The 57,671-nt window shown below is 32.2% G+C and carries 55 protein-coding genes; 52 read left to right on the top strand and 3 right to left on the bottom strand.

The features are described from left to right. Nucleotides 1-48: 48 nt before the first annotated feature. The 22 genes from pgeF to HMPREF2629_RS08450 all read left to right on the top strand — a co-directional run bounded on the left by pgeF (nucleotide 49) and on the right by HMPREF2629_RS08450 (nucleotide 22,797). Nucleotides 49-843, top strand: coding sequence for a peptidoglycan editing factor PgeF (gene pgeF, locus HMPREF2629_RS08555; RefSeq protein ID WP_017174545.1), 795 nt, complete (start codon nucleotides 49-51; stop codon nucleotides 841-843). Between the two features lie 62 nt (nucleotides 844-905). Next, nucleotides 906-1,580, top strand: a complete 675-nt coding sequence (locus tag HMPREF2629_RS08550) for a YggS family pyridoxal phosphate-dependent enzyme (protein WP_017174546.1) — start codon at nucleotides 906-908, stop codon at nucleotides 1,578-1,580. Nucleotides 1,581-1,585: 5 nt separating this feature from the next. Then, complete coding sequence (locus HMPREF2629_RS08545) at nucleotides 1,586-2,176, top strand: cell division protein SepF (protein ID WP_017174547.1); 591 nt, start codon at nucleotides 1,586-1,588, stop codon at nucleotides 2,174-2,176. Nucleotides 2,177-2,198: 22 nt separating this feature from the next. Then, on the top strand, nucleotides 2,199-2,495 hold the full coding sequence (locus tag HMPREF2629_RS08540) for a YggT family protein (RefSeq protein ID WP_002455457.1): 297 nt from the start codon (nucleotides 2,199-2,201) through the stop codon (nucleotides 2,493-2,495). Nucleotides 2,496-2,570: 75 nt separating this feature from the next. Next, nucleotides 2,571-3,344, top strand: a complete 774-nt coding sequence (locus HMPREF2629_RS08535; protein ID WP_029376746.1) for a YlmH family RNA-binding protein — start codon at nucleotides 2,571-2,573, stop codon at nucleotides 3,342-3,344. A gap of 63 nt (nucleotides 3,345-3,407) precedes the next feature. Beyond that, a complete protein-coding gene (locus tag HMPREF2629_RS08530) occupies nucleotides 3,408-4,088 on the top strand; it encodes a DivIVA domain-containing protein (protein ID WP_037540982.1) in 681 nt (226 codons plus the stop codon). 219 nt (nucleotides 4,089-4,307) lie between these two features. Beyond that, a complete protein-coding gene (ileS, locus tag HMPREF2629_RS08525) occupies nucleotides 4,308-7,058 on the top strand; it encodes an isoleucine--tRNA ligase (protein WP_070813291.1) in 2,751 nt (916 codons plus the stop codon). A 202-nt stretch (nucleotides 7,059-7,260) separates the two neighbouring features. Next, nucleotides 7,261-8,670, top strand: coding sequence for an NAD-dependent epimerase/dehydratase family protein (locus HMPREF2629_RS08520; protein ID WP_070813290.1), 1,410 nt, complete (start codon nucleotides 7,261-7,263; stop codon nucleotides 8,668-8,670). A gap of 192 nt (nucleotides 8,671-8,862) precedes the next feature. Continuing rightward, nucleotides 8,863-9,657 (top strand): VOC family protein, encoded by a 795-nt coding sequence (locus HMPREF2629_RS08515; protein WP_017174552.1) that lies wholly within the window; start codon nucleotides 8,863-8,865, stop codon nucleotides 9,655-9,657. A 4-nt stretch (nucleotides 9,658-9,661) separates the two neighbouring features. Then, a complete protein-coding gene (locus HMPREF2629_RS08510; RefSeq protein ID WP_070813289.1) occupies nucleotides 9,662-10,138 on the top strand; it encodes a CHAP domain-containing protein in 477 nt (158 codons plus the stop codon). A gap of 84 nt (nucleotides 10,139-10,222) precedes the next feature. Then, nucleotides 10,223-10,699 (top strand): signal peptidase II, encoded by a 477-nt coding sequence (lspA, locus tag HMPREF2629_RS08505; protein ID WP_002448847.1) that lies wholly within the window; start codon nucleotides 10,223-10,225, stop codon nucleotides 10,697-10,699. Between the two features lie 11 nt (nucleotides 10,700-10,710). Continuing rightward, the gene (locus HMPREF2629_RS08500) at nucleotides 10,711-11,628 is read left to right on the top strand and encodes an RluA family pseudouridine synthase (protein WP_017174554.1); all 918 of its coding nucleotides are present in this window, start codon (nucleotides 10,711-10,713) and stop codon (nucleotides 11,626-11,628) included. A 267-nt stretch (nucleotides 11,629-11,895) separates the two neighbouring features. After that, nucleotides 11,896-12,423: a bifunctional pyr operon transcriptional regulator/uracil phosphoribosyltransferase PyrR gene (pyrR, locus tag HMPREF2629_RS08495; protein WP_017174555.1), complete on the top strand. Its 528-nt coding sequence runs from the start codon at nucleotides 11,896-11,898 to the stop codon at nucleotides 12,421-12,423. A 224-nt stretch (nucleotides 12,424-12,647) separates the two neighbouring features. Next, entirely contained in the window at nucleotides 12,648-13,961 is a 1,314-nt protein-coding gene (locus tag HMPREF2629_RS08490) for a uracil-xanthine permease family protein (RefSeq protein ID WP_070813288.1), read from the top strand. Nucleotides 13,962-13,986: 25 nt separating this feature from the next. Beyond that, complete coding sequence (locus tag HMPREF2629_RS08485; protein WP_017174557.1) at nucleotides 13,987-14,880, top strand: aspartate carbamoyltransferase catalytic subunit; 894 nt, start codon at nucleotides 13,987-13,989, stop codon at nucleotides 14,878-14,880. 2 nt (nucleotides 14,881-14,882) lie between these two features. Continuing rightward, nucleotides 14,883-16,157 carry a dihydroorotase gene (locus HMPREF2629_RS08480; protein WP_017174558.1) on the top strand — a complete coding sequence of 425 codons (1,275 nt, stop codon included), beginning with the start codon at nucleotides 14,883-14,885 and terminating at the stop codon, nucleotides 16,155-16,157. Nucleotide 16,158: 1 nt separating this feature from the next. Then, nucleotides 16,159-17,265, top strand: a complete 1,107-nt coding sequence (locus tag HMPREF2629_RS08475) for a carbamoyl phosphate synthase small subunit (protein ID WP_070813287.1) — start codon at nucleotides 16,159-16,161, stop codon at nucleotides 17,263-17,265. Next, nucleotides 17,258-20,431, top strand: a complete 3,174-nt coding sequence (gene carB / locus HMPREF2629_RS08470; protein WP_017174560.1) for a carbamoyl-phosphate synthase large subunit — start codon at nucleotides 17,258-17,260, stop codon at nucleotides 20,429-20,431. The genes HMPREF2629_RS08475 and carB overlap by 8 nt, the downstream gene beginning before the upstream one ends. A gap of 100 nt (nucleotides 20,432-20,531) precedes the next feature. Then, nucleotides 20,532-21,224, top strand: a complete 693-nt coding sequence (gene pyrF / locus HMPREF2629_RS08465) for an orotidine-5'-phosphate decarboxylase (protein ID WP_017174561.1) — start codon at nucleotides 20,532-20,534, stop codon at nucleotides 21,222-21,224. A 1-nt stretch (nucleotide 21,225) separates the two neighbouring features. Further along, complete coding sequence (gene pyrE / locus HMPREF2629_RS08460; RefSeq protein ID WP_017174562.1) at nucleotides 21,226-21,834, top strand: orotate phosphoribosyltransferase; 609 nt, start codon at nucleotides 21,226-21,228, stop codon at nucleotides 21,832-21,834. A gap of 14 nt (nucleotides 21,835-21,848) precedes the next feature. Further along, on the top strand, nucleotides 21,849-22,073 hold the full coding sequence (locus HMPREF2629_RS08455) for a hypothetical protein (RefSeq protein WP_231103763.1): 225 nt from the start codon (nucleotides 21,849-21,851) through the stop codon (nucleotides 22,071-22,073). 319 nt (nucleotides 22,074-22,392) lie between these two features. After that, complete coding sequence (locus HMPREF2629_RS08450) at nucleotides 22,393-22,797, top strand: VOC family protein (protein ID WP_017174564.1); 405 nt, start codon at nucleotides 22,393-22,395, stop codon at nucleotides 22,795-22,797. A gap of 61 nt (nucleotides 22,798-22,858) precedes the next feature. Here the strand turns inward: HMPREF2629_RS08450 and HMPREF2629_RS08445 are convergent, their stop codons facing one another. Then, a complete protein-coding gene (locus HMPREF2629_RS08445; protein WP_049379527.1) occupies nucleotides 22,859-24,562 on the bottom strand; it encodes an Rqc2 family fibronectin-binding protein in 1,704 nt (567 codons plus the stop codon). Nucleotides 24,563-24,720: 158 nt separating this feature from the next. On the opposite strand from HMPREF2629_RS08445, the gene gmk reads away from it, so the two are divergent. The 4 genes from gmk (at nucleotide 24,721) to priA (ending at nucleotide 29,430) form a co-directional block, all read left to right on the top strand. Then, nucleotides 24,721-25,344 carry a guanylate kinase gene (gmk, locus tag HMPREF2629_RS08440; RefSeq protein ID WP_002448723.1) on the top strand — a complete coding sequence of 208 codons (624 nt, stop codon included), beginning with the start codon at nucleotides 24,721-24,723 and terminating at the stop codon, nucleotides 25,342-25,344. Beyond that, nucleotides 25,344-25,556 (top strand): DNA-directed RNA polymerase subunit omega, encoded by a 213-nt coding sequence (gene rpoZ / locus HMPREF2629_RS08435; protein WP_049379526.1) that lies wholly within the window; start codon nucleotides 25,344-25,346, stop codon nucleotides 25,554-25,556. The genes gmk and rpoZ overlap by 1 nt, the downstream gene beginning before the upstream one ends. 257 nt (nucleotides 25,557-25,813) lie before the next feature. Then, complete coding sequence (gene coaBC, locus HMPREF2629_RS08430) at nucleotides 25,814-27,022, top strand: bifunctional phosphopantothenoylcysteine decarboxylase/phosphopantothenate--cysteine ligase CoaBC (protein ID WP_048762373.1); 1,209 nt, start codon at nucleotides 25,814-25,816, stop codon at nucleotides 27,020-27,022. After that, entirely contained in the window at nucleotides 27,022-29,430 is a 2,409-nt protein-coding gene (gene priA / locus HMPREF2629_RS08425; protein ID WP_070813286.1) for a primosomal protein N', read from the top strand. Before coaBC ends, priA begins: the two co-directional genes overlap by 1 nt. A 59-nt stretch (nucleotides 29,431-29,489) precedes the next feature. Here priA and HMPREF2629_RS08420 read toward each other — a convergent pair whose 3' ends face one another. After that, nucleotides 29,490-29,693: a TM2 domain-containing protein gene (locus HMPREF2629_RS08420; protein WP_002448731.1), complete on the bottom strand. Its 204-nt coding sequence runs from the start codon at nucleotides 29,691-29,693 to the stop codon at nucleotides 29,490-29,492. Nucleotides 29,694-29,869: 176 nt separating this feature from the next. On the opposite strand from HMPREF2629_RS08420, the gene HMPREF2629_RS08415 reads away from it, so the two are divergent. The 9 genes from HMPREF2629_RS08415 to HMPREF2629_RS08375 all read left to right on the top strand — a co-directional run bounded on the left by HMPREF2629_RS08415 (nucleotide 29,870) and on the right by HMPREF2629_RS08375 (nucleotide 38,917). Further along, entirely contained in the window at nucleotides 29,870-30,358 is a 489-nt protein-coding gene (locus tag HMPREF2629_RS08415; RefSeq protein WP_017174568.1) for a peptide deformylase, read from the top strand. After that, nucleotides 30,351-31,283 (top strand): methionyl-tRNA formyltransferase, encoded by a 933-nt coding sequence (gene fmt, locus HMPREF2629_RS08410; protein WP_029376748.1) that lies wholly within the window; start codon nucleotides 30,351-30,353, stop codon nucleotides 31,281-31,283. The genes HMPREF2629_RS08415 and fmt overlap by 8 nt, the downstream gene beginning before the upstream one ends. Then, nucleotides 31,280-32,587, top strand: a complete 1,308-nt coding sequence (rsmB, locus tag HMPREF2629_RS08405) for a 16S rRNA (cytosine(967)-C(5))-methyltransferase RsmB (RefSeq protein ID WP_070813285.1) — start codon at nucleotides 31,280-31,282, stop codon at nucleotides 32,585-32,587. Before fmt ends, rsmB begins: the two co-directional genes overlap by 4 nt. 1 nt (nucleotide 32,588) lies before the next feature. Continuing rightward, nucleotides 32,589-33,683 (top strand): dual-specificity RNA methyltransferase RlmN, encoded by a 1,095-nt coding sequence (rlmN, locus tag HMPREF2629_RS08400; RefSeq protein ID WP_017174571.1) that lies wholly within the window; start codon nucleotides 32,589-32,591, stop codon nucleotides 33,681-33,683. A 5-nt stretch (nucleotides 33,684-33,688) separates the two neighbouring features. After that, nucleotides 33,689-34,432: a Stp1/IreP family PP2C-type Ser/Thr phosphatase gene (locus tag HMPREF2629_RS08395; RefSeq protein ID WP_017174572.1), complete on the top strand. Its 744-nt coding sequence runs from the start codon at nucleotides 33,689-33,691 to the stop codon at nucleotides 34,430-34,432. Further along, the gene (pknB, locus tag HMPREF2629_RS08390) at nucleotides 34,429-36,453 is read left to right on the top strand and encodes a Stk1 family PASTA domain-containing Ser/Thr kinase (RefSeq protein ID WP_070647569.1); all 2,025 of its coding nucleotides are present in this window, start codon (nucleotides 34,429-34,431) and stop codon (nucleotides 36,451-36,453) included. Before HMPREF2629_RS08395 ends, pknB begins: the two co-directional genes overlap by 4 nt. A gap of 298 nt (nucleotides 36,454-36,751) precedes the next feature. Then, nucleotides 36,752-37,627 carry a ribosome small subunit-dependent GTPase A gene (gene rsgA, locus HMPREF2629_RS08385; RefSeq protein WP_070647568.1) on the top strand — a complete coding sequence of 292 codons (876 nt, stop codon included), beginning with the start codon at nucleotides 36,752-36,754 and terminating at the stop codon, nucleotides 37,625-37,627. Further along, nucleotides 37,627-38,271, top strand: coding sequence for a ribulose-phosphate 3-epimerase (gene rpe / locus HMPREF2629_RS08380; RefSeq protein WP_019835648.1), 645 nt, complete (start codon nucleotides 37,627-37,629; stop codon nucleotides 38,269-38,271). Before rsgA ends, rpe begins: the two co-directional genes overlap by 1 nt. Nucleotides 38,272-38,275: 4 nt before the next feature. Beyond that, the gene (locus tag HMPREF2629_RS08375; protein ID WP_070647567.1) at nucleotides 38,276-38,917 is read left to right on the top strand and encodes a thiamine diphosphokinase; all 642 of its coding nucleotides are present in this window, start codon (nucleotides 38,276-38,278) and stop codon (nucleotides 38,915-38,917) included. A 51-nt stretch (nucleotides 38,918-38,968) separates the two neighbouring features. Here HMPREF2629_RS08375 and rpmB read toward each other — a convergent pair whose 3' ends face one another. Continuing rightward, nucleotides 38,969-39,157, bottom strand: a complete 189-nt coding sequence (gene rpmB, locus HMPREF2629_RS08370) for a 50S ribosomal protein L28 (protein WP_002448748.1) — start codon at nucleotides 39,155-39,157, stop codon at nucleotides 38,969-38,971. Nucleotides 39,158-39,426: 269 nt separating this feature from the next. On the opposite strand from rpmB, the gene HMPREF2629_RS08365 reads away from it, so the two are divergent. From HMPREF2629_RS08365 to rplS, 17 genes are all read left to right on the top strand, one after another. Next, the gene (locus tag HMPREF2629_RS08365) at nucleotides 39,427-39,801 is read left to right on the top strand and encodes an Asp23/Gls24 family envelope stress response protein (RefSeq protein WP_002448841.1); all 375 of its coding nucleotides are present in this window, start codon (nucleotides 39,427-39,429) and stop codon (nucleotides 39,799-39,801) included. A 14-nt stretch (nucleotides 39,802-39,815) separates the two neighbouring features. After that, nucleotides 39,816-41,474 carry a fatty acid kinase catalytic subunit FakA gene (fakA, locus tag HMPREF2629_RS08360; RefSeq protein ID WP_070813284.1) on the top strand — a complete coding sequence of 553 codons (1,659 nt, stop codon included), beginning with the start codon at nucleotides 39,816-39,818 and terminating at the stop codon, nucleotides 41,472-41,474. Nucleotides 41,475-42,057: 583 nt separating this feature from the next. Next, nucleotides 42,058-44,109 carry an ATP-dependent DNA helicase RecG gene (gene recG, locus HMPREF2629_RS08355; RefSeq protein WP_070813283.1) on the top strand — a complete coding sequence of 684 codons (2,052 nt, stop codon included), beginning with the start codon at nucleotides 42,058-42,060 and terminating at the stop codon, nucleotides 44,107-44,109. A 138-nt stretch (nucleotides 44,110-44,247) separates the two neighbouring features. After that, the gene (gene fapR / locus HMPREF2629_RS08350) at nucleotides 44,248-44,817 is read left to right on the top strand and encodes a transcription factor FapR (RefSeq protein ID WP_070813282.1); all 570 of its coding nucleotides are present in this window, start codon (nucleotides 44,248-44,250) and stop codon (nucleotides 44,815-44,817) included. Then, nucleotides 44,810-45,796, top strand: a complete 987-nt coding sequence (gene plsX / locus HMPREF2629_RS08345) for a phosphate acyltransferase PlsX (RefSeq protein WP_017174580.1) — start codon at nucleotides 44,810-44,812, stop codon at nucleotides 45,794-45,796. Before fapR ends, plsX begins: the two co-directional genes overlap by 8 nt. After that, nucleotides 45,789-46,715 (top strand): ACP S-malonyltransferase, encoded by a 927-nt coding sequence (gene fabD / locus HMPREF2629_RS08340; protein WP_017174581.1) that lies wholly within the window; start codon nucleotides 45,789-45,791, stop codon nucleotides 46,713-46,715. Before plsX ends, fabD begins: the two co-directional genes overlap by 8 nt. Further along, nucleotides 46,708-47,442: a 3-oxoacyl-[acyl-carrier-protein] reductase gene (gene fabG / locus HMPREF2629_RS08335; protein WP_017174582.1), complete on the top strand. Its 735-nt coding sequence runs from the start codon at nucleotides 46,708-46,710 to the stop codon at nucleotides 47,440-47,442. The genes fabD and fabG overlap by 8 nt, the downstream gene beginning before the upstream one ends. 126 nt (nucleotides 47,443-47,568) lie before the next feature. Beyond that, nucleotides 47,569-47,802 carry an acyl carrier protein gene (locus HMPREF2629_RS08330; RefSeq protein WP_001830184.1) on the top strand — a complete coding sequence of 78 codons (234 nt, stop codon included), beginning with the start codon at nucleotides 47,569-47,571 and terminating at the stop codon, nucleotides 47,800-47,802. A gap of 81 nt (nucleotides 47,803-47,883) precedes the next feature. Further along, the gene (gene rnc, locus HMPREF2629_RS08325; protein ID WP_002448736.1) at nucleotides 47,884-48,615 is read left to right on the top strand and encodes a ribonuclease III; all 732 of its coding nucleotides are present in this window, start codon (nucleotides 47,884-47,886) and stop codon (nucleotides 48,613-48,615) included. Nucleotides 48,616-48,684: 69 nt separating this feature from the next. Further along, nucleotides 48,685-52,254: a chromosome segregation protein SMC gene (gene smc, locus HMPREF2629_RS08320; RefSeq protein ID WP_070813281.1), complete on the top strand. Its 3,570-nt coding sequence runs from the start codon at nucleotides 48,685-48,687 to the stop codon at nucleotides 52,252-52,254. Next, nucleotides 52,251-53,480: a signal recognition particle-docking protein FtsY gene (gene ftsY, locus HMPREF2629_RS08315; RefSeq protein ID WP_017174584.1), complete on the top strand. Its 1,230-nt coding sequence runs from the start codon at nucleotides 52,251-52,253 to the stop codon at nucleotides 53,478-53,480. Before smc ends, ftsY begins: the two co-directional genes overlap by 4 nt. After that, the gene (locus HMPREF2629_RS08310) at nucleotides 53,467-53,799 is read left to right on the top strand and encodes a putative DNA-binding protein (protein ID WP_017174585.1); all 333 of its coding nucleotides are present in this window, start codon (nucleotides 53,467-53,469) and stop codon (nucleotides 53,797-53,799) included. Before ftsY ends, HMPREF2629_RS08310 begins: the two co-directional genes overlap by 14 nt. Nucleotides 53,800-53,819: 20 nt before the next feature. Further along, nucleotides 53,820-55,190, top strand: a complete 1,371-nt coding sequence (ffh, locus tag HMPREF2629_RS08305; protein WP_049379516.1) for a signal recognition particle protein — start codon at nucleotides 53,820-53,822, stop codon at nucleotides 55,188-55,190. Between the two features lie 261 nt (nucleotides 55,191-55,451). After that, complete coding sequence (rpsP, locus tag HMPREF2629_RS08300) at nucleotides 55,452-55,727, top strand: 30S ribosomal protein S16 (protein WP_002448807.1); 276 nt, start codon at nucleotides 55,452-55,454, stop codon at nucleotides 55,725-55,727. 131 nt (nucleotides 55,728-55,858) lie between these two features. Further along, a complete protein-coding gene (rimM, locus tag HMPREF2629_RS08295; RefSeq protein WP_017174586.1) occupies nucleotides 55,859-56,359 on the top strand; it encodes a ribosome maturation factor RimM in 501 nt (166 codons plus the stop codon). Next, nucleotides 56,359-57,096: a tRNA (guanosine(37)-N1)-methyltransferase TrmD gene (gene trmD / locus HMPREF2629_RS08290; protein WP_017174587.1), complete on the top strand. Its 738-nt coding sequence runs from the start codon at nucleotides 56,359-56,361 to the stop codon at nucleotides 57,094-57,096. Before rimM ends, trmD begins: the two co-directional genes overlap by 1 nt. 104 nt (nucleotides 57,097-57,200) lie before the next feature. Continuing rightward, nucleotides 57,201-57,551 carry a 50S ribosomal protein L19 gene (rplS, locus tag HMPREF2629_RS08285; RefSeq protein ID WP_002448843.1) on the top strand — a complete coding sequence of 117 codons (351 nt, stop codon included), beginning with the start codon at nucleotides 57,201-57,203 and terminating at the stop codon, nucleotides 57,549-57,551. Nucleotides 57,552-57,671 lie beyond the last annotated feature (120 nt).

Here is a 57,671-nt window from a genome sequence, read left to right as displayed (position 1 = left end):
AATAGTCTAGGTATGACTATTCTTAAAAGTGAAGGTGGTTTTCACAACGTGGAAAAATTTATAAAACAGCCACATTATTTGAGTTATACATCACAATATGATCAGTTAACACTTGGTTTTACTACACGCGAAGATGGAAAGAGTCCATATCCAAGAGATGCATTTAATATGGCACGTTATATTGATGATGAACCTAGTTATGTGACGCATCATCAAGAGATATTAGCTAATGCTATCAACTTTCCTACACAACAATGGGTTTTTCCTATTCAAACACACGAAAATAATATCGCTCACATTACTAAAGCACATTGTGGCGCTAATATTAAGACATTAGGTAATGAATTATATGGAATTGATGGTATGTATACTTATGATTCAGATATATTATTAACGATGTGTTATGCTGATTGTGTACCTGTATATTTTTATAGTGAAAAACATCATTTTATCGCTCTAGCTCATGCGGGGTGGAGAGGAACATATGGTCAAATAGTAGTAGAAATGCTTAAATATGTAGAATTTGACTATCAAGATTTAAATGTAGTCATAGGTCCAGCGACTTCTTCAACCTATGAAATAAATGATGATATTAAAAAGAAATTTGAAACATTGCCTATTAATTCTGACAAATATATTGAAACACGAGATACTGATCGACATGGTATTGATTTAAAATTAGCCAACGCTTTATTATTAATAAATAGTGGCGTACCAGCTGAAAATATTAACATTACAAAATATACTACGTCAGAAGACTTATCGCTTTTTTTCTCTTATCGTGTTGAAAAAGGTAAAACTGGCAGGATGCTAGCATTTATAGGTCAAAAAGGAGAAGTGTAGTGTAATGCAGTTATATCACTATAATCCTTTATGTCATTACAAAGTTAAGAGGTTGATATATAATGAAAGTGACAGAAAATTTAGAAAAAATACAAACGGAAATTAATCATCATCTTGAAAAAAGTGTGATTAAGACCGCTCCAAACGTGATTGCAGTAACAAAATATGTTACAATAGACCGAGCAAAAGAAGCGTATGATGCTGGTTTAAGACACTTTGGAGAAAATAGAGTAGAAGGTTTTCTAGAAAAAAAACAAGCCTTACCTAAAGATGTTACAATGCATTTTATCGGTTCACTACAGTCTAGAAAAGTAAAAGATGTGATTAATGACATCGATTATTTACATGCACTAGATCGTTTGAATTTAGCAAAAGAAATTAATAAAAGAGCAACTCACACTATTTCATGCTTTATCCAAGTGAATGTTTCTGGTGAAGAAACTAAACATGGTATTGCGCTTAGTGAAGTTAATGATTTTATTGAACAAATTAAAGCATTCGACAATATTAAAATTGTTGGATTAATGACAATGGCGCCTTATACCGATGATAAGGACTACATACATCAGTTATTTAAACAATTGAGATTAAAACGAGATGAAATTAAAAACCTTAAATTAAATTATGCACCATGTGAATATTTATCTATGGGAATGAGTAATGATTATACTATTGCTGTAGAAGAAGGTGCTACATTTATAAGAATAGGGACTAAACTTGTTGGAGAAGAGGAGTGAGCCCCGTGGCTATCAAGGATTTATTTAATAATTTTTTCCTAATGGAAGATGAAGAAGAAGTCGAAAGCCCTGCTGAAAGACAACAGCGTGTAACACAAAATGAAGAAAATCAAAATCGTAATATGCAACAGCAACCTATTGAAAGAACACAGAATAATCAAAATCACTTAAAAACTGTACCTCAAAAGAAAGTATCAAAAAATTACAATACTGAAGAAAGGAATTATCGTATGGGACATACATCAAATAAGTCTAATTCAAAAAATGTTGTTACTATGAATCAATCAGCTGGTACAGGTTATAGTAATTACGAAAATTCAAAAATGTGCTTATTTGAACCTCGTGTATTTTCAGATACTCAAGACATTGCAGATGAACTTAAAAATCGTCGTGCGACATTAGTTAACTTACAACGTATTGATAAAGTATCAGCGAAACGTATTATTGACTTCTTAAGTGGAACAGTTTATGCCATTGGCGGAGATATACAACGTGTAGGTGCTGATATCTTCCTTTGTACACCTGATAATGTTGAGGTGGCAGGTAGTATTACCGATCACCTTGAACAGATGAATACACAACAACATTACGAATAATTTAAGGAGTAGAATATAATATATGGATGTTGGTATATTAGCTAGTATATTTAACTTTATATTATTACTAGTTCAAATTTATTATTGGGGAATGATTATTTATTTCTTTACTTCATGGGTTCCAACAATTAGAGAATCTAAATTTGGATCATTTTTAAGTAAGATATATGAACCTTTCTTAGAGCCATTTAGAAAGATTATTCCACCCATTGGTATGATTGATATTTCATCAATTGTAGCATTATTTGTACTTGTATTATTTCAATATGGATTGAAAAGTATTTTTGATATGATATTAAATTATTTAATACTAAAATAATTTTATAATAAGTTAGTAGAGCCTGTGATATGCATAATGTCTCAGGCTCTTTAACACTTAAAAGAGGAGGCGTTAATCATCGATATTTATCAGCACTTTAGAAATGAAGAACAACCACTTATTGATCAATTATTAGATAAATGTGAACAAGTTAATCAACAATATGCACCTGTATTGACTTCATTTTTAGATCCTAGAGGACAATATATATTAGAAGTCATCGTCGGTAGTTTTGAAGATATGAAAGTGAGCTATTTCGGTGGTCAATCGGCAGAAAGAAAGAGAGCAATTATTGCGCCTAGTTATTTTGAACCTACTGAAGGTGATTTTGAAGAAGTATTAATCCAAATTAATTATCCTGAGAAATTTGTGTCTATTCAACATCAACATGTACTTGGAACTTTAATGTCTTTAGGTATAGAAAGAGAACAAGTAGGAGATATACTTGTTGGTGATACGATTCAGTTTGTTTTGACAAAGCAATTGGAATCATATATTATGATGGAATTAACAAAGATTAAAGGTGCTACAGTCAAACTTGATTCTATTCCATTTAAAGATATGATACAATCAAAAGAGAATTGGAATATTCATCATAGTACAGTCAGTGCTTTAAGATTAGATGTCGTTTTAAAAGAAATGATTCGAAAATCTAGATCAATTGCTAAACAATTAATTGAAAAAAAACGGGTAAAAGTGAATCATACTTTAATCGATTCTCCCGATTTTCAACTTCAAAACAATGATTTGCTCTCTATTCAAGGATTTGGACGTGCTCGAATTATTGATATAGGTGGCAAAACTAAAAAAGAAAAAGTTCATATAACGTATCAAACACTATTTAAGTAAATGATATTGATTGATAAATAATAAAAACACCTTTATGATGGTTTGTTTTAAGGAGGATAACAGATGGCTTTTACACCTAATGAAATAAGAAATAAGGAATTTACAAGAGTGAAAAATGGTTTGGAGCCTGCTGAAGTTAGCGACTTTTTAACTCAATTAAGTAATGAGATTGAAAGACTTAAAGAAGAAAAAAAACAACTTGAAAAAGTGCTTGAAGAGAGAGATACTAATATTAAATCTTATCAAGATGTTCATCAATCAGTAAGTGATGCGCTTATTCAAGCTCAACAAGCTGGAGAACAAACAAAAATTGCTGCCACAAAAGAATCAGAAGCAATTATCTCTAAAGCAAAAGCGCAAGCTGATGTGATTGTAAATGATGCTATTGAAAAAGCACGTCATTTATCTTTCCAAACTGAAGATATGAAACGTCAATCTAAAATATTTAGATCAAGATTTCGTATGCTTGTAGAAGCACAGCTGGATTTATTGAAAAATGATGATTGGGATTACTTATTAAATTATGATTTTGATGCAGAACAAGTGACACAAGAAAACATACAGCATTTAAATCCACAAGATGTAAATCCAAATGCGAATAGTGAAACTCCAACGAGTGAAACAACTGAGACATTATCAAATGAGGAAAATCAGTCAATCAATTCTAATGAAACAACTAATACAAATAAGTCTACTTCTGAAAATAAGGATGTTTCAAGTAGCGAATCATCATCAAATAAATAGTTAATAAAATGTCAGACACGTAAAAAATAATAAACTTTTCACAGCGAGTTAGGACACGGTGGAAGCCTAATATAAGTCTATTTTTTATATCACTGGCAAATTAAAATTTTATAATATTAAGAAGAGAACTCTAAGTTGAGTTAAGAAGGGTGGTACCGCGGATTTCCCGTCCCTATTAATTGAACTTAGAGTTCTTTTTATATTTAAGGAGTGGAAAATATGAATTACAAAGAAACGTTATTAATGCCAAAAACTGACTTTCCAATGCGAGGAGGTTTACCTAATAAAGAGCCAAAAATTCAAGAGCAATGGGAAGCAAATAATCATTATCAAAAAGCTTTAGAGAAAAATGAAGGAAATCAATCATTTATTTTGCATGATGGCCCACCTTATGCAAATGGTAATCTTCACATGGGACATGCATTAAATAAAATTATTAAAGATATTATTGTACGTTATAAAACGATGCAAGGATTTTACTCACCTTACGTTCCAGGATGGGACACACATGGTTTACCAATTGAACAAGCATTGACTAAAAAAGGCGTTGATCGCAAAAAAATGTCAATTGCTGAGTTTAGAGAAAAATGTAAAGAATTTGCTTTAGAACAAGTTGAACTTCAAAAACAAGATTTTAAACGTTTAGGTGTACGTGGGGACTTTAATAATCCATATATTACTCTTAAACCTGAATATGAAGCAGCTCAAATTCGTTTGTTTGGCGAAATGGCTGATAAAGGTTTAATTTATAAAGGTAAAAAACCAGTATATTGGTCACCATCAAGTGAATCTTCACTTGCTGAAGCTGAAATTGAATATCATGATAAACGTTCAGCATCTATTTATGTAGCCTTTGATGTTAAAGATTCAAAAGGTACTATCGATGAGGATGCTCAATTTATTATCTGGACAACTACACCTTGGACATTACCTTCTAACGTAGCAATTACAGTTCATCCAGACTTGAAATATGGTCAATATAATGTAAATGGTAAGAAATACGTGATTGCTGAAGCTTTAGCTGAAAGTGTTTCTGAAGCATTAGGTTGGGATAAAGATACTATTCAATTGGAAAAAGAATTTACAGGGAAAGAGTTAGAGTATGTTGAAACACAACATCCTTTCATAGATCGAGTGTCATTAGTCATTAATGGTGGTCATGTAACAACTGATGCTGGTACTGGTTGTGTACATACTGCCCCTGGACACGGGGAAGATGACTATGTTGTAGGTCAAAAATACGATTTACCTGTCATTAGTCCTTTGGATGATAAAGGTGTCTTCACAGAAGAAGGCGGACAATTTGAAGGTATGTTCTATGATAAAGCAAATAAAGCTGTAACAGACCTTTTAACTGATAAAGGTGCCTTATTAAAATTAGACTTTATTACGCATAGTTATCCGCATGATTGGCGTACTAAAAAACCAGTTATTTTCCGTGCAACACCTCAATGGTTTGCTTCAATTAATAAAGTGAGACAAGATATCTTAGATGCGATTGAAGAGACTGATTTTAAAGTAGATTGGGGTAAAACACGTATTTATAATATGATTCGTGACCGTGGTGAATGGGTGATTTCTCGTCAACGTGTATGGGGTGTACCATTGCCTGTATTTTACGCTGAAAATGGCGATATTATTATGACAAAAGAAACAGTCAATCATGTAGCTGATTTATTTGAAGAATATGGCTCAAATGTTTGGTTTGAAAGAGAAGCTAAAGATTTATTACCTGAAGGATTCACACATCCTGGAAGTCCTAATGGAGAATTTACTAAAGAAACAGATATTATGGATGTTTGGTTTGACTCTGGTTCATCTCATAGAGGCGTGTTAGAAACTCGTCCAGAATTGCATTTCCCAGCCGATTTATATTTTGAAGGTAGTGACCAATATCGTGGTTGGTTTAACTCTTCAATTACTACAGCAGTTGCGACTAGAGGACAAGCGCCTTATAAATTCTTATTGTCACATGGTTTCGTAATGGATGGCGAAGGTAAAAAAATGAGTAAATCTTTAGGTAACGTTATCGTGCCTAATCAAGTAGTAAAACAAAAAGGTGCAGATATTGCACGATTATGGGTAAGTAGTACAGACTATTTAGCAGATGTACGTATTTCAGATGAAATTTTAAAACAAACGTCTGATGTTTATAGAAAAATCAGAAATACTTTAAGATTTATGTTAGGTAATATTAACGACTTTAATCCTGAAACAGACAGTGTACCTGAACATGAATTATTAGAAGTAGATCGCTACTTATTGAATCGCTTACGTGAATTCACTGCTAGTACTATTAATCACTATGATAACTTTGATTACTTAAATATTTATCAAGAAGTTCAAAACTTTATCAATGTTGAATTAAGTAACTTCTATTTAGATTATGGTAAAGATATTCTGTATATTGAACAAAAAGACGCACATAAACGTCGTAGCATGCAAACAGTGTTGTATCAAATTTTAGTAGATATGACTAAATTACTTGCTCCTATTTTAGTACACACTGCCGAAGAAGTATGGTCTCATACACCACATGTTAAAGAAGAAAGTGTTCACTTAGCAGATATGCCAAAAGTTGTGGACGTTGATCAAGAGTTATTAGATAAATGGAATCAATTTATGTCATTACGTGATGATGTAAACCGTGCATTAGAAGCAGCACGTAATGAAAAAGTTATCGGTAAATCTCTTGAAGCTAAAGTAGTGATTGGAAACAATGATCACTTTAAAGCTGCAGAATTTTTACAACAATTTAATGACTTACAACAATTATTTATCGTCTCTCAAGTTGAAGTGACTGAAAAAGTAGACAATGGAAATGAATACCAACATGGTGACATTCGTATTGACCATGCTTCAGGTGAAAAATGTGAAAGATGTTGGAATTATAGTGAAGCATTAGGATCTGTTGGTGAACTTGATCATTTATGTCCACGTTGTCAAGACGTCGTAAAAACTTTAGTTTAATTCAATAAAGATAGAACGCTTGTAACCTAATTAAGGATTACGAGCGTTTTTTTAAAATATATAAATATTAAATAATAATAGTTTGAAAATATAGCTGAATAGAGTTTCAAGTTTAGATGAAGAGGAACTAGGTTGTAACACATAATAAGTGATGGAATATTTCTCGTATGTTTATGATAGATATAGGAAGAGGGATAAAATTATGGGCAAGATTTTACTAACTGGGGTTTCTGGATATATCGGTAGTCATTTAAAAGATAAATTAAAAGATAATCATGAGATTATCGCAATATCAAGAAATGCTCAAAATAAAAAAAATGAAAGAAATGTAACTTGGAAATCAGCGGATTTATTTGATTTAGATGCTATAACTGAGGTAATGGAAGGTATAGATACTGCGATATATCTTGTTCATTCAATGATGCCAAGTGCTAAACTTACACAAGCGAATTTCGAAGATATGGATGCACTACTAGCTGATAATTTTGGACGTGCAGCAAAAAAGCAAGGTGTTAAACATATTATATTTATGAGTGGTATTATCCCAAATGATACTCAGTTATCACCTCACTTAAAAAGTCGGTTAGAATGTGAAAAAATATTAGGATATTATGACATCCCTGTAAGCACATTACGTGCTGGTCTAATTATAGGTTCAAAAGGTAGCTCATATCCTATTTTAAAAAGAATGATAGAGCGTTTGCCAGCAATGATTCTACCGAACTGGGCTCACAATATGATTGCGCCAGTATCTATTGATGATGTTATTGATAAATTAGCTATGTTAGTTGAACGTTCTCCACAAGAAAATGAAGTATTTAATATTACAAGGCCTAAGGTAATGAATTATCAAGAATTATTTGAACGTATAGCGACTATTCTTGATAAACATTTGTTTATATTGCACTTACCAACCATCCTTATTCGGTTAAGTCGATATTGGATTAAAGAGAAAATGAATAGTAAAGAAAATGTGAAAAAAGCACTTAAAGAAAAACAAGATGAACAACAAATAATAACTACAAAACAATCTAAATCAAATCAAAATAAGAGAGATGAAGTTAAAGATGTTAGAGCAATGACGCGTTTTAGAATTCCGGAAAGTTATTCGATACAGGATGTAACAAGAGAATATGCAGAATTTATTAATAATATCACGCTCCATTTAGTAAATGGTACCATTAATGAGCATGAATTTAATATTCAATTACCATTAATAAGGAAATGTATTTTAAAAATGAAAAGAGATAATCATGATCCTATTAATGAAATGATTGTGTATAAAATTGTTGGTGGAGATTTAGCTATGGTTAAAGACAGTAGTAATGCACGATTTGAATTTAGACGTATATTAGATACCAACGAAGGTATTGCAGCGTTGCAAGAATATGAATCAACATTACCATGGGGAGTTTATAAGTTTACTCAAGCCATTGCACATAAGTTTGTGATGGGTGTATTCAAACAGCATATGAATCATTTAGCTAGTTATGAAAAAGATAAACAAGATTCCGTTAATAAAATTTTTACTAATCTTGCTATGACTACTGGTGTAATGATTGGTGCATGTGTTGGTACAAGAATCTACAATAAAGTTTTAGCTAAAAAATAATGTACTTTATATATATTTAAAAGTTTTCGATGGACACGCAATGAAGTTCTCTCTATCGAAAGCTTTTTTAGTCTAAATAGTTGAATATTACGCATTAAGACTGATAAAATTTTAAATATTTTATTATAGAATAATCATTAATCATAGCTTTTTTAAATTGAAAGAGAGATTTTAAAATTTAGGAGGTGTCCTATGTTTCATGATAATGATGCACATTTTATTAATGGTATCACTTTAAATGTAAGAGATTTACGTACTTTACAACCGTTCTATGAAGAATTATTAGGGTTTAAAAAAGTGGAAGAGACATTAACCGCTGTCAAATATCAAGTTGGAGACAGTCACCATTATATTACTTTAAGAGAGATAAAGTCTGGACGAAATCCTTTATCTCAAGAAGCTGGTTTATTTTATATAGGAATTCAATTATCCAATAAACAACATCTGGCAGATCTAATCGAAAAGTTAAATGATTATGAGTTACCAATTAATGGTGGAGAACAAAATGTATGTACATTTATTTTTGTCGAAGATCCAGAAGGTCATATGTTTAAATTTTATGTTGATAAAGCGATTTCTGATTGGAAACAAGAAAGTGAATGGATTAGACTCAATATTAAGCCGCTCGATGTTTCTTCATTATTACCATATGCATCCACCATCGGATGGCAAGGTTTACCTAATGATAGTAAAATTGGGAATATTAGTTTAAAAACCATTCGATTAAATGAAGTAAGAGAGTATTATTTAAACCATTTTGGACTAGTACCTTCTGCATATTTAGATGATGAATCGTTTTATTTAGCTTCTGAACAATATTATTGTCATCTTTCAATGAATCAATGGAATTCAAAAATAAAGCGAATAGATAATGAACATACTTATGGTTTATCTATCGTTGACTTTCATTATCCAGAAACACATCATATCAATATAAAAGGTCCAGATGGTATCCAGTTTAGATTTAATTTTATAGAGGTAGAGTGATGAAATGAAAAAATGGATTTTTTTAATGGTGTTTGTGTGCATGATATTTACGGCCGGTGCAGTTTTTGATGGTCTAGACAATCAAGATATGACTGAACCTACAATTCATTTTTGGAAAAAAAATCCTATGAAATATAACACATACGCTAAAGGTCAATGTACTTACTATGTATTTGATCGAGTAAAAGAAGACCATCATTTAATAAGTAACCAATGGGGTGACGCTAAACATTGGGCAAATAAGGCTAAGAAACAAGGGTATACAGTCAATGAAAATCCAACTAAGGGTTCTATTTTACATTATCCAAAAGGAAAACATGGACATGTTGCTTATGTAGAACAAGTCAATAATGATGGCTCTTTAATAGTCTCTGATATGAATTTCAGAAAACCTTACGAAATTACAACACGTTTTGTAGATGTTGATCAAGTCGATCAATTTAATTATATTCATCCTAAAAGTAACACAAATATGACATAGAAGATTGTAGCTTTTTTTATGCTAAGTAGTAGGCTATAATGTAGAGTGTTGTCAAAGAGTTGAGGGCTGAATGGAGGCACATGAATGAAAAAGAAATATTATATTGGTTTATCTTTAATAGTAGCCATCGTGATTTTAATTATAGACCAATTAACTAAAAAAATAATTACAGCAACCATGAACATTGGTGATTCTTATGAAGTGATTCCTCATTTTTTAAATATTACATCACATAGAAATAATGGTGCAGCATGGGGGATTTTAAGTGGTAAAATGGGATTTTTCTATATTATTACTCTTATTATTTTAGCTGTACTTATTATATTTTATATTAAAGAAACTAAATATAATGCGTTTATGCAAGTTGCAATTAGCTTATTATTTGCTGGTGCATTAGGTAACTTTATCGATCGTTTATTCAATGGTGAAGTTGTTGATTTCATTGATACAAATATTTTTGGATATGATTTTCCAATTTTTAATATCGCAGATTCAAGCTTAACAATTGGTGTTATTTTTGTCATTATTGCATTGGTTAAGGATGCAACTAAAAAAGAATAGGAGGGCACGTAGTGGAAACGTATGAATATAAAATAGAAGATGAAGCACTCGTAGGTCAGCGTATTGATAAATTATTATCTGATTTCAATAGTGAGTGGTCTAGAAGTCAACTTCAAGATTGGATTAAAAATGATTTAGTCACTGTTAATGGTAAAATAATCAAATCAAATTATAAAGTTAAATTAAATGATGAGATTCAAGTGACTGAAAAAGAAGTGGTTGAAGCCGATATTTTACCGGAGAATCTCAATTTAGATATTTATTATGAAGATGAAGATGTAGCCATTGTTTATAAACCTAAAGGCATGGTTGTACACCCTTCACCAGGTCATTATACAGGTACATTAGTTAATGGGTTAATGTATCAAATTAAAGATTTATCAGGTATCAATGGAGAGATACGTCCTGGTATTGTTCATCGTATTGATAAAGATACGTCTGGTTTACTTATGGTAGCTAAAAATGATATAGCACATCGTGGTCTAGTAGAACAACTTATGGATAAAACAGTAAAGCGTAAGTATACAGCTTTAGTACATGGTAATATCCCTCATGATTATGGAACAATTGATGCTCCAATAGGCAGAAACAAAAAAGACCGTCAATCTATGGATGTTGTTGATGATGGAAAAGAAGCAGTGACTCATTTTAATGTAATAGAACATTTCAATGACTATACATTAATTGAATGTCAATTAGAAACAGGTCGTACTCATCAAATTCGTGTTCATATGAAATATATTGGGTTCCCACTTGTTGGAGATCCTAAATATGGTCCTAGAAAAACATTAGATATTGGTGGACAAGCTTTACATGCTGGAGTTATTGGTTTTGAACATCCTGTCACTCATGAATATATTGAACGTCATGCTGAGTTACCTCAAGAGTTTCAATCGCTATTAGAAGATATTCGATTAAGAGAATCATAAAATTAGAGAACAAAGTCGTAAATTAAAAGAAAGCATATTGACTTATGAACTAAAAAGATTTAAGCTAATAACAGTTAAAATTAAACAAAACAGTGTCTTTTAAAAAGAGTCCAGAGAGGCTCAAAAGACAGGGTGACTAATGATATAAATATGATTAACTTTAATTGTTCGATTGTTATCAGACGAATCATATAAAATATTTTTATATACATTAAACCTCATGTCTTTGTAAAAGGCATGAGGTTTTTTCTTTTAAGAGGTGTAATCATGTCAGAACGTATTATTATGGACGAAGCAGCTATACAACGTACTGTTACACGTATAGCACATGAAATTCTAGAATATAATAAAGGAACTGAACAACTTGTTCTTTTAGGTATTAAAACAAGAGGCGAATTTTTAGCACGTCGTATTCAAGAAAAAATTAAACAAATTGAACATCATGTAGTTCCAACAGGTACGATTGACATTACTCATTTTAGAGATGATATTGAAAACTCGAAAAAGCCTATCACTAAAGATGCCATTGAAATTGATCAAGATGTTACAGATAAGATAGTGATCATTATTGATGATGTACTTTATACTGGACGAACAGTTAGAGCATCTTTAGATGCAATTTTATTACATTCTCGACCTATAAAAATTGGCCTCGCTGCCCTTGTGGATCGTGGCCATCGTGAACTGCCAATTAGAGCAGACTTTGTTGGAAAGAATATACCTACTGCAAAAGATGAAGCAGTATCTGTTTATCTTGAAGAAATAGATGATAGAAATGCAGTAGTAATTGAATAACTAACCTTTTAAACCAGTACGAGAGACTGAAAAAGGTAAAGTATTTAATGGTGAGCGTGTAATGTATTTATTAATTGGATAGATGATATGTCTCACTTAAATTAAATACTTTTCCTATGTCATGTTATAAAAAACTTAAAGAAGCTTTTTATAATATTTCATTAATTTATTTTAGTCTCTTTACCATAGTGTAAAGAGACTTTTTTAGAAAGGAAGAACATTTCATGGAAAATGAGCAAATGTTTAAACGTACTGTCAAACCAGTACTAGATGTAAAAGATAAACCAAAACCAGCACAATGGGCGTTTTTAAGCTTACAACATCTATTTGCAATGTTTGGTTCAACTGTCCTTGTTCCATTTTTAACAGGGTTACCTATTTCTGCAGCATTATTAGCATCTGGGATAGGAACATTACTATATATATTAATTACTAAAGCAAAGATACCTGCCTATTTAGGTTCAAGCTTTGCATTTATTACTCCAATTATTACGGGGTTAAGTACACACAGTTTAGGAGATATGCTTGTCGCATTATTCGCTAGTGGCGTAATGTATATCGTTATTGGTATCTTCATAAAATTAAGTGGTACCGGTTGGTTGATGCATCTTTTACCACCAGTTGTTGTTGGTCCAGTTATTATGGTCATTGGTTTAAGTCTCGCACCAACAGCAGTAAACATGGCAATTTATGAGAATTCAGGAGATATGAAGGGTTACAATTTAAGCTATTTATTAGTAGCATTAGTAACCTTACTTGTAACTATTATTGTTCAAGGATTCTTTAAAGGCTTCCTTTCTCTTATTCCTGTATTAATAGGAATTATTGTAGGTTATATTGTGTCAATTTTTGTAGGCATTGTTAATTTCAAACCAATTGCTAAAGCCAGTTGGCTAGATTTTCCAGATATATATTTACCATTTAAAGATTATGTTCCATCGATACATATCGGACTTATTTTAGTCATGTTGCCTATAGTATTTGTAACAGTCAGTGAACATATTGGCCATCAAATGGTAATTAATAAAATTGTAGGACGTAATTTCTTTGAAAATCCAGGTTTACATCGTTCAATTATAGGTGATGGTGTTTCAACAATGTTCGCTAGTATTATTGGAGGACCGCCTAGTACAACTTATGGCGAAAATATTGGTGTACTCGCAATTACAAAAATATATAGTATCTATGTCATTGGTGGCGCAGCAGTGATTGCAATTATCTTATCATTTATAGGTAAGTTCTCAGCATTAATTTCATCAATTCCTACACCAGTTATGGGTGGTGTATCTATCTTATTATTCGGTATTATTGCAGCAAGTGGACTTAGAATGTTGGTAGAAAGTCGTGTTGATTTTGCTAGTAATCGTAATTTAGTTATTGCATCAGTAGTACTAGTAGTTGGTATTGGAAATTTACTTATCAATTTAAAAAGTCTTGGTGTGAACCTACAAATTGAAGGCATGGCTTTAGCAGCATTATCAGGAATCATATTAAATCTTATTTTGCCAAAAGAAAAAGAAGAATCAGACATTAAATAAAAGAGGATCTTTTAGGAGGCAGGTCATGAAAAATTTATTTTCAATGGAATATTTAACAAACGACGATATTTTTAATCTTATTCAAACAGCGAGTCGTTTTAAATCAGGAAAAGAAATTGTCCCTCAGTATGAAGGAAAATATGTATCTAACTTATTCTTTGAAAATTCAACACGTACAAAATGCAGTTTTGAAGTAGCTGAACTTAATCTTGGATTGAAACAAGTTAACTTTGAAACAAGCACTTCTTCAGTACAAAAAGGAGAATCACTTTATGACACTTGTAAAACGTTAGAGAGTATTGGCGTCAATTTATTAGTCATTAGACATCCTCAAAATGCATATTACGAAGAACTAGAAAATTTAAATATTCCGATTGCAAATGCTGGAGATGGTAGTGGTCAGCATCCTACTCAAAGCTTATTGGATATAATGACGATTTATGAAGAATACGAAACGTTTGAAGGATTAAATATTTTAATATGTGGAGATATTAAAAATTCTCGTGTAGCAAGAAGTAATTATACAAGTTTAACCTCACTTGGCGCTAAAGTAATGTTCTCAAGTCCTAATGAATGGGTAGATGAAACATTAGATGCTCCCTATGTAAATATTGATGATGTGATTGATAAAGTTGATATCATTATGCTTTTAAGAGTTCAACATGAAAGACATGGTATTACTGATGAAGCAAACTTTAAAGCTGATCATTATCATGAACAATATGGGTTAACTAAAGAAAGGTATCGTCGTTTAAAAGATGATGCGATAGTGATGCATCCTGCTCCAGTAAATCGTGGCGTAGAAATCGATAGTGAACTAGTTGAAGCACCTAAGTCAAGAATCTTTAAACAAATGGAAAATGGAATGTATTTAAGAATGGCTGTAATAGATAAACTTTTATCAAGAAAAGGAGAATAATTATGAAACTTATAAAAAATGCTAAAATTTTAGACAATGGTGAACTTAAATCAACGTCAATTTTAATTGATGGACAATATATCAAGGAAATGAATGAAAATATTAATATTGATGAAGGTACTGAAGTCATTGATGCAAATGGTCAGTTTGTAGCACCAGGACTAGTAGATGTGCATGTACATTTAAGAGAACCAGGTGGAGAACATAAAGAAACAATTGAAACTGGAACAAAAGCAGCTGCACGTGGCGGGTTTACAACAGTATGTCCTATGCCTAATACACGTCCTGTACCTGATACAGTAGAACACATGGATCAGTTGCAATCATTAATTAAAGAAAATGCACAAGTCCGTGTCTTACCTTATGCATCAATTACAATTCGTCAAGCTGGTAAAGAGCATGTTGATTTTGAAGCACTTTCAAAAGAGGGTGCATTTGCATTTACAGATGATGGTGTAGGTGTTCAGGAGTCAGCAATGATGTATGAAGCGATGCAACAAGCTGCAAAATTAAATAAAGCAGTTGTTGCTCATTGTGAAGATAATAGCTTAATTTATGGTGGTGCAATGCATCAAGGTAAACGTAGTGAAGAATTAGGTATTCCTGGCATTCCAAACATTTGTGAATCTGTACAAATTGCACGAGACGTTTTATTAGCAGAAGCAGCAAATTGTCACTATCATGTGTGCCACGTTTCAACAAAAGAAAGTGTAAGAGCAATTCGTGATGCTAAAGCAGCAGGCATTCATGTTACTGCTGAAGTGACACCACATCATCTGTTATTAACTGAAGATGATGTTCCAGGTGATAATGCCATTTTTAAAATGAATCCACCATTAAGAAGTAAAGAAGATAGAGATGCATTATTAGAAGGATTACTAGATGGTACCATTGATTGTATTGCTACAGATCACGCGCCTCATGCCAAAGAAGAAAAAGCTCAGCCAATGACAAAAGCACCATTTGGTATTGTAGGAAGTGAAACAGCCTTCCCATTATTATATACTCATTTTGTTAAAAATGGAGACTGGTCATTACAACAACTTGTTGATTACTTAACAATTAAACCAGCACAAATATTTGATTTACCTTATGGAAAATTAGAAGAAGGCAGCTATGCAGACTTAACAATCATCAATTTAGATGAAGAAAGAGAAATTCGTGGTGAAGACTTCTTATCTAAAGCAGATAATACACCATTTATAGGATATAAAGTATATGGTAACCCTGTTTTAACAATGGTTGAGGGTGAAGTTAAATTTAAGGAGGACAAGTAAAATGTTTGAACGTAGATATCTCGTATTTGAAGATGGTTCATATTATGAAGGATATAAATTAGGGTCAGATCAATTATCAATCGGTGAAATTGTATTTAATACAGCGATGACTGGATATCAAGAAACGATTTCTGATCCATCATATACTGGTCAAATTGTTACATTTACTTATCCTTTAATTGGAAATTATGGTATTAATAGAGACGATTTTGAATCACTTACACCTACATTAAATGGGGTAGTGGTTAAGGAAGCAAGTACGCATCCAAGTAATTTTAGAAAACAAAAAACATTACATGAAGTGCTTGTTCAATATCAAATTCCTGGTATTTCAGGGGTAGATACACGCAGTATTACTAGAAAAATTAGAAAATATGGTGTATTAAAAGCAGGATTTACTGACAATAAAGAGGAAATTGAATCACTTGCAGCTAACTTAAAAACTGCAGAATTACCTCGTGATGAGGTAATTACTGTGTCAACAAAAACACCGTATGTATCAACAGGCTCAGATTTAAGCGTCGTGTTATTAGACTTTGGTAAAAAGCAAAATATTGTTAGAGAGCTTAATTCAAGAGGATGTAATGTTACTGTAGTACCTTATGATACTTCAGCAGAGGAAATATTAGCAATGTCACCAGATGGTGTCATGCTTTCAAATGGACCTGGAGATCCAGAAGAAGTTAATGTTGCCTTAGATATGATTAAAGGTGTTTTAGGAAATATACCATTCTTTGGCATTTGTCTTGGTCATCAGTTATTTGCATTATCTCAAGGTGCCAAAGCATTTAAGATGAAGTTCGGACATCGTGGTGCGAATCATCCTGTAAAAGATTTACGCACAGGTAAAGTAGATATCACAAGTCAAAATCACGGTTATGCTATTGATAAAGACTCATTAGAAAATACAGATTTAGAAGTGACACATATTGCTTTAAATGATGGTACGGTTGAAGGATTAAGACATAAAACATTACCAGCCTTTTCAGTGCAATATCATCCAGAGGCAAGACCAGGCCCAAGTGACTCAAATTACTTATTTGATGAGTTCTTAGACATGATGAGAGATTTTAAAGATAATAAAAAGGAGAGTAAAACGAATGCCTAAACGTGACGATATTAAAACGATTTTAGTAATTGGTTCAGGTCCTATTATTATTGGACAAGCTGCAGAATTTGACTATGCTGGAACACAAGCGTGTCTTGCTTTAAAAGAAGAAGGATACCGTGTTATTTTAGTAAACTCAAATCCTGCAACCATTATGACTGATAAAGAAATTGCAGATAAAGTATATATTGAACCTTTAACTCATGACTTTATTGCACGTATCATTCGTAAAGAACAACCTGATGCATTATTACCTACATTAGGTGGACAAACAGGTTTAAATATGGCAATACAATTACATGATAGCGGTGTATTAAAAGCAAATAATGTAGAGTTATTAGGTACAAAATTAGAATCTATACAACAAGCAGAAGATAGAGAATTATTCCGATCATTGATGAATGAATTAGATGTTCCGGTACCTGAAAGTGATATAGTAAATACTGTAGAACAAGCATTTGCATTCAAAGAACAAGTAGGATATCCATTAATTGTACGTCCTGCCTTTACAATGGGGGGTACTGGTGGTGGTATCTGTCATAATGATGAAGAATTAAAAGAAGTTGTAAGTAATGGATTACATTATAGTCCAGCGACTCAATGTTTAATTGAAAAATCAATAGCAGGATATAAAGAAATTGAATATGAAGTGATGCGTGATAAAAATGACAATGCCATTGTAGTATGTAATATGGAAAATATTGACCCAGTAGGTATCCATACTGGAGATTCAGTTGTTGTAGCTCCTAGTCAGACACTATCAGATGTTGAATACCAAATGTTACGTGATGTATCGCTTAAAGTGATTCGTGCTTTAGGTATTGAAGGTGGTTGTAATGTACAGCTGGCTTTAGATCCATATTCATTAAATTATTACATTATTGAAGTTAATCCACGTGTGTCTCGTTCATCTGCACTAGCATCAAAAGCAACAGGCTATCCAATTGCTAAATTAGCGGCTAAAATTGCGGTTGGTTTAACATTAGATGAGATGCTAAATCCTATAACTGGAACATCTTATGCTGCGTTTGAACCAACACTTGATTATGTCATTTCAAAAATTCCACGTTTCCCATTTGATAAATTCGAAAAAGGTGAACGTGAATTAGGAACACAAATGAAGGCTACTGGTGAAGTGATGGCTATTGGTCGTACATATGAAGAATCATTATTAAAAGCGATTCGTTCATTAGAATATGGTGTCCATCATCTTGGTTTACCAAACGGTGAAAGTTATGACTTAGACTACATTAAAGAACGTATTAGTCATCAAGATGATGAGCGTTTATTCTTTATTGGTGAAGCGATTCGACGTGGCACATCATTACAAGAAATTCATGAAATGACTAAAATTGATTATTTCTTCTTAAATAAATTCCTTAATATTATTCATATTGAACATGAACTTAAAGCGCATCCAGGAGACTTAGAATATCTTAAATATGCAAAAGATTATGGTTTCAGTGATAAAGTGATTGCTCATCGCTTTGATATGACTGAAGAAGAAGTATATCAATTACGTCAAGATAATGATATTAAACCTGTGTATAAAATGGTAGACACGTGTGCAGCAGAATTTGAATCATCTACACCATACTATTACGGAACATATGAAACAGAAAATGAATCTATAGTTACAGATAAAGAGAAAATTTTAGTATTAGGTTCTGGACCAATACGTATCGGACAAGGTGTAGAGTTTGATTATGCGACAGTGCATGCAGTTTGGGCAATTCAAAATGCCGGATATGAAGCAATCATTGTTAATAATAATCCAGAGACAGTATCAACAGACTTTTCAATTTCAGATAAATTATATTTTGAACCGCTAACTGAAGAAGATGTAATGAATATCATTAATTTAGAGCAACCTAAAGGTGTAGTAGTTCAATTTGGTGGTCAAACAGCAATCAATTTAGCTGATAAATTAGCTAAACATGGTGTGAAAATCTTAGGAACATCATTAGAAGATTTAAATCGTGCAGAAGATAGAAAAGAATTTGAAGCACTTTTAAGAAAAATTGATGTGCCACAACCTAAAGGTAAAACAGCCACTTCTCCTAAAGAAGCATTAGAAAATGCACGTGAAATTGGTTATCCAGTAGTTGTACGACCTTCTTATGTATTAGGTGGCCGTGCCATGGAAATTGTAAATAGTGATGCAGAATTAGAAGACTATATGGAACAAGCTGTTAAAGCAAGTCCAGAACATCCAGTATTAGTGGATAGATATTTAACAGGTAAAGAAATAGAAGTCGATGCAATTTCTGATGGTGAAACAGTTATTATTCCGGGTATTATGGAGCACATTGAACGTGCAGGTGTTCATAGCGGTGATTCAATTGCAGTGTATCCACCACAAACATTGAGCGATGAAGAAATAAATACACTCGAAGATTATACAATTAAATTAGCTAAAGGATTAAACATTGTGGGTCTCATCAATATTCAATTCGTTATTGCACATGATGGTGTGTATGTATTAGAAGTTAACCCACGTGCAAGTCGTACAGTGCCTTTCTTAAGTAAAATTACTGATATTCAAATGGCACAACTTGCCATGCAAGCGATAATGGGCACAAAACTTAAAGATTTAGGCTATCAACAAGGTATTCAACCATATTCAGAGGGTGTGTTTGTTAAAGCACCGGTATTTAGTTTTAATAAATTAAAAAATGTTGACGTGACACTTGGACCTGAAATGAAATCTACCGGTGAAGTGATGGGTAAAGATTTAACACTTGAAAAAGCTTTATATAAAGGTTTAACAGGTAGTGGTGTAGAAGTAAAAGATCATGGTACCGTATTAATGACAGTAAGTGATAAAGATAAAGAAGAAATCGTTGATATTGCGCACCGTTTAAATGAAGTAGGTTATAAAATCTTAGCTACACAAGGTACTGCACAAAAATTAGAAGCGCACAATATCCCTGTTGAAGTTGTTGGTAAAATCGGTGGAGAAGATGATTTATTAACACGTATCCAAAATGGGGATGTACAAATTGTTATTAACACAATGACAAAAGGTAAAGAAGTTGAAAGAGATGGCTTCCAAATTCGACGTACTACTGTAGAAAACGGAGTGCCATGTTTAACTTCATTAGATACTGCAAGTGCATTAACAAATGTCATTGAAAGTATGACATTTTCAATGAGAAATATGTAATGCCGTAATTATAAGCGACTTATGTGTTAACTTGCTTTATGTTTAAGCACAAGTCGCTTCTTTTTAAAATAAAAGTGAGTTATTTAAAGGAGTTTAATGAATGAGAGATTTACCAATTATAGCTTTAGATTTTGATTCTGAGGATCATGTTCTTGATTTTTTAGATCAATTTGATGAACCACTTTTTGTAAAAGTAGGAATGGAATTATATTATCAAACTGGACCAGCTTTAATTAAGAAAATAAAAGAACGTGGACATGATATATTTTTAGACCTTAAGTTACACGATATTCCTAATACAGTTCAAAAAGCTATGGAGGGTTTAGGTAAGTTAAATGTTGATTTAGTTAACGTGCATGCTGCTGGTGGAACTGAAATGATGAAACATGCTGTAAAAGGGTTACGTAAATATAATGAAACTACTAAAATAATAGCAGTGACTCAATTAACATCAACGACTGAAGAAATGCTACATCAAGAACAAAATATCCAAACGTCTATTGAAGAAGCAGTGTTGAATTATGCAAAATTAGCGCAGGAGTCAGGATTAGATGGCGTAGTATGTTCACCATTAGAAGCTAAATTACTGACAAAGTCTCTAGGTTCTGACTTTTTAAAGGTGACGCCTGGTATCAGACCTAAAGGTGCAGCGGTGAATGATCAAAAACGTATTACAACTCCAGAAGACGCGAAACAATTAGGTTCAACTCACATTGTAGTGGGTCGTCCAATAACTCAAAGTGAGCATCCACAAGAGAGTTATACAAAAATAAAGGAAAGTTGGTTAAGTTAATATGTCAAAACACATAGCAAAATCATTATTAGATATTGAAGCAGTAAGTTTATCACCCAATGACTTATTCACATGGAGTTCAGGCATAAAATCACCTATTTATTGTGATAATCGTATTACATTAGGTTACCCTAAAGTACGTCAAGACATTCGTGATGGATTAAGTGAACTTATTACAGAACATTTTGATAATGTAGAGGTTATTTCAGGAACAGCAACTGCTGGTATTCCACATGCTGCTTATATTTCTGAAAAACTAAACTTACCAATGAACTATGTACGATCTAAAAGTAAAAGTCATGGTAAACAAAATCAAATTGAAGGCGCACAAAGTAAAAATAAAAAAGTCGTTGTCGTGGAAGATTTAATTTCAACAGGGGGATCGTCAATTACTGCAGTGGAAGCTTTAAGAGAAGCAGGGGCTGAAGTCGTAGGTGTAGTTGCAATCTTTACTTATGGTCTAGCTAAAGCAGACGACATGTTCAAACAAGCGAATCTACCATTCTATACGCTAAGTAATTATAATGAACTTATTGAAGTAGCTAAAGAAGAAGGCAAAATTTCAGAAAATGATATTCAAACATTAGTGGATTGGCGCGATAATCTCTAAGTTTCGCTTAAAGGGTGATAAAGTTGTCTAAAGACAAAGATAATAATGCATTTTATAATCAGTTAAAACATGTGAATCAATTTTTATACAGTGAAAAAGAATTTAAACAAACAGCACATGTGTTAACTATTAAAGAAAGTATTAAACATATGCATCACGCACAAATGGAATCTTTTGAGCATACAAGTGACTTCTTTAAAAAAGCCAAAGCACGTTTACGTCAAAAAGATAAAATCTAAATATAGAAAGAAAGATACATATAAATATGAATCAACATATTTATATGTATCTTTTTATATCAATCTATAATTAACTTAACGTATAAAGATTTTAATTAACACCCATCCGATTAATAAAACGATGACCATTGCTAATAGTGGTAGAATATAATGCATCATATTAAATGCCTCCTATTATACTTTTATTTAATTTTAACTGTTTATGGAAAGTTTTCAAAATTAAAGCTACTTTTAATTCAAAGTTCTTAATAGCTAACTTTTTATTATTTTTAAAAATAGTTTAAAATAGACATTAATTATAAATTATAGGAGGATTACAATGGAAATACCTAAAGTAACACCATTTTTAATGTTTAATAATCAAGCTGAAGAAGCAGTCAATTTATATACAAGCTTATTTAAAAACAGTGAGATTTTAACAATGGTAAAATACGGAGAAGATGGTCCTGGAGAACCTGGGACAGTTCAACATTCTATTTTCACATTAAATGGTCAAGTATTCATGGCGATAGATGCCGATAATGGTGAAGAATTACCAATGAATCCTTCCATCTCTTTATATATCACTGTTGAAGATGCTATGGAAATGGAACGCTTATTTAATGGTCTAAAAAAAGAAGGTGCTATACTGATGCCTAAAACTTCTATGCCACCATTTCGTGAGTTTGCATGGGTGCAAGATAAATTTGGAGTAAGTTTCCAACTTGCATTACCAGAAAAATAGACACTATGATATATAAAATCCGTAGATGACTTAAAAAAAGCATCTACGGATTTTTATTTTTTTAATTTTTATCCTGCTTCATACGCTGGATTTGGTCATAATCAGGTGTTGCATATAACGTTTTTTGATTATCATATGTGACAAATCCTGGTTTAGCGCCAGAAGGTTTATGGACATTTTTGATTTCTGTATAGTCTACCGGTATCTGACCAGAATTTCCAGCTTTAGAGAAATATCCCGCAAGCATTGCTGCCTCTTTTATCGTAGTCTCACTCGGTGCATCATTTAAAATGACAACATGCGAACCTGGAATATCTTTAGTATGGAACCATATATGTGATTTTTGAGCTTTACGATTTGTTAAATAATCATTTTGCTTGTTATTTTTACCTACTAAAATCGTGTCTCCATCTGAAGAGATATATGTTTGTAAATGGATTTTATCTTGTTTTTTCTTTTTAGTATTTTTACGTTGTTTCATAAATCCTTGTTCTGCCAATTCATCACGAATGTCATCAATTTCATCAACTGTAATATGTTCTAATTGCTGTTCAATATTGGCAAAATAGTCAATATTTTCACGTGTAAGAGCAATTTGAAGATCGAGTTCTTTTTCTCGTGTCTTCATTCGATTATATTGCTTATAGTAGTATTGAGCATTCACAGATGGTGATTTAGTAGGGTCTAATGGAATCGTTACTTCTTCATTAGTATAATAATTTAGAACGTTTATAGACGCGTCACCTTGTTGAATACGATAAATATTAGCAGTAATGAGTTCACCGTATAATTGTTGTGTGTCTTTATCTTTAGCACTTTCGTATTCGTCTATAAGTTTACTTAACTTGTGTTGATATTTTTGTAATTGTTGTTGTACGAAGCGTACTAGATCATTCGCACGTTGTTTTACACGTTCTCGCTCACCTCTAGCATCATAATAACGATCTAACAAATCATGTAATGAATCATAGATAACAATATCATCCGAGAATTGTTTTAATTTCATAAAATAGAAATCTTCTTTACCTGTTTCATGATTTTTATGAAATACTGGTACGGGTACTTTTAATGTTTGGTCAATCACTTCTTCAAAAGCTTGAGGTAGAGTATCTTGATTCATAAATTGGTAACGATTTGTAATTTCATTTGTAATTAGAGGACTAAAGCCTTCAAACGCATTGAGTAATTGTTTAGCAATTTTTCCGGAATTAAAGTCAACGAATTTGAGCACTTCATCACTTGAAATATCATATGGATTTCGTTTGTTTTGAGTAGGAGGAGCTTCATATTTGAAACCAGGCATCACTGTACGATACTGATTTGTATTTGGCGTCAAGTGTTTAAAGCCTTCTATAATTTTATATTGATCATCTACTAGTATTAAATTACTATGTTTACCCATGATTTCCAATATCACTGTTCGATATATCGTATCGCCAATTTCATCTTTACTTTCAATGTCAATTTCTACTCTACGATCATTACCGATTTGTCGTATTGATTTAACAATACCTCCCTCTAAATGCTTACGAAAGACACGTGCAAACATTGGTGGGTCAAAGGGATTGTCGTACTTTTTATTGGTGAGATGCATTCTTGAAAAATTGGGATGAATAGATAACAATAGATGATGGTTTTTACGATTTTGACGAATAATCATAATGATTGTGTCATTTTCTGGTTGATTAATTTTGTGAATTCTACCTGTTACTAAAAATTGTAGTGATTCTATTATCTTTTTTGTGAATAAGCCATCATAAGCCATAATTTTTTCCACCTTCAGTTTTGTCATTCATTATATTGTAACATGGTAACAATAGAGCGTCATGAGTTAAGTTTATCCTAGTACACTCTATACAACGTAAACAACAATGTGATATCATATTTAAATAATAGAAGAATAGCTTAGAGAGGTCGTAAGGCATGGATAATGAAAAAGGATTACTAATTGTTCTTTCAGGTCCTTCAGGAGTAGGTAAAGGAACTGTTCGTAAAGAGATATTTGACGATCCAACTACATCATATAAATACTCAATCTCGATGACTACGCGTCAAATGCGAGAAGGAGAAGTTAACGGTGTAGATTACTTTTTTAAAACGAAAGAAGAATTTGAAGCATTAATTCAAGAAGATCAATTTATTGAATATGCCGAATATGTAGGAAATTACTATGGGACACCCGTACAATATGTTAAAGATACAATGGCTGAAGGTCATGATGTGTTTTTAGAAATTGAAGTTGAAGGTGCGAAACAAGTAAGAAAAAAATTTCCTGACGCATTATTTATCTTTCTTGCACCGCCAAGCTTAGATCATTTGAAAGAACGTCTTATTGGTCGCGGTACAGAAACAGATGAAAAGATTCAAAGTAGGGTAAATGAAGCACGTAAAGAAGTAGAAATGATGAATCTTTATGATTATGTCGTTGTTAATGATGAAGTTCATTTGGCTAAAGAAAGAATTCAATCAATTGTAGAAGCCGAGCACTTAAAAAGAGAACGCGTTGAAGCGATATATAGAAAAATGTTATTGGAGGCAAAGAAATAATGTTAAACCCACCGTTAAATCAATTACAATCACAAATTAATTCAAAATATTTAATTGCAACAACAGCTGCTAAACGTGCACGTGAATTAGACGAAAAGCCTGAAACTGCATTACTAAAGGGTTATCATTCAGCAAAACCTGTAGGTGAAGCACTAGAAGAGATCGCAAGCGGAAAAATTTCACCTGTTGTACCTGAAGAGTTTCAAGCATAAATAAAATTATTTTGTTATCAGTTAAGTTGTTGTTCTGAAATATAAGTTACCATGTATTTCAGACTTTTAAACATTTTTGCAATCTCTGATTCAATTGAAAATGTACTTATATAAGCGTTTTTAGAATCAGTTAATCTTGCGGGAGTAGAACAGTGAATTAAAAATCTGTTCTACTCCCGTGTTTTTAGTTTTTCATCTTAGTTGTGTATAATAAATTTAAAAGTGAAGACTATAAATATAACTAAAGGAGTCGAATCATGAAGAACATTCTATTAGCTGTTACAGGAGGCATTGCTGCTTATAAAGCAATTGATTTAACTAGTAAACTTACGCAAGCGAATTATGATGTAAGAGTAATGCTCACTGATCATGCACAAGAATTTGTTACACCTTTAGCCTTTCAAGCCATTAGTAGAAACCCTGTATATACCAATACATTTATTGAAGAAAATCCTGAAGACATTCAACATATAGCATTAGGTGATTGGGCAGACTGTATCGTTGTTGCACCTGCTACCGCTAATACTATTGCCAAATTAAGTGTAGGTATTGCTGATGATATCGTCACATCAACGCTACTTGCTACAGAAACCCCTAAATTTATTGCTCCAGCTATGAATGTTCATATGTATGAAAATAAACGTACGCAACATAATATTTCTGTATTAAAAGACGATGAATATCATTTTATTGAACCTGGAGATGGTTTTTTAGCATGTGGGTACATTGCAAAGGGACGTATGGAGGAACCTCTTCAAATTGTCAAAATCATAAATGATTATTTTAAAGATAAGAATGAACTATCACACATATCTCATACTTCTTTTGAAGGGAAACATGCTTTAGTTACTGCCGGTCCTACAATTGAAGTAATTGATCCAGTAAGGTTTGTATCTAATCGTTCCTCTGGAAAAATGGGATATGCAATTGCAGAAGCTTTAGCTAAAAGAGGTGCAAAGGTGACGCTTGTGGCAGGACCAACGCAACTTGATAATCCAGAGAATGTAGAAGTCATTCATGTAGAAAGTGCAGAAGAAATGTTTAATGCAGTTACAAGTCGATATGAAGAACAAGATATTGTTGTTAAAGCAGCAGCCGTCTCAGATTATACGCCGGCCGATGTATTGAATCATAAAATGAAAAAACAAGATGGCAATCTTTCTGTCACTTTTAAGCGAACAAAGGACATTTTGAAATATTTAGGTGAACATAAAACACATCAATACTTGGTCGGATTTGCAGCTGAAACCCAAAATATTAATGCTTATGCACAAGATAAATTAAAACGTAAAAATGCGGATGTCATTATTTCGAATAATGTAGGAGATCAGACCATTGGATTTCAATCTGATGATAATGAACTCACTATGCATTTTAAAGATGGACAACGTATTAATATAAAAAAAGGAAAGAAAGTGCAACTTGCACAACAAATTTTAGATGAACTGGAAACTAGGTGGCAATAATGATTGCGAAGGTCATTGTAGATATTCCTTCTAAGAGTGTTGATTTTAAATTCGATTATCTCGTACCTGACCATTTAAAAGATTTTATAAAAGTGGGTGTAAGAGTTGTTGTACCGTTTGGTCCACGTACCATTCAAGGATATGTTATGGATATACAACAACAACCAAGTGAAGATGTCAATATAGATAAATTGAAAGCAATTAAAGAAATTAGAGATATTCGACCAGAATTAACACCTGAACTTATCCAATTAAGTGAATGGTTGAGTCATTATCATATTTCAAAACGCATTTCTGTGTTAGAGGCAATGCTTCCAAGCGCGATTAAAGCAAAATACACTAAAGTATTTAAAATAGTCCGTCACAATGATATTGAAGAAGATATATTAAAATATTTTGATAACAACGGATATTATAAGTATAAAGATGCGCAAAAAAATAATCATTTAAATATATTAAATCGTTTACTTGAACAACATTTAATAGAAGAAGAAACCATATTATCTCAACATACAAAAAGAAAAACACAGCGTGCAGTACGAGTTGTTGAAGGATACAATCCAGATGATATATTAGCTTTACTAGAAAAGAAATTAAAACAATATGATGTGTATGCTTATCTTTTAGAAGAACATCATAGAAATGTATTTTTAAAAGAACTTGAAGAAATGGGGTTTTCTAAATCAAGTATAGAGGGTCTCGTCAAAAAAGGTTTCCTTGAAAAATATGATGCTGAAATTGAACGAGATCCTTTTGCAAATCGTATCTTTGAAAAAGAAGAAAAACGAATGTTAACCCCTGATCAAAATAACACATTTCAACAAATTAAAGAAAAAATAGATCACAACGCACAACGTACATTTTTATTACACGGCGTCACAGGTTCAGGTAAAACTGAAGTCTACTTGCAAGCCATTGAAGAAGTATTAAAAAAAGATGAACAAGCCATGATGCTTGTTCCAGAAATTGCGCTGACACCACAAATGGTTTTACGCTTTAAGCGACGTTTTGGTGATGATGTAGCTGTCTTACATTCAGGTTTGTCAAATGGTGAACGATATGATGAATGGCAAAAAATTAGAGATGGAAGAGCACGTGTAAGCGTAGGTGCGAGATCAAGTATCTTTGCACCATTTAAAAACTTAGGCATTATTATTATTGATGAAGAACATGAATCAACATATAAGCAAGAAGATTATCCACGTTATCATGCTAGAGACATAGCAGAATGGAGAAGTCAATTTCATCAATGTCCATTAGTATTAGGAAGTGCGACACCAAGTCTTGAATCTTATGCACGGGCAGAAAAAAATGTATATCAATTACTTACTTTACCTGAAAGAGTTAATCAACAAGCTTTACCTTCAATAGATATCATTGATATGAGAGCAGAACTAAGTTCAGGTAATCGTTCCATGTTCTCTGAAGAATTAAGACAAGCGATTCATGATAGACTGAATAAAAATGAACAAATCGTTTTATTTTTAAATCGACGGGGTTATGCTTCGTTTATGTTATGTCGAGATTGTGGATATGTTCCACAATGTCCACATTGCGATATTTCGTTAACTTATCATAAGACGACAGACCAACTAAAATGCCACTATTGCGGCTATCAAGACTTGCCTCCTAACCTGTGTCCTAATTGTGAAAGCCCGCATATCAGACAGGTTGGTACAGGTACACAAAGGGTAGAAGAAATTTTACAACAAGAATTTGAAGAGGCACGTATTATTCGTATGGATGTAGATACGACGTCAAGAAAAGGTGCACATGAAAAGCTATTGACTGATTTTGAAAAGGGAAAAGGCGATATTTTATTAGGCACACAAATGATTGCAAAAGGTTTAGATTATCCAAATATAACATTAGTTGGTGTGCTTAATGCCGACACAATGTTAAATTTGCCCGACTTTAGAGCGAGTGAAAGAACGTATCAGTTACTTACACAAGTTTCAGGTCGTGCTGGTCGTCATGAAAAACCCGGTAAAGTGATTATTCAAACATATAATCCAACTCATTATGCAATAGAAGATGTTCAAAAAAATGATTATTTAACGTTTTATCATAAAGAAATGCAATTTAGAAAATTAGGTAAATATCCACCTTATTATTATTTAATTAATTTTACTATTGCGCATAAAAATATGAAAAAAGTAATGGAAGCTGCTAAACATGTACATCAAATTTTACTGCAACATCTTTCAGAAAGAGCACTCGTACTTGGACCTTCTCCAGCGGCAATTGCTAGAATTAATAACGAACATCGTTTTCAAATATTGGTTAAATACAAGAGTGAGCCAGAATTAATTCATGCATTACAGTACTTAGATGATTATTATCATGAAGCATATATTAAAGATAAATTATCGTTAAGGATTGATATCAATCCTCAAATATTAATGTAAAAAAAGAGTTGCACCGTTTGCGTTTAACTGCGTGGTGTAACTCTTTTTGTATTTACATGTTACATTGTTACGTTTCCATTTTCATCTGCTGGTCTTAGTAATGTCAGAATCGCACTGATGATTGCAATAATATGAGGAATTCCTGTCCAACAGAATAATAAATGAAGAAGACCAGACATCATTTTACCAGCATAAAATTTGTGTACGCCAAAGCCACCTAAAAAGACAGCTAGGATAATGTAAATCACTTTATTGACTTCCATTCTTTATACCTCCTTAGTCTATTTAATATATTAATTGTCTTCATAATTATTTTAGATATGAAAAAAATTAAAAGCAATTAAAGTTATCTGAGAAGAGTGAAGATAAGACTAAGGTCGCATTTTAAATTGAATTACGTTATAATAATATGATGAATTTTTTTCGGGAGGCGTTCTAAGTGGCAATAAAGAAATTAGTTCCATCGACTCATCCTGTTTTATCTAAAAAAGCAAAAAAGATAACAACTTTTGATGAAAATTTAAAACGTTTATTATTAGATATTGAAGACACTTTATATTCTGAAGAAGCATCAGCTTTATCAGCGCCACAAATTGGTGTAAGTCAACGTGTTGCTATAATTGACATGGAAGCGGAAGGACTCTTGCAATTAATCAATCCTAAAATCAAAACAGAATCTAATGAAAAAATCATTGATTTAGAAGGTTCGGTTAATCTTCCTAATGTATTTGGGGAGGTAGAACGTAGTAAAATGATAACTGTAGAAGCAAATGATTTAGAAGGTCACGAGATTGAATTAACTGCTTATGATGATGTGGCTAGAATGATACTGCACATCATTGATCAATTAGATGGTATTCCATTTACCGAACGTGCTACAAAAATATTGACTGAAAAAGAAGTGGAGGCATATTTTGACAATGAGTAAGATAATTTTTATGGGAACACCAGATTTTTCAACAAAAGTACTAGAGATGTTAATCGCTGAACATGAAGTCATCGCAGTAGTTACTCAACCAGACAGACCAGTAGGACGTAAGCGTGTATTAACCCCTCCTCCTGTAAAGAAAGTGGCAGAAACATATCACATTCCAGTATATCAACCTGAAAAGTTAAAAGATTCTAATGAGTTAAATGAACTTATGGATTTAAATCCTGATTTAATTGTAACGGCAGCATTTGGACAATTATTACCTGAAAGTCTATTAAATCTTCCTAAGTTAGGTGCTGTAAATGTACATGCCTCATTATTGCCAAAATATCGTGGTGGAGCACCTATTCACCAAGCCATTATAGATGGTGAAGCACAAACGGGTATTACAATCATGTATATGGTGAAAAAGTTAGATGCAGGTAATATTATTTCTCAAAAGGCCATCGACATTGAAGATGATGATAATGTAGGATCAATGCACGATAAATTAAGCTTTTTAGGTGCAGATTTATTAAAAGAAACATTACCTTCTATTATAGATGGTTCAAATGAAAGTATTCCACAAGATGATTCAAAAGCAACGTTTGCGTCTAATATTAGCAGAGAAGATGAACGTATCGATTGGACTAAAAGCGCTAAAGAGATACACAATCATATTCGCGGATTATCACCATGGCCAGTGGCTTATACAACTATGAATGATAAAAATTTAAAACTATATCAAGCTCATATTGAAAAAGGAAAAAACGGAGAACCAGGTGAAATTATAGAAATCACTAAGACTGCAATTATTGTAGGAACTGGCTCTTTGGATGCTATTGCATTAACAGATATTCAATTATCTGGGAAAAAACGAATGCTTGCTGCTCAATATTTAAGTGGTGTACAAGATTCATTAGTGGGGACTAAATTAGTATGACACAATCAGTAAGAGACCTTGCATTTCATACCATTCAAGATATTTTAAACAATAATGCTTATAGCAATTTAAAAATTAACGAAGTCATTAACCAATATAATATTGCAACTGTCGATAAAGCATTGTTTACAGAATTAGTTTATGGAACAATAAAGCGTAAAATGACTTTAGATTTTTATTTAAAACCCTTTGTTAAGACTAGAATTAAAGGTTGGGTACGTCAATTATTATGGATGAGTTTATATCAATATGTCTTCCTAGATAAAATACCTAATCACGCAATTATAAATGAAGCAGTTAATATTGCTAAACGTCGTGGTGGCCAGCACAATGGGAACATCGTTAATGCTATACTTCGTCACATATTTAAAAGTGACTTACCGACATTGGAAACAATTAAGAATGAAAAGCAACGCATGACGATTGAGTATAGTATACCAAGATGGATTATTGAGCATTGGATTACACATTACGGAATAGAAACGACACATAAGATTGCAAAATCATTTCTAGTACAATCTGCAAGTACAGTAAGAGTGAATACAAGTCGTACGGATGTTGAAACAATAAGTAAGGAGCTTTTACAAGAAGGCTATCATGTGGATATCGATCAACTCATTCCATATTGTTTACACCTTACAGGTAAACCAGTGATTGAATCTCGAGCTTTTAAAGATGGACTTATTTCCATCCAAGATAAAAGTTCAATGTTAGTAGGGTATTTAATGGATGTTCAAAAAGACGATACCATACTAGATGCATGCAGTGCTCCTGGCGGTAAGGCTTGTCATATGGCAGAATTACTAGCATCCACAGGCCATGTAGATGCTACAGATATTCATAAGCATAAAATTGGTTTAATTAAAGAAAATATCAAAAAGTTAAAATTAAAGAATGTGTCCACTTTCGACCATGATGCAACACAACCATATTCAGAACTATATGACAAAATTTTAGTAGATGCACCTTGTAGTGGATTAGGTGTATTAAGACATAAGCCCGAAATTAAATATGTACAATCTAAGGATAGTATTAATGATCTTGTAGAAATTCAATTAAGTATATTAGATAATGTTAAACATAACTTGAAACCAGGCGGTTCACTTATTTATTCAACTTGCACAATTGAACAAATGGAAAATGAAAATGTAATTTATACATTTTTAAAAGAAAATAAAGATTTTGAATTTGAATTGATGACGCATCCCGTTACTGGTGAAAAAGTAAAAACACTACAAATTTTGCCACAAGACTTTAATTCAGATGGCTTTTTCATTACTAAAATAAAAAGAAAGGAAAGTTAAGATGATAACTGCTGAAAAAAAGAAAAAAAATAAATTCTTACCAAATTTTGAAAAACAATCAATATATTCGTTAAGATATGATGAAATGCAAAATTGGTTAATTGAGCACGGACAACAAAAATTTAGAGCTAAACAAATTTTTGAATGGTTATATCAAAAGCGTGTAGACACTATTGATGAGATGACTAATTTATCTAAAGACTTAAGACAATTGTTAAAAGATAACTTTGTTATGACAACGTTAACTACCGTAGTTAAACAAGAAAGTAAAGATGGAACAATTAAGTTTTTATTTGAATTACAAGATGGTTATACCATTGAAACGGTATTAATGAGACACGATTACGGTAATTCTGTATGTGTAACGACTCAAGTTGGCTGTCGAATTGGTTGTACATTTTGTGCTTCAACTTTAGGTGGTTTAAAGCGTAACTTAGAGGCTGGCGAGATTGTATCTCAAGTACTCACAGTTCAAAAAGCACTTGATGCTACTAATGAACGTGTATCACAAATTGTTATTATGGGAATTGGTGAACCCTTCGAAAATTATGATGAAATGATGGACTTTTTAAAAATAGTTAATGATGATAATAGTTTAAACATTGGGGCGCGACATATTACAGTATCAACGTCAGGAATTATCCCACGTATTTATGACTTTGCTGATGAACAAATTCAAATTAATTTTGCAGTAAGTTTACATGCTGCTAAAGATGAAATTCGTTCAAAATTAATGCCAATTAATAGAGCGTATAATGTTGAAAAATTAATGGAAGCAATCAAATATTATCAAGAAAAAACGAATCGTCGAATTACATTTGAATATGGATTATTTGGAGGCGTAAATGATCAACTTGAACATGCAAGAGATTTAGCACATTTAATTAAAGATTTAAACTGTCATGTAAATCTTATACCAGTCAATCATGTTCCTGAACGTAATTATGTTAAAACACCAAAAGATGATATTTTTAAATTTGAAAAAGAATTGAAACGTTTAGGCATCAATGCAACAATTAGAAGAGAACAAGGCTCAGATATAGATGCAGCATGTGGACAATTAAGAGCTAAGGAACGACAAGTAGAAACGAGGTAATCATCATGCTTAACGCACAGTTTTTCACAGATACTGGACAACATCGAGAAAAGAACGAAGACGCGGGAGGTATATTTTATAACCAAACACATCAACAATTGTTAGTGTTGTGTGATGGAATGGGTGGTCATAAAGCAGGTGAAGTTGCAAGTCAATTTGTTACTAATCAATTACGAGACTATTTTGAAACAGAAAACTTTATTGAATTAGACCAAGCTGAATCATGGTTAAGTAAAACATTAAAAGATATTAATCTCGAATTATTTGAATATGCTACAACGAATGAAGAATATCGTGGTATGGGCACAACGTGTGTATGTGCCCTCATATTTGATAATAAAATTGTAGTAGCAAATATTGGTGATTCTAGAGCATACGTGATTAATTCAAGAGAAATTGAACAGATTACATATGATCATTCATTTGTTAATCATTTGCTTATGACCGGACAAATTACTGAAGAAGAAGCGTTTAATCATCCTCAACGTAATATAATCACTAAAGTAATGGGTACTGATCGCCGAGTAAGTCCTGATATTTTTACAAAGCGCATCAGTTACTATAATTATTTATTACTTAATTCTGATGGACTGTCAGATTATGTAAGAAATCATGAAATAGAAACGTTAATGAATCAGTCTACATCATTAAATGAACTTGGAGAAGCACTAATACAAGCTGCCTTAGATCATCAATCTAAAGATAATGTGAGTGTACTATTAGCTGAAATTGAGGGTAATAATGTATGAATGGCAAGCTAATTAATGATCGCTATCAACTCTTAGATAAACTTGGTGGCGGAGGAATGAGTATTGTTTATCTTGCTGAAGACACTATACTTGAACGTAAAGTGGCTATTAAAGCAATTTCTATTCCACAAAACGAAAAAGATGAAACTATGAAACGTTTCTACAGAGAGGTAAATAGTGCTACACAAATTGTTCATGAAAATATTGTGGAAGTATATGATGTTGAAGAAGATGATGATAATTTCTATCTTATTATGGAATATATTGATGGACCGACACTATCTGAGTATATACATAGCCATGGTCCATTGAATATAGAAACAGCTATTGATTTTATTAAGCAAATTTTAAATGGGGTAAAACAAGCTCATGAGCAACGTATTATACATAGAGATATTAAACCTCAAAATGTACTAATTAATAAAGATAAAATTTTAAAAATTTTTGATTTCGGCATCGCAAAAGCGTTAAGTGAGACATCAATGACTCAAACAAATCATGTGCTTGGAACGGTTCAATATTTATCTCCTGAACAAGCTAAAGGAGATAAAACGAATGAAACAACCGATATCTATTCAATTGGTATAGTGTTGTATGAAATGTTAGTTGGTGAACCTCCTTTTAGGGGAGAGACAGCTGTAAGTATTGCTATTAAACATATTCAAGAAACAGTTCCTAATATTACTGAAAAACATCCAAATATTCCACAATCTTTAAGTAATGTGGTACTTAAGGCGACTGAAAAAAACCCTAAAGATCGTTATCAAACGATAGAAGAAATGTATAATGATTTGAGTAGTGTGCTTGTTACAAGCAGATTAAATGAAGAAAAGCATACGCGTATAAGTGATACCACCCAAACAGTACCCATTGATAAAAAAGAAATAAAAAACAAACTTGATGAAGAAAATCATAAAAAAGATATAGCGCAAACGATGCAAATTCCTATTATCAATCATCATAAATTTCAAGCAAGTGAAAATAATGTGTACACATCTCAACGTAAAAAACGTTCTAAAAAGAAAAAGGTCGCTATTATTTTTATTCTAGCGCTTTTATTATTAAGCTTGATTGGGTTTATCGCTTGGGGCATGCTTGGTGATAAATATGCAGAAATGCCTGATTTAACGGGTAAAACTGAAAAAGAAGCAGAAAAAGTATTAAAAGCTTCGCATTTAGAAATAGGACATATATCTAGAGAATATAATGATGACTATCCCGAAAATAAAATTATTAACTCCAATCCTAAAGCAGGAGAACGTGTTAACCAACAAGAAAAAGTAGATGTTGTATTATCAAAAGGTCCAGAAAAGATAAATATGCCTAATGTGATAGGGATTAAAAAAGAAGATGCTATAAAAAAACTTAAAGATCATAAATTAAATCATGTGACAATTAATCAAGAATATAATAGTCAAATGCCAAAAGGATATATTTTCAAGCAAAATATTAACCCTAATGAATCGGTGAAAATTAACGATCATCATATTGTACTGACTGAATCGTTAGGTGTAAAAAAAGTTTACGTCAAAGACTATGAAAATAAAAACTATCAAAATGCTAAAAAAGAATTAGAGTCGATGGGTCTAAAAGTACAAGTTAAGACGACTAATAGTGATACTAAAGATAAGGATATCATTATTTCACAATCTCCAAAACAGACTGAAGTAAATGAAGGAAGTACAGTAGAACTTATGGTTTCTAAGGGGAAAGATAAAAAAAAAGATTCAAAAGAAGACTCGGATTCTTCTGATGATAAGAAAGATAATCATACGACAAGCGTAAAAAATTATACGGAAACTTATCATATTCCGTATACTGGAAATGATGGAGAAAGCCAAAAGGTAAAGATTTATATTAGAGATAAAAATAATAGTGGTACACAGGTAAGTCAAACATACAATATTCACAAGGATAAAATCATTACTATTCCATTAAAAATTGAACAAGGTGATTCTGCTGGATATACGATTGAAGTAGATGACAATGTTATTGCAGATAAAGATATTGACTACGAATAAATTTCAAATATCAGAATAAGAGTAAGATAGTAATGATAAGTTATTCATCGTTTACTGTTTATACATTAACGTGTATTTTATGATATAAATGATGTTAATTTTAAAAGACAATTTCTATTGAAATAATATAGAAATTGTCTTTTTAACAACTATAATTTTATTATGTAAAGTTAATTTTTTAAGTGATTTCAATGTCTTTCTATCCTTATCTTTATGATGAGGGTATAGAATATATATATTATTAATTCTATGTTTGCTATAATAACGTAAACATAAATACTTAATTTGAGGTGTTAATTTGGAAACAGGACGTATTGTTAAACTAATTAGTGGAGTATATCAAGTAGATGTAGGTGGAAAAAAATATAATACTAAACCTCGTGGTCTTTTTAGAAAGAAAAAATTTTCTCCTGTAGTAGGAGATATCGTTGACTTTGACATTCAAAATGAAGATGAAGGTTATATTCACCACGTGCATGAACGCCACAATGCATTAAAGCGTCCTCCAGTAAGTAATATTGATGGTCTGATTATTGTAATGAGTGCGGTTGAACCTAATTTTTCAACACAATTGTTAGACAGATTTTTAGTGATTGCACATTCTTACAACTTATCTCCTAGTATATTAGTCACTAAAAAAGATATTGCTAGTGAAACGCAAATCAATCATATCGAAACAATACTAAATACATATAAGGAAATAGGATATTCTGTTCAATTTGTAGGTAAAGAAACTGATAAAGTTGATATTGTGAATACTTGGCCCAATGGTCTAATTGTGCTAAGTGGACAATCTGGTGTTGGAAAATCAACATTTATAAATACGTTTAAACCAGAATTAAATCTTGAAACCAATGATATTTCTAAATCACTTAATCGAGGCAAACATACGACAAGACATGTAGAGCTATTTGAAAGAGAAAATGGTTTTATAGCAGATACACCTGGTTTTAGTGCACTTGATTTTGATCATATTGAAAAAGATGATGTAAAGTATTACTTTAAAGAAATTAATACTTTTGGAAATGATTGTAAATTTAGAAATTGTAATCATATTAAAGAACCTAAATGCAATGTTAAACATCAATTAGAAAACAATAATTTAGCACAATTTCGTTATGAACACTATTTACAATTATTTAATGAAATTTCGAATAGAAAGGTTAGATATTAATGAGACACATTTTTCCTTCTTTATTATCAGTCGATTTTTTGAATTTAAAACATGAAATACAATTATTAGAAGAAGCGGGCGTTGACGGTCTACATTTTGATGTTATGGATGGTCAATTTGTACCTAATATATCAATTGGATTACCCATATTAGATGCAGTAAGATCAACTACACAATTACCAATTGATGTACACCTCATGATTGAGAATCCTGAAAACTATATTGAGACATTTGCAAAACATGGTGCAGACATGATTTCAGTCCATATTGAATCAACCCCTCATATTCATCGTGCTATTCAACTTATCAAAAGTCTAGATAAAAAAGCAGGTGTAGTAATTAATCCTGGCACCCCTGTAGATAGGGTCGTACCTGTTCTTTCCATGGTGGATTATGTTTTAGTAATGACGGTTAATCCTGGATTTGGTGGACAAACATTTATCGACATGTGTGCTTCAAAAATTAAGTTATTAAATGATTTGAAGTCATCTTTTAATTTAAATTTTGATATTGAAGTCGATGGCGGTATAAATGATAAAACGATAGATATTTGTGCAAAACATGGGGCTAACCTTTTTGTTACAGGTTCATACTTTTTTAACCATGATGATTATAAAACAGTGACTAAAATATTGAGAGGTTGAGATAATGAAAATTAATTTACTATGTGGAGATCGTCATTTACCACCTCATATTTTTTCAAAATTATCAACTGAACCTTGGGGTGGAATAGATCGTGGAACTTTAATTCTTTCTGAACACAGTATTGTACCTGCTTTTTCAGTGGGCGATTTTGACTCCGTCAATGATGAAGAAAGAGAAATTTTAAAAAAAACATTAAATATTCATCCAGTTAAAGCTGAAAAAGATGACACTGATTTAGCATTAGGCGTAGAACAAGCTATTCAAAAGGGATATACAGAAATAGATATCTACGGAGCAACGGGTGGAAGATTAGATCATTTTATGGGAACATTACAAATTCTTTTCAAGTCAGTCTATATAAAAAAAGAAATTATAATTAAAGTAATAGATAAGCAAAATGAAATCATGCTACTTAATACCGGAACACATCAACTTCATAAATCTGATAAATATCAATATGTTTCATTTATTCCAGTAAATGGAGAAGTGATATTATCTTTATCTGGGTTTAAATATAATTTAAATCATCAGCACTTAGAAATAGGCTCTACACTGACAATTTCTAATGAAGTCAATCGATCAATGGCAATTATCGAAGTTGAAAAAGGTCAAGTACTGCAAATGAGAAGTAGAGATTTAGAGTAATAAAAAAATGCCTTCACCACATATGAAGGCATTTTTAGTGCATTATATTTATTAAACTCTAGTAACTTTACCAGATTTTAAAGCACGAGCAGAAACCCAAACTTTTTTAGGTTTACCGTCAACTAAAATTCTAACTTTTTGAAGGTTAGCGTTAAATCTGCGTTTGTTCGCATTTAAAGCGTGTGAACGATTATTACCAGTCGTAGCTTTACGACCTGTTACGTAACATTGTTTACCCATCAAAGTACCTCCTTTAATAAATATAAATACACTTAACTACTTATATACTTAAATAAGATACCATATATCAATATTTAAAGCAATAAAATCATATGTAATTTATGTTAATTGTTTTGAAAATGTAAATCTATGGTATAATTAACTATTGTGGAGTTATTATAATATATTTTTATGTAGATTGGCTTATTTATAAAATAGTTATCTTTATCATATATGTATACATCATTTATTAAATATGATTTTAACCATAATTCAGGAGGATAATGAAGATGACATTAGAAATCTTAAATGACTATGGCAAAATTGATATCTCAAATGAGGTCATTGCTTCTGTTGTAGGAAGTAAAGCTGTAGAAAGTTATGGCATTGTTGGCATGGCATCTAGACAACAAGTAAGAGACGGTATTGCTGAAATATTAGGACATGAGAATTATGCTAAAGGCATTGTTGTTAAAGAAGATAATGGTGTGATTGATATAGATATGTACATCATTGTAAGTTATGGTGTCAAAATTTCTGAAGTAGCTAACAATGTACAATCATCAGTAAAATATACACTCGAAAGTTCACTTAATATTAAAGTGAATTCTATTAATATTTTTGTACAAGGTGTAAGACTTAATAACAAGGGCAAGAAGGTATAGGAGGACAAAGCACGATGATTAGCAAAATTAATGGTAAATTATTTGCCGATATGATTATACAAGGGGCACACAATTTATCTAATAATGCAGATTTAGTTGATTCCCTTAATGTATACCCGGTACCTGATGGTGATACAGGAACAAATATGAATTTAACAATTACCTCAGGTCGCGAAGAAGTTGAAAATAATTTATCTCAAAGTATTGGTGAATTAGGTAAAACTTTTTCTAAAGGACTTTTAATGGGAGCACGTGGTAACTCTGGTGTTATTTTATCTCAATTATTTAGAGGATTTTGCAAAAATATTGAAGATGAAAAGGAGATTAATGCTCAACAATTTGCTAGTAGTTTTCAAGCAGGTGTAGATACAGCTTATAAAGCAGTCATGAAACCAGTTGAGGGAACTATTTTGACTGTTGCCAAAGATGCAGCAAGTGCAGCTATGACTAAAGCAGAAGAAACAGATGACTGCATCGAAGTAATGGAATATACAATCGAAAAAGCTGAGCAATCTTTAAATAATACGCCAAATTTATTAGCAGTTTTAAAAGAAGTAGGCGTAGTGGATAGTGGCGGTAAAGGTTTATTATGTGTCTACGAAGGCTTTTTAAAAGGACTAAAAGGCGAAAAAGTTGAAGCTAACAAACAAAAATTAGACACAGAAGATTTGGTTCATGAAGAACATGATTTTCATGGGGTTATTAATACAGAAGATATTAAGTACGGTTATTGTACTGAAATGATGGTAAGCTTTGGAAAAGATAAAAAAGAATTTAATGAACAAACATTCAGAAATGATATGAGCGAATTTGGTGATTCATTATTAGTTATTAATGATGATGAAATAGTTAAAGTCCATGTACATACAGAAACACCAGGTGAAGTGTTCAATTATGGACAACAATATGGTGAACTTATTAAATTAAAAGTAGAAAATATGCGTGAACAACATCGTGAAGTAATTAGAAAAGAACAAAGTCATCAACAAGCAACAGCTTCGCAACAACCTAAAACAGTTGAAACAGCAGTAATTGCCATTTCAATGGGTGAAGGTATCTCTGAGTTGTTCACTTCAATGGGTGCGACACACATTATTAGTGGTGGGCAAACAATGAATCCTTCTACAGAGGATATTGTTAAGGTGATTGAACAGTCTGAATGCCAGCGTGCAATTATCTTACCAAATAACAAAAATATTAGAATGTCTAGTGATCAAGCAGCACAACTTGTTAAAGCTGACACAGTAGTCATTCCAACTACATCTATTCCTCAAGGTATTGCAGCACTTTTCCAATATGATGTTGCATCTACGTTAGAAGAAAATGCGTCTCATATGAATACAGCGTTAGAAACAGTTAAATCTGGATCAATTACATTTGCTGTCAGAGATACTAAGATTGATGGTGTAGATATTAAAAAAGATGAATTTATGGGATTAGCTGAAAGTAAAATTGTGACTAGTAATGCAGATGAATTTAAAACTATTACTGGCTTATTAAGTACATTGTTAAATGAAGAAAGTGAAATATTAACAGTGATAACTGGTGAAGATGCACAATCTGATATGACAACTCAATTAGAAGAATGGATAGAAAATGAATATCCAGATGTTGAAATAGAAATCCATAAAGGTGATCAACCAATTTATCCATATTTATTTGCTGTAGAATAAAGTGAGATTTAATAGTGGGAGTGATAACGATGAAATAATTGTCGTTGTCACTCCCCATTTTATATTTAAGAAAAGTATTGAAAAATATGACAATGGAGAGCTTAATTTAATAGATTTTTCAAGACATAATGACCAATCAATATATAGTAAAATAGAAAGATATGCTATCAGTAATGAACTGTAAAATAGAGGAAGATATAACAATTAAGAAGATATCTAATACTCAAAGAGTGATTAAAAATATCATATAATTCAACAGTAATAATAACTGGGAATATATGTATAAATCGTTCTTGATTTGGACCTTGATGAAATATAAAATATTTCGTACTTCTAAAATTTAAATAAGATGAAGAGCTAATGCAAAATCAATTAAAATAGATTGAAACATTGTAGGATCTCTTTTTATTGGTTAAGTATGATAATTGATATTAGTGTTAAAAGTGAATGTTGTACGTTTATACGTTTAAATGAAGCGAGTGATATTCATTTGTCGAGTGAGCTATAGTAAGATGGTATCACTAAATATTTATAATAAACGTGATAAAATATAAATAAGATTAAAAATATTAGGTGAGAAATAATGTCGAAAGTTAGTTTAATTGAAAGTCCATATCCGCTTCAATCTATAAAAGGACTTGGACCAAAGAGAATTGCTTTACTACATGAATTAAACATTCACACAATAGAAGATTTAGTGTTATATTTACCAACACGTTATGAAGATAATACTGTCGTAGATTTAAACTTAGCTGAAGATCAATCTACTGTGACAGTAGCAGGAGAAATTTATTCTGTACCCACGGTAGCCTTTTTTGGCCGGAATAAATCAAAATTAACTGTCCATTTAATGATTGATAATATCGCAGTTAAATGTGTATTTTTTAATCAACCGTATTTAAAAAAGAAAATTGAGTTAAATCAAATAGTAACAATAAAAGGTAAATGGACTCGTGCTAAACAAGAAATTAATGGCAATCGTATTTTTTTTAATGACACTCATACCTCTACTGAAGAAGTGAGATTAGAACCGGTATATCGACTTAAAGAAGGTATTAAACAAAAACAGATGCGTGATATGATTCATCAATCTCTTAATGATGTCACTATACATGAATGGATTACAGAGGAATTAAGAAAAAAGTACAAATTGGAATTACTAGATTATACTATTAAAACGTTACATCTACCTAAAGATAAACAAGCGCTTATGCGTGCGAGACGTACATATGCTTTTACTGAATTATTTATGTTTGAACTACGTATGCAATGGTTAAATCGCTTAGAAAAAGCTTCAGATGAAGCCATTGAAATTAATTATGATATTAATAAAGTAAAGTCATTTATCCAGTCGTTACCTTTTGAATTAACAGATGCACAGAAATCGAGCGTTAATGAAATATTTAGAGATTTGAAAGCGCCAATACGCATGCATCGTTTATTACAAGGTGATGTTGGGTCAGGGAAAACAGTTGTAGCAGCAATTTGTATGTATGCACTCAAAACTGCTGGTTATCAATCTGCACTGATGGTACCTACAGAAATTTTGGCTGAACAACATGCAAACAGTTTAACAGAACTTTTCGGTGACCATATGAATGTGGCTTTATTAACTGGATCGGTAAAAGGAAAAAAAAGACGTGTATTGCTAGAACAATTAGAGAATGGAACGATCGATTGTTTAATTGGTACACATGCATTGATTCAAGATGATGTACAATTTAAAAATGTAGGGTTAGTGATTACTGATGAACAGCATCGTTTTGGTGTGAATCAACGTCAATTACTAAGAGAAAAAGGTGCTATGACCAACGTATTGTTTATGACTGCGACGCCTATACCGAGAACGTTAGCCATTTCAGTATTTGGAGAAATGGATGTGTCCTCAATTAAACAACTACCTAAAGGTCGAAAGCCAATTATTACACATTGGGCGAAACATGAACAGTATGACCAAGTGTTAGCTCAAATGACAAGCGAACTAAAAAAAGGACGCCAAGCCTATGTGATTTGTCCACTAATTGAAAGTTCTGAACATCTAGAAGATGTACAAAATGTTGTTGAACTTTTTGAGTCACTACAAGAATTTTATGGTAAAACACATGTAGGTTTATTACATGGGAAAATGTCAGCAGACGAAAAAGATGATGTAATGGCACGTTTTAGTCATCATGATATTGATATCTTAGTGTCGACAACCGTAGTTGAAGTAGGCGTTAATGTTCCTAATGCTACATTCATGATGATTTATGATGCTGATCGCTTTGGATTATCTACATTACATCAACTTAGAGGTCGTGTTGGACGTAGTGAACATCAAAGTTATTGTGTATTAATTGCATCACCTAAAACAGAAACTGGCATAGAAAGAATGACCATTATGACACAAACTACAGATGGATTTGAATTAAGTGAACGTGACTTAGAAATGAGAGGCCCTGGTGATTTCTTTGGAGTTAAACAAAGCGGGTTACCAGATTTTATGGTTGCTAATATAGTAGAAGATTATCGTATGCTAGAAGTAGCTCGTGATGAGGCTGCAGAACTCATTCAATCCGGGGAGTTCTTTACTGAGAAATATGAACGTTTAAGAGCATTTATCAACGACCATTTACTTAACATAAGTTTTGATTAACATCAGTAAACTGATATTTAATTCAAATTATTTATTATATGAACATGTAATATTTGTTGAGGATAATAAATAGAAAGTGTTATGATATGTGAGGAATGATTAAGACTTGGTACTAAAATATTTAAAGGGGAGGAAAGTATGAAATTAAAAAAAACAGAACGTCGTCATGAGATTATGAAGGCGATTAATGAAAACCCCTTTATTACGGATAGTGAATTGTGTGAATTATTCAACGTAAGTATTCAAACTATCCGTCTGGATCGCACACAACTTAATATTCCTGAATTACGTAAACGTATTAAATCTGTAGCTAAACAAAATTATGAATATATCAAAGGATTGGAAGCTAATGAAGTGATTGGGGATCTTATTCAAGTTAAACCTAATTATTCTGCCCAATCTATTATAGAAATTACAGAAGAGTATGTGTTTCAAAAAACACGTATTGCACGGGGGCATATTTTATTTGCTCAAGCTAATTCATTATGTGTAGCCCTAATACATAACTCTACTGTGTTAACTCAAGAAAGTAATTTGAAATTTATTGAAAAAGTAAAGTTGCATGATAATGTTAGAGCAGAAGCAACCGTAATCAATAGAACAAATCGACATTATGATATAAAAGTGGAATCTTTTGTAAAAGATACACGCGTTTTTACAGGCATATTTAAAATGTTTTATATAAGTGAGGATGAAAACCATGGTTAAAATTGCTGTAGATATGATGGGTGGCGACAATGCACCAGGAATCGTATTAGAAGCTGTAGAAAAAGCAATCAATGATTTTAAAGATTTAGAAATTATTTTATTTGGTGATGAAAAACAATATACATTAAATCATGAGCGTATAGAGTTTAGACATTGTTCAGAAAAAATTGAGATGGAAGATGAGCCTGTACGTGCCATTAAAAGAAAAAAAGACAGTTCAATGGTACGCATGGCAGAAGCGGTTAAATCTGGTGAGGCAGATGGCTGTGTATCTGCTGGTAATACAGGTGCTTTAATGTCAGCAGGGCTATTTATCGTCGGACGTATTAAAGGCGTAGCTAGACCAGCACTTGTTGTCACATTACCTACTATCGATGGTAAAGGATTTGTCTTTTTAGATGTTGGAGCCAATGCAGATGCAAAACCTGAACACTTATTGCAATATGCACAGCTAGGTAATATTTATGCTCAAAAAATTAGAGGTATTCAACAACCTAAAATATCATTGTTGAATATCGGAACTGAACCAGCAAAAGGAAATGCTTTGACTAAAAAAACATATCAATTATTAAAAGATGAAGCGACTATTCGATTTAATGGAAATATTGAGGCTAAAACATTGATGGAGGGTGACACAGATGTAGTTGTCACTGATGGTTATACTGGAAATATGGTACTAAAAAACATCGAAGGTACTGCTAAATCAATTGGAAAAATGTTAAAAGGTACACTATTAGCTAATTTAAAAAATAAGCTTGCTGCGGCGATATTGAAAAAAGATATCAGTAAGTTTGCGAAAAAATTAGATTATGCAGAATATGGTGGATCTGTTCTTTTAGGGTTAGATGGTACTGTAGTAAAAGCACATGGCAGTTCAAATGCACGTGCATTCTATTCTGCAATTCGACAAGCTAAAATTGCTGGTGATGAACAAATAGTAAAAATTATGAGAGAAACGGTAGGTAGTGACAATGAGTAAAACTGCAATTGTTTTTCCTGGACAAGGTGCACAAAAAGTCGGAATGGCTAAAGATTTATATCAAGTTAATAAAGATGCGACTTCTATTTTAGAATTAGCGCAAACAACGGTTGATTTTGATTTATTAGAAACGATGTTTACAGATAAAGAGGAAAAATTAGGAGAAACTGAGAATACTCAACCTGCATTGTTAACACATAGTATTGCATTACTAAAAGCACTAAACCATATAGATGCTGACTATACAATGGGGCATAGTCTAGGTGAATATTCAAGTTTAGTGGCTGCTGGTGTACTAAAATTTGAAGATGCAGTGAAAATTGTGCGTAAGCGTGGCGAATTAATGACTCAAGCTTTTCCAAATGGTGTAGGAAGTATGGCTGCTGTTTTAGGGCTAAGTTATGAAGAGGTAAATGAAATTTGTAAAGAAATTTCATTTGGAGATCAATTAATTGAACCTGCCAATATTAATGCACCAGGTCAAATCGTTGTATCTGGGCATAAAGCGCTGATTGATAAATTAACTAAAGAAGGAAAATCTTTAGGTGCGAAGCGTGTGATTCCTTTAGCAGTATCAGGTCCTTTCCACTCTTCAATGATGCAAGTAATTGAAGAGAATTTCGCTTCATTTATTGATCAATTCACTTGGAATGATGCTCAATTTCCTATCGTTCAAAATTACAATGCTCATGGAGAAACAAAAGCAGAAACGATTAAACAAAATATGGTGAAACAACTCTATTCACCAGTACAATTTATTAAATCGACAGAATGGTTAATAGACCAAGGTGTGGATCATTTTATTGAAATTGGACCTGGTAAAGTATTATCTGGTTTAATTAAAAAAATTAATCGAGATGTTAAAATTACATCGATTCAAACATTAGAAGATGTGAAAGGATGGAATGAAAATGACTAAAAGTGCATTAGTAACTGGTGCTTCTAGAGGAATTGGACGTAGTATTGCATTGCAATTAGCAGAAGATGGATTCAATGTAGCAGTTAATTACGCGGGTAATAAAGAAAAAGCAGAAGCAGTGGTTAAAGAAATTAAAGAAAAAGGCGTAGAAAGTTTTGCAATACAAGCAAATGTTGCTGAAGGTGATCAAGTCAAAGTTATGATTAAAGAAGTTGTAAATCAATTTGGCTCTTTAGATGTTCTTGTAAACAACGCAGGTATTACAAAAGACAATTTATTAATGCGAATGAAAGAGCAAGAATGGGATGACGTTATTAATACTAACTTAAAAGGGACATTTAATTGTATTCAAAAAGCTACGCCACAAATGTTACGTCAACGTAGCGGTGCTATTATCAATTTATCTAGTATTGTAGCGGCTATGGGTAATCCTGGACAAGCTAATTATGTTGCGACAAAAGCAGGTATTGAAGGACTGACAAAATCAAGTGCACGTGAACTTGCTTCACGTGGTATTACTGTTAATGCAGTTGCGCCTGGGTTTATCGTCTCAGATATGACAAATGCATTAAATGAAGATCTTAAATCACAAATGTTGGAGCAAATTCCATTATCACGTTTTGGAGAAGATAAAGATATTGCCTATGCAGTGTCATTTTTAGCATCTGATCGTGCAAAATATATTACAGGTCAAACGTTATCAGTTAATGGTGGCATGTATATGTAATATATACGTCATGTATTTAAAAGGATAAATAGTCATTATCCTTTTAATAAATACTTGTGTTTTAGCCCTTAAAATGGGAAAATATAATAGTCTATGGATAGACACTTTTAAAGGAGGTGAATCGACGTGGAAAACTTCGATAAAGTAAAAGATATCATCGTTGACCGTTTAGGTGTAGACGCTGATAAAGTAACAGAAGATGCATCTTTCAAAGATGATTTAGGCGCTGACTCACTTGATATCGCTGAATTAGTGATGGAATTAGAAGACGAATTTGGTACTGAAATTCCTGATGAAGAAGCTGAAAAAATCAACACTGTTGGTGATGCAGTTAAATACATCAATAGTCTTGAAAAATAAAAACTTACATCTGAGTCGTCGTCATGATGGCTCAGATTTTTTTCATAGGACATCAATAACATGAACGGAGGTTTATCAATCATGCACCCGAAACAATCAGAAATGATTAAAGATTTTCAATATCAATTTGATAAAAAAATGAAGATGCTTGGTCTTAGTTATACTCATTTAGATGTGTACCAACAAGCGTTTTCGCACTCTAGCTTTATTAATGATTTTAATATGGATCGATTAGCTCATAACGAGCGTTTAGAATTTTTAGGAGATGCGGTATTAGAATTGACGGTTTCACGTTACCTTTTTGACAAATATCCTAATTTACCAGAAGGAAATTTAACTAAAATGAGAGCGACAATCGTATGTGAACCCTCACTTGTAATATTTGCAAATAAAATTGAATTAAATCAACTCATTTTACTTGGAAAAGGTGAAGAAAAAACAGGTGGTAGAACAAGACCTTCATTAGTATCAGATGCTTTTGAAGCGTTTATTGGGGCTTTATACTTAGACCAAGGCTTAGAAGTAGTCTGGAAGTTTGCTCAAAAAGTCATTTTTCCATATGTAGAACATAATGAATTAATTGGCGTGGTCGATTTTAAAACACAATTCCAAGAATATATTCATAGTCAAAGTAAAGGTGATGTGACGTATCATTTGATTAAAGAAGAAGGTCCAGCACACCATCGCTTATTTACATCTGAAGTGATTTTAGAAAATAAAGCAATCGCAAAAGGACAAGGCAGAACAAAAAAAGAATCTGAACAAAAAGCAGCTGAAAGTGCTTATCATAAGTTAAGAGATGAGAACAAATAATAATGAACGCATTTCATATATTATCTTCTTTTCAACAAGAATGAGTATGAATGAATTAAGGAGAAGAGTATGGTTTATTTGAAATCTATAGATACCGTTGGCTTTAAGTCATTTGCAGATCGTACGAATGTACAGTTCGATAAAGGCGTGACAGCAATTGTTGGTCCAAATGGTAGTGGGAAAAGTAATATTACTGATGCGATTAAATGGGTTTTAGGAGAACAATCTGCTAAGTCGCTTCGTGGCTCTAAAATGGAAGATATTATTTTCTCAGGGGCAGAACATCGTCAAGCACAAAATTATGCAGAAGTACAATTAAAATTAGATAATTCTACAAGAGAATTGCAGATTGAGGCTGATGATGTGATTGTAACACGTCGTCTTTATCGTAGTGGAGAAAGCGAATATTATTTAAATAATGATAGGGCACGTCTACGCGATATTACAGAGTTATTTTTAGATTCTGGTCTAGGAAAAGAAGCGTTTAGTATTATTTCACAAGGTAGAGTAGATGAAATTTTAAATGCTAAACCTGTTGACCGACGTCAAATCATAGAAGAATCAGCGGGTGTTTTAAAGTATAAAAAAAGAAAAACGGAATCTTTACAAAAGCTTGGTCATACAGAAGATAATCTATCTCGAGTAGAGGATATTTTATATGATTTAGAAGGGCGTGTTGAACCCCTAAAAGCAGAAGCATCTATTGCTAAAGAATACTTACAATTATCAAAAGAGATGGAGCATAGTGATGTTGTTGTAACTGTACACGATATTAATCAATATGATGAAGAGAATCGTCAACTCGATGAACGATTGAATCATCTAAAAAGCCAACAAGCTGAAAAAGAAGGTCAACAAGCTCAATTAAATCAATATTTACAAAAACAAAAAACGCAACGTCAAAAACTTGAAAGAGATACCGACCACACTAATATAGATTTAATTACTACAACTGAGGAATATGAAAAATTTATTGGAAAATTAAATGTACTTGAAGAGCGAAAAAGAAATCAATCAGAAACGAATGCACGATTTGAAGAAGAATTAGATAATTTACAGTATGAATTAAAGAATGTTCAAGATGAAAGAGAACTTTCTGTAGAACAAGTATCTAAACTTAAAAAACAGCATCAATCGCTTAATAAAGAGATTAAACAGTTAGAATCAAAACTTAATCTTACAGATGCACAACATGATGAAAAATTAGAAACTATTAAAAATGAATATTATGAATTAATGTCTGAGCAATCTGAAGTGAATAATGATATTCGTTTTTTAGAACGTACTATTCAAGAAAATGAAACTAAAAAAACACGTCTCGATGCAAGATTAATAGAAGTATTTGATCAACTTAAACATATTCAAAATGACATACATCAAACAGAACAAGCGCATACTACTATATCACAAAAAATGAACATAACAGAGAAAGACATGCGTGACGTTGAAGATCGTTTATCTGAAGCAAAACGTATAGAAGCGACATATGAAGATAAGTTATATCAAGCTTATCGATATACTGATAAAATGCGCGTGCGTATGGAAAGTTTAGAAACACAAGCAGAAGACTATTCCTACTTTTTTAATGGAGTAAAACATATATTAAAAGCAAAAGAGAATACTTTAAGTGGTATTCATGGTGCAGTAGCTGAAGTCATCAAGGTACCATCAAAATTGACACAAGCGATTGAAACAGCGTTAGGAGCCTCATTACAACACATTATTGTAAATAATGAAAAAGATGGTCGCCAAGCGATAAAATTTTTAAAACAACGAGGATTAGGAAGAGCAACATTTTTACCACTAAATGTAATTAGAGCAAGAAGTTTATCTCATCATATTCAAAATGTAGCTCGAAATTTTGATGGTTTTATTAATATTGCATCGGAAGCGGTTGAAGTTAATCAAACGTATCAAGCTGTGATAGATAATTTGATGGGTACTACAATTATAGTGGAGAATCTTAAAATTGCGAATGAACTTGCAAGAGCGATTCAATATAAAGCGCGAATCGTTACCTTAGAAGGAGATATCGTTAATCTAGGAGGAGCAATGACAGGTGGCGGAATGCGTCAATCAAAAAGTATTTTAGCTCAAAAAGATGAATTGGCAACAATGAAAACACAATTAAACGACTACGAAGAGAAAACAAAAGAATTCGAACAACAATTGCAAAAGCAAAAAGAGAAAGTTGAGACATTAAGTAATAAGTATGTAGAGTTAAGCCAACAATATCATCAATTAAAAGATACCGCTCACGAAGAAACATTGACTTTAGATCGATTGAAAAAACAAGAAACACATATAAAAAGTGAACATGAAGAATTTGAATTTGAGAAAAATGATGGCTATCAAAGTGAAAAAAGTCGTCACACATTAAAGCAACAACAATTGCGTTTATCTGAAATTCAAGAGCAACTAAAACAACTTGAAAATGACATAGAGGTATATTCCAAACTCTCTAAAGAAGGTAAAGAAAATGTATCGCAAGTTGAAAAAGAATTAAATCAAAAACGTTCTGATGTTGCAGTCGTTAAAGAAAAAATAAGTCATCAAATTATGTCATTGGAAAGAATAGATAAGCAACTTGCACAAATTAACCAACAAATCATTGCAACTAAAGAGAAAATAGAATTATTTAATTCTGACGATATGATGGGCGAAAAAGCATTTCAACAACTTCAATCAAGTATCCAAGATAAAGCGTCTCAACGTGATAAATTAAAACAAAAACTTGATACTTTAAAAGAACAGAAAGATTCTATAAATGAAGATATTGAAATTCATGAGTACAAACTCGAACAATGCCATCAAGATTTATTATCTATTGAAAGTTTTTATCAAGATATTAAGGCCCAACAGTCTAAATTAGATGTTCTTATTAATCACGCAATGAATCATTTAAATGAAACGTATCATCTTACACTTGAACGTGCGAGAGAAACTTATCAATCAGATGTTCCAATAGAAACATTAAGAAAAAAAGTAAAATTAACTAAGATGTCAATTGAAGAATTAGGTTCAGTTAATGTTAATGCTATTGAACAATTTGAAGAATTAAATGAACGTTATACATTTTTGAATGAACAGAGAAATGATTTAAGAGAAGCAAAACAGACTTTAGAACAAATCATTGATGAAATGGATCAAGAAGTAAAAGATCGTTTCAAAGCTACATTTTTTGAAGTACAAGATTATTTCACAACTGTCTTTCAATCACTTTTTGGTGGTGGTCATGCCAAGTTAGAGCTTACGGATGATGATTACTTGTCTGCAGGAGTAGATATTATTGTTCAACCACCAGGTAAAAAATTACAAAATCTTTCTTTATTAAGTGGTGGCGAACGCGCATTAAGTGCTATTGCATTACTGTTTGCTATTTTAAAAGTAAGATCAGCACCATTTGTTATACTAGACGAAGTGGAAGCAGCTTTGGATGAAGCTAATGTTATTCGTTACGCACAATTTTTAAATGATTTATCGGAAAAAACACAGTTTATTGTCATTACGCATAGAAAAGGTACCATGGAGTATTCGGATCGTTTATATGGTGTTACAATGCAAGAGTCAGGCGTTTCAAAATTAGTAAGTGTAAATTTAAATACAATAGATGAGGTTATGAAGGAGGAAAATGCATGAGTTTTTTCAAACGACTAAAAGATAAATTTTCTACAAAGTCGACTGAAGATATTGAAAAGGAATTAACGGAAGATGAGGAATTAGATCAACCATCAACAAAAGACAATGAACAAGAAAATGAAGAACCTGCACCAAAAAAGAAAAAACCACGTAAATTAAGCGAAGCTGACTTTGACGAAGATGGGTTAATTTCAATTGAAGATTTTGAAGAAATTGAAGCTCAAAAAATGGGAGCGAAGTTTAAAGCAGGTTTAGAAAAATCAAGAGAAAACTTCCAAGAGCAATTAAATAACTTGATTGCACGTTATAGAACTGTAGATGAAGATTTCTTCGAAGCTTTAGAAGAAATGTTGATTACTGCGGATGTAGGTTTCAATACGGTTATGCAATTAACGGATGAATTACGTACAGAAGCACAACGTCGTAATATCAAAGAAACTGAAGGTTTAAGAGAAGTTATCGTTGAAAAAATTGTAGAAATTTATCACCAAGAAGATGATCATTCAGAAGCAATGAACATCGAAGATGGCCGATTAAATGTCATTTTAATGGTTGGGGTCAATGGTGTAGGTAAAACTACAACGATTGGTAAATTGGCACATCGTTATAAAATGGAAGGTAAAAAAGTTATGTTGGCTGCTGGTGATACTTTCAGAGCAGGTGCAATTGAACAATTACAAGTTTGGGGCGATCGTGTAGGCGTAGAGGTAATCAGACAAAGCGAAGGTTCTGATCCTGCAGCAGTGGTTTATGATGCAATCAATGCGGCTAAGAATAAAGATGTAGATATATTAATTTGCGATACAGCAGGTCGTTTACAAAATAAATCAAACTTAATGCAAGAATTGGACAAAATGAAACGAGTCATTAGTCGTGCTGTTCCAGATGCACCCCATGAAGCATTATTATGTTTAGACGCAACCACTGGTCAAAATGCACTATCACAAGCACGTTCATTCAAAGAAGTAACCAACGTTTCAGGGATTGTGCTCACTAAATTAGATGGCACAGCAAAAGGTGGTATTGTACTTGCGATTCGAAACGAATTGCATATTCCAGTAAAATACGTTGGTTTAGGTGAAAAACTAGATGATTTACAACCATTTAATCCTGAAAGTTATGTATATGGATTGTTTGCTGATATGATTGAGCAAAATGATAATATCCCTGATGAAATGCAAAGCTTAACAGATAATAATGAGGAACACCAAAATGGGGAAAAATGATTTAGTTAAAACGTTAAGAATGAATTATCTATTTGATTTTTACCATTCTTTGCTTACTGAAAAACAAAAGAATTATCTTGAGTTATTTTATCTAAATGATTACTCATTAAGTGAAATTGCTGAAACGTTTAAAGTGAGTAGACAAGCGGTTTATGATAATATAAGAAGAACTGGCGATTTAGTAGAAGACTATGAAACTAAATTAAAGTTATATGAGAAATTTGAACAACGTCAAATGATTTATAACGAAATGAAACAATCTATTCATGATACTAAAAAACTGGAACATTTAATCCAAAAATTAGAAGAACTAGAATAATTTATAAGGAGGTTGTTAATATGGCATTTGAAGGATTATCCGATCGTTTACAAGCCACGATGCAAAAAATTCGCGGTAAAGGTAAAGTAACAGAAGCGGATATTAAAACAATGATGCGTGAAGTTAGATTAGCATTGTTAGAAGCCGATGTTAACTTCAAGGTAGTCAAAGACTTCGTTAAAACAGTTTCCGAACGTGCTTTGGGATCAGACGTTATGCAGTCTTTAACACCTGGACAACAAGTTATAAAAATAGTACAAGATGAATTAACACAATTAATGGGTGGAGAAAATACATCTATTAAAATGGCTAATAAGCCACCCACAGTTGTAATGATGGTTGGTTTACAAGGGGCAGGTAAAACAACTACCGCTGGTAAATTGGCATTGTTAATGCGTAAAAAATATAATAAAAAGCCAATGTTAGTAGCAGCCGACATATATCGTCCAGCTGCGATTAATCAATTACAAACAGTAGGTAAACAACTTGATGTACCTGTTTATAGTGAAGGTGATCAAGTTAAACCACAACAAATTGTAGATAACGCATTAAGATATGCTAAAGAAGAACATTTGGACTTTGTAATTATCGATACTGCGGGACGTTTACACATTGATGAAACATTAATGAATGAATTAATTGATGTTAAAGAAATCTCAAAACCAGATGAAATTATGCTTGTTGTAGATGCGATGACAGGACAAGATGCTGTGAACGTTGCGCAATCATTTGATGAGCAATTGGATGTCACTGGTGTGACTTTAACTAAATTAGACGGAGATACTCGTGGTGGTGCGGCACTTTCTATTCGTGCAGTAACACATAAACCAATTAAATTTGTTGGTATGAGTGAAAAAATGGATGGTTTAGAATTATTCCATCCAGAGCGTATGGCATCTCGTATACTAGGTATGGGTGACGTATTAAGTCTTATCGAAAAAGCGCAACAAGATGTGGACCAAGAAAAAGCTAAAGATTTAGAAAAGAAAATGCGTGAGTCCTCATTTACATTAGATGACTTCTTAGAACAATTGGATCAAGTGAAGAATTTAGGACCACTGGATGATATTATGAAAATGATTCCAGGTATGAATAAAATGAAAGGTTTAGATAAGCTAAATATGAGCGATAAACAAATTGACCATATTAAAGCTATTATTCAATCAATGACACCTAATGAAAGACAAGATCCAGCAATTTTAAATGTTTCAAGAAAGAAACGTATAGCAAAAGGCTCAGGCCGTTCATTGCAGGAAGTGAATCGTTTAATGAAACAATTTAATGATATGAAAAAAATGATGAAACAATTTACGGGTAATGGTCGTAAAGGTAAAAAAGGTAAACGTAGCCAAATGGAAAATATGTTAAAAGGCATGAATTTACCATTCTAAAAAGTAATGAAAGCGGAATAACATCCTAAGTGTTATTCCGCTTTTTCATAAATAAGTAAAGGAACGCATGTACATTGGCACATACATAACTAAAATGAATAAAGGTAAGCTCTAGTTAAAGCTAGTACATAATCAAATCTACAATTTATTTCATAAATCTAGATTTGGTAAAGAAAAAAGTCTTTACAAAGTTGGAGGTTCCTGTTATTATTATTTCTTGTAGAAAATAAAAATTAAAAGATTTAAAGGAGAGTTTTATAAATGGCAGTTAAAATTCGCTTAACTCGTTTAGGTTCAAAAAGAAATCCATTCTATCGTATCGTTGTAGCTGATGCGCGTTCACCACGTGATGGTCGTATCATCGAACAAATCGGTACTTACAATCCAGCAAGTGTAAATGCACCAGAAGTTAAAATCGATGAAGAATTAGCTTTAAAATGGTTAAAAGACGGTGCAAAACCAACTGATACTGTTCACAATATCTTATCAAAACAAGGTATTTTAAAAACATTTGATGAACAAAAACGTTCAAAATAATTGATAATAATATCAATATCATATAATAACAGGTCTGTGGCATAAGGTATGTCACAGGCTTTTATTATATTCTCACTTTATAAGAAACATGTTAATATGTATAAATAAACGACTATGTAAGGAGGATAAGGATGCAAGTAGAAGTAGGACAAATTGTAAATACACATGGGATTAAAGGAGAAGTAAAAGTAAAATCTAATTCTGATTTTACTGATACACGTTTTCAACCTGGAGAAGTCCTTATCGTGAATCACCACCATAATGAAATAGAAATGACTATTACATCATATCGTATACATAAAGGATTTCACATGCTTAAATTTGAAGGTATTAATAATATTAATGACGTCGAACAATATAAAGGCGACTACTTATTCCAAGAACGTGATCATGAGGATATTGAATTGAATGAAAATGAATTTTACTATTCTGATATTATTGGGTGTACGGTTTTTAATAATGATACACCAATTGGAAGAGTCATTAATATTTTTGAAACAGGTGCCAATGATGTATGGGTTGTTAAAGGTGACAAAGAATACCTTATTCCATATATAGCAGATGTCGTTAAAGAAGTAGATGTTGAACATAAAACAATTCGTATTACGCCAATGGAAGGATTATTAGAATAATGAAAATAGATTACCTAACATTATTTCCAGAAATGTTCGACGGCGTTCTAAATCATTCGATTTTGAAGCGTGCGCAAGATAAAAATATTATTGAAGTTAATACTGTAAACTTTAGAGATTACGCTGAAAATAAACATAATCAAGTGGATGATTATCCGTATGGTGGCGGTCAAGGAATGGTTTTAAAACCAGAACCAGTGTTTAATGCAATGAAAGATTTAAAACGTACTGATAAAACGCGTGTCATTCTCATGTGTCCTCAAGGACGACCATTCTCTCAAGCAATTGCTGAAGAATTGAGTGAAGCGGAACATATTGTATTTATTTGTGGACACTACGAAGGATATGACGAAAGAATTAGAGAAAATTTAGTAACCGATGAAATTTCAATGGGGGATTATGTATTGACTGGTGGAGAATTACCAGCTATGACTATGACTGATGCTATCGTTAGATTAATTCCTGGAGTACTTGGTAATGAACAATCCCATCAAGATGATTCTTTCTCCGATGGTTTACTTGAATTCCCACAATATACACGTCCAAGAGAATATAAAGGTATGACTGTACCTGACGTATTATTATCTGGAAATCATGCAAATATAGAAAAATGGCGACATGAACAAAAATTAATACGTACTTTGCATAAACGTCCGGACTTACTAGAAAAGTATCAATTAAGTGACAAGGATAAAGAATTTTTAGAAAGCTATAAAAACCAATTGAAAAACAACTAGGAGTATGCTAATATATATCAAGTGTGAAAAGACACTAAAAATCACTATGATCCGCTGCTATATGAATGTCTAGGCAAGAACATAGGTTGAAGGAGAGTATAAAAATGAGTAATCATAAGTTAATCGAAGCAGTTACAAAATCACAATTACGCACAGACTTACCAACTTTCCGTACTGGTGACACTTTACGTGTACACGTACGTATCGTCGAAGGTTCACGTGAACGTATCCAAGTTTTCGAAGGTGTTGTAATTAAACGCCGCGGTGGAGGAATTTCTGAAACTTTCACAGTTCGTAAAATTTCTTCAGGTGTAGGTGTGGAACGTACATTCCCATTACACACTCCAAAAATCGAAAAAATCGAAGTTAAACGTCGCGGTAAAGTACGTCGTGCTAAATTATACTACTTACGTAGTTTACGTGGTAAAGCTGCAAGAATTCAAGAAATTCGCTAATCAGTATATAGAAAACTATACTAAAAAATGGGTAAGTTAATACGCATTTAAAAAAGAGTCTTGGATATAAAGTTCCAAGATAAGTAAAAAAAGACAATTTCTATTGAAATAATATAGAAA

Source organism: Staphylococcus sp. HMSC034C12 (assembly GCF_001835895.1).
In the GTDB taxonomy this organism is placed as follows: Bacteria; Bacillota; Bacilli; order Staphylococcales; family Staphylococcaceae; genus Staphylococcus; species Staphylococcus hominis.
The sequence above is the reverse complement of the archived record's forward strand: the minus strand, read 5'-3'. Positions and strand labels throughout refer to the sequence as shown.

Excerpts from the sequence above, each read along its gene's own strand:
- rpmB (WP_002448748.1), bottom strand. The coding sequence starts at position 39,157 with ATGGGTAAACAATGTTACGTAACAGGTCGTAAAGCTACGACTGGTAAT.
- plsX (WP_017174580.1), top strand. The coding sequence starts at position 44,810 with ATGGTTAAAATTGCTGTAGATATGATGGGTGGCGACAATGCACCAGGA.
- trmD (WP_017174587.1), top strand. The coding sequence starts at position 56,359 with ATGAAAATAGATTACCTAACATTATTTCCAGAAATGTTCGACGGCGTT.
- pyrE (WP_017174562.1), top strand. The coding sequence starts at position 21,226 with ATGTCAAAACACATAGCAAAATCATTATTAGATATTGAAGCAGTAAGT.
- ffh (WP_049379516.1), top strand. The coding sequence starts at position 53,820 with ATGGCATTTGAAGGATTATCCGATCGTTTACAAGCCACGATGCAAAAA.
- rpsP (WP_002448807.1), top strand. The coding sequence starts at position 55,452 with ATGGCAGTTAAAATTCGCTTAACTCGTTTAGGTTCAAAAAGAAATCCA.
- pyrF (WP_017174561.1), top strand. The coding sequence starts at position 20,532 with ATGAGAGATTTACCAATTATAGCTTTAGATTTTGATTCTGAGGATCAT.
- HMPREF2629_RS08490 (WP_070813288.1), top strand. The coding sequence starts at position 12,648 with ATGGAAAATGAGCAAATGTTTAAACGTACTGTCAAACCAGTACTAGAT.
- fapR (WP_070813282.1), top strand. The coding sequence starts at position 44,248 with ATGAAATTAAAAAAAACAGAACGTCGTCATGAGATTATGAAGGCGATT.
- HMPREF2629_RS08475 (WP_070813287.1), top strand. The coding sequence starts at position 16,159 with ATGTTTGAACGTAGATATCTCGTATTTGAAGATGGTTCATATTATGAA.
- gmk (WP_002448723.1), top strand. The coding sequence starts at position 24,721 with ATGGATAATGAAAAAGGATTACTAATTGTTCTTTCAGGTCCTTCAGGA.
- fmt (WP_029376748.1), top strand. The coding sequence starts at position 30,351 with ATGAGTAAGATAATTTTTATGGGAACACCAGATTTTTCAACAAAAGTA.
- HMPREF2629_RS08445 (WP_049379527.1), bottom strand. The coding sequence starts at position 24,562 with ATGGCTTATGATGGCTTATTCACAAAAAAGATAATAGAATCACTACAA.
- HMPREF2629_RS08480 (WP_017174558.1), top strand. The coding sequence starts at position 14,883 with ATGAAACTTATAAAAAATGCTAAAATTTTAGACAATGGTGAACTTAAA.
- HMPREF2629_RS08510 (WP_070813289.1), top strand. The coding sequence starts at position 9,662 with ATGAAAAAATGGATTTTTTTAATGGTGTTTGTGTGCATGATATTTACG.
- coaBC (WP_048762373.1), top strand. The coding sequence starts at position 25,814 with ATGAAGAACATTCTATTAGCTGTTACAGGAGGCATTGCTGCTTATAAA.
- HMPREF2629_RS08395 (WP_017174572.1), top strand. The coding sequence starts at position 33,689 with ATGCTTAACGCACAGTTTTTCACAGATACTGGACAACATCGAGAAAAG.
- rpe (WP_019835648.1), top strand. The coding sequence starts at position 37,627 with ATGAGACACATTTTTCCTTCTTTATTATCAGTCGATTTTTTGAATTTA.
- rnc (WP_002448736.1), top strand. The coding sequence starts at position 47,884 with ATGCACCCGAAACAATCAGAAATGATTAAAGATTTTCAATATCAATTT.
- HMPREF2629_RS08550 (WP_017174546.1), top strand. The coding sequence starts at position 906 with ATGAAAGTGACAGAAAATTTAGAAAAAATACAAACGGAAATTAATCAT.
- HMPREF2629_RS08520 (WP_070813290.1), top strand. The coding sequence starts at position 7,261 with ATGGGCAAGATTTTACTAACTGGGGTTTCTGGATATATCGGTAGTCAT.
- HMPREF2629_RS08310 (WP_017174585.1), top strand. The coding sequence starts at position 53,467 with ATGGGGAAAAATGATTTAGTTAAAACGTTAAGAATGAATTATCTATTT.
- rplS (WP_002448843.1), top strand. The coding sequence starts at position 57,201 with ATGAGTAATCATAAGTTAATCGAAGCAGTTACAAAATCACAATTACGC.
- lspA (WP_002448847.1), top strand. The coding sequence starts at position 10,223 with ATGAAAAAGAAATATTATATTGGTTTATCTTTAATAGTAGCCATCGTG.
- pyrR (WP_017174555.1), top strand. The coding sequence starts at position 11,896 with ATGTCAGAACGTATTATTATGGACGAAGCAGCTATACAACGTACTGTT.
- ftsY (WP_017174584.1), top strand. The coding sequence starts at position 52,251 with ATGAGTTTTTTCAAACGACTAAAAGATAAATTTTCTACAAAGTCGACT.
- fabD (WP_017174581.1), top strand. The coding sequence starts at position 45,789 with ATGAGTAAAACTGCAATTGTTTTTCCTGGACAAGGTGCACAAAAAGTC.
- ileS (WP_070813291.1), top strand. The coding sequence starts at position 4,308 with ATGAATTACAAAGAAACGTTATTAATGCCAAAAACTGACTTTCCAATG.
- smc (WP_070813281.1), top strand. The coding sequence starts at position 48,685 with ATGGTTTATTTGAAATCTATAGATACCGTTGGCTTTAAGTCATTTGCA.
- rlmN (WP_017174571.1), top strand. The coding sequence starts at position 32,589 with ATGATAACTGCTGAAAAAAAGAAAAAAAATAAATTCTTACCAAATTTT.
- rimM (WP_017174586.1), top strand. The coding sequence starts at position 55,859 with ATGCAAGTAGAAGTAGGACAAATTGTAAATACACATGGGATTAAAGGA.
- HMPREF2629_RS08375 (WP_070647567.1), top strand. The coding sequence starts at position 38,276 with ATGAAAATTAATTTACTATGTGGAGATCGTCATTTACCACCTCATATT.
- HMPREF2629_RS08515 (WP_017174552.1), top strand. The coding sequence starts at position 8,863 with ATGTTTCATGATAATGATGCACATTTTATTAATGGTATCACTTTAAAT.
- priA (WP_070813286.1), top strand. The coding sequence starts at position 27,022 with ATGATTGCGAAGGTCATTGTAGATATTCCTTCTAAGAGTGTTGATTTT.
- rpoZ (WP_049379526.1), top strand. The coding sequence starts at position 25,344 with ATGTTAAACCCACCGTTAAATCAATTACAATCACAAATTAATTCAAAA.
- HMPREF2629_RS08450 (WP_017174564.1), top strand. The coding sequence starts at position 22,393 with ATGGAAATACCTAAAGTAACACCATTTTTAATGTTTAATAATCAAGCT.
- fabG (WP_017174582.1), top strand. The coding sequence starts at position 46,708 with ATGACTAAAAGTGCATTAGTAACTGGTGCTTCTAGAGGAATTGGACGT.
- HMPREF2629_RS08485 (WP_017174557.1), top strand. The coding sequence starts at position 13,987 with ATGAAAAATTTATTTTCAATGGAATATTTAACAAACGACGATATTTTT.
- pknB (WP_070647569.1), top strand. The coding sequence starts at position 34,429 with ATGAATGGCAAGCTAATTAATGATCGCTATCAACTCTTAGATAAACTT.
- HMPREF2629_RS08365 (WP_002448841.1), top strand. The coding sequence starts at position 39,427 with ATGACATTAGAAATCTTAAATGACTATGGCAAAATTGATATCTCAAAT.
- recG (WP_070813283.1), top strand. The coding sequence starts at position 42,058 with ATGTCGAAAGTTAGTTTAATTGAAAGTCCATATCCGCTTCAATCTATA.
- HMPREF2629_RS08420 (WP_002448731.1), bottom strand. The coding sequence starts at position 29,693 with ATGGAAGTCAATAAAGTGATTTACATTATCCTAGCTGTCTTTTTAGGT.
- HMPREF2629_RS08530 (WP_037540982.1), top strand. The coding sequence starts at position 3,408 with ATGGCTTTTACACCTAATGAAATAAGAAATAAGGAATTTACAAGAGTG.
- carB (WP_017174560.1), top strand. The coding sequence starts at position 17,258 with ATGCCTAAACGTGACGATATTAAAACGATTTTAGTAATTGGTTCAGGT.
- fakA (WP_070813284.1), top strand. The coding sequence starts at position 39,816 with ATGATTAGCAAAATTAATGGTAAATTATTTGCCGATATGATTATACAA.
- HMPREF2629_RS08540 (WP_002455457.1), top strand. The coding sequence starts at position 2,199 with ATGGATGTTGGTATATTAGCTAGTATATTTAACTTTATATTATTACTA.
- rsmB (WP_070813285.1), top strand. The coding sequence starts at position 31,280 with ATGACACAATCAGTAAGAGACCTTGCATTTCATACCATTCAAGATATT.